A 57,671-nucleotide genomic window follows, 5' to 3' on the forward strand; every position below is an offset into this window, starting at 1 on the left:
AACCTCAGCGGTTCCCTCGCTGCGGGATCGATTTCACCGGTGGCTCCGCCACAGGAGAAATCGCTGTCCTCGCGAGGGAACCGCTGAGAACCCGCTGCGGTGCCGGTGTCTTGCGTGGTCGCCGCTCAGCGGCTTCGCCGCTGACAGGAAGACGGCACGGCCCGTCGGGTGGGCCATCGGGTTCTTTCGGGGTGTCGGCGGTGGGTGCCTGCGGTGCCGTCGCCCGCTCGCCCGCCCGGCCCGCGCGGCCGGGCGGGTTTCGGCGTGTCGGGTGGGGAGTTCCGGGCTTCTCTCCTGGTCCCCGAGGGGTGGTTCCGCGCTGGAGCGGTTCGGTGACCGCGCGTGGATCACAGCGTGCACGCGGAGTACTACAGTGTGCGGACGGCTTCTCGGCGGCGGCAGGAAGATCACACGTATGAGCGTCTCGGGCAAGGACCCGTACCCACCGCAAACCGCGGACTTGACCAAGCCCAGCGTGGCCCGGGTGTACGACTGGTACCTCGGCGGCGACGCGAACTGGGCCATCGACCGCGCCTTCGGGCGCAGCGTCATCGACAAGTACCCGCTGCTGCGCCCGATCGCGATCAGCAACCGGCTGTTCCTGCACCGCGCGGTGCGGCGGCTGGTCGCGCACGGCGTGCACCAGTTCATCGACATCGGATCCGGCGTGCCGACGATGGGCAACACGCACTCGGTGGCCGAGGAGATCGAACCGGACTCGCGCGTCGTCTACATCGACAACGAGCCGGTCGCCGTCGCGCACTCCAAGGTGCTGCTGGACAAGCACGGCGACCCGAACCGGCACGCCGCCGTCAACGCGGACCTGCGCAACCCGGACAAGCTGTGGCAGCGCGCGCTCGAAACCGGCGTGCTGGACCTGGAGAAGCCGATCGCGGTGCTGCTCATCGCGGTCCTGCACGTCCAGCAGTTCGGACCCGACGGCACCGACGTCTCCGAGCAGGTCGTCGCCCGCTACCGCGAGTTGGTGCCGCCCGGCTCGTACCTCGTGATCTCGCACATCACCGACGACGGGGTGCTGCCGGAGATGGAGGACAAGCTCGCGGGCATCAAGGCCATGTACGACCGCTCCTCCAGCCCGGTGATCTGGCGGCCCCGCAAGGACATCGAAGGCCTGCTCGGCGACTTCGAGCTGATGGAACCGGGCATGGCCTGGACGTCCGAGTGGCACCCGGAGGACCGCAGCCCCAACCACACCAAGGACCTCGGGTTCGAGCACCCCGAGCAGTCCGGGATCTGGGCGGGAGTCGGGCGCAAACCGCTCAAGCCGCGCGGCTAGCACCCTTGCCGTCCCGCCACCGATCGTTAGGCTCGGCGTCGCACACGTGGCGCCGAGCCGGGAGCGGACAGTGGACGACCAGGACTTCTGGCGGTTCGCCGCCGACCACCTCGTCAGGTACGGCGGGCCCTTCACCCCGCGGATCATCGAGCGGGCCGAGGGCGCGCACGTCCACGACTCGGACGGGAACGCCATCCTGGACTTCACGTCCGGGCAGATGAGCGCGCTGCTCGGCCACGCGCACCCGGACGTGGTGCGCGCGGCGGGGGACGCGGTCGCGAACCTCGGCCACCTGTACTCGGGAATGCTGAGCAGGCCGGTCGTGGAGCTCGGCAGGCGGCTCGCCGCGACGCTGCCGGACCCGCTGGAGCGGATGCTGCTGCTGAGCACCGGCGCCGAGTCCAACGAGGCCGCCATCAAGATGGCGAAGCTGCACACCGGCGGCTACGAGGTCGTCGCCTTCGACCGCTCCTGGCACGGCATGACCTCCGGTGCCGCGGCCGCCACGTTCTCCGCGGGCCGCCGCGGGTACGGGCCGCCGGTGCCCGGGAACCTGACGTTGCCGACGCCGGACGCCTACCGCTCGCCGTTCCGGCACGCCGACGGCTCCTACGACTGGGAGTCCGAACTGGACTACGGCTTCCGGCTCGTCGATCAGCAGTCCACCGGGAACTTCGCCGCCTGCGTGGTGGAACCGATCCTGTCCTCCGGCGGCATCATCGAACTCCCCGCGGGCTACCTGGCGAAGCTGCGCGAGCACTGCGACCGGCGCGGCATGCTGCTGGTCCTCGACGAGGCGCAGACCGGCCTCGGCCGCACCGGCACGATGTACGCGTTCGAACGCGACGGCGTGGTGCCGGACCTGCTGACGCTGTCGAAGACGCTCGGCGCGGGCATCCCGGTCGCCGCGGTGCTGACCTCGCCGGAGATCGAGGAGTCCTGCCACGAGCGGGGATTCCTGTTCTTCACCACCCACGTGTCCGATCCGCTCGCCGCCTCGGTGGCGCTGGCCGTGCTCGACGTGCTGGAGCGCGACGACCTGGTGTCCCGGGCCGCGCTGCTCGGCAAGGAGCTGCGGTCCCGGCTGCTGGACCTGCAGGACCGGTACGAGGTGGTGGGGGACGTGCGCGGTCGCGGCCTGCTGCAGGGCATCGAGCTGGTGACGGACAAGGCGAGCAAGACCCCGGCCGACGACCTCGGCCGCGCCGTCACCGCCGCCTGCCTGGAGCGGGGGCTGCACGTGAACATCGTGCAGCTGCCCGGCATGGGCGGGATCTTCCGCATCGCGCCGCCGCTGACCATCGCGGACGCCGACCTGCACGAGGGCGTGGACCGGCTGGAGGCGGCGCTGCGCGCGGTGGTGGGGTAGGGGACTTCCTCGCGGGCTCGCGGGCTCGCGAGGCTCACGGGCTCACGGGTTTGCGGGACGTGGGCCAGGAGCCGCGGACGGCGGGCCGCGGACCAGCCGCCTTACGGCCGGAGGCCGAGCAGGGTGCGGGTCACCGCGCGGGCGCCGTCCAACGGGCCGAGCTCGCGGCGGACCTTCGCGAGCACGCTGGCGCCGAGCCACAGCTCGTACAGGGCTTCGGCGAGCACGCGGGATTCGCCCTGCGGCGCCAGCGATCCGTCCTCCCGGCCGCCGGTGATCGCGATCTCCAGCCGGTCGATCACCGCGGTCGTGCCCGCCTGCAGCGAGCGCCGCATCGGCTCGGACAGGTCGGCGACCTCCGCGCCGAGCTTCACCGCCAGGCACCGCCCCTGGCAGTCGTCCAGGCCCTGGGTGTCGTGCCAGGAGTCCCAGTAGCGCAGCAGCCGCGTCGCCCAGTCCGCGCCGGGTTCGGCGAGCATCCGGTCCACCTCGGCCAGGTACTCCGCGAAGTACTTGTCGAGCACGGCCTCGCCGAAGGAGTCCTTCGACCCGAAGTAGTGGTAGAAGGACCCCTTCGGCACGCCCACCTCGGTGAGCACCTCCTTGATGCCCACCGCCGCGTAGCCCTTGTTCGCGAAGATCCGCTGCGCGGCGTCCAGCAGCGCGGTGCGGGTGTCCTTCCTGGTCATGGGCGCCAAGGTTACCCAGCCGCTGGAACGGTCTCCGGTCAGGAGAGCAGTGCGAGCAGCTCGTCGGCGGCCGCGGCCGAGGACGCGGGGTTCTGGCCGGTGATGAGCAGGCCGTCGCGCAGCACGTAGGACGACCAGTCCGGGCCCTGCGAGAAGTCGCCGCCGAGGGACTTCAGCTCGTCCTCCACCAGGAACGGCACGACCTCGGTGAGCTGCACCGCGGCCTCCTCGGAGTCGGTGAACCCGGTGACGCGCTTGCCGCGCACCAGCGGGGAACCGTCCGGGTTCACGACGTGCCGCAGCACGCCGGGGGCGTGGCAGACGAGCGCGACCGGTTTTCCGGCGCCCAGCACGTCCTGGATCAGCCGGATCGAGTGCTGGTCCTCGGCGAGGTCCCAGAGCGGGCCGTGCCCGCCGGGGTAGAAGACGGCGTCGAAGTCGTCGGCGGACACCGAGTCCAGCCGGACCGTGGCGGCGAGCGCGGCGGTCGCCTGCGGATCGGCTTCGAAGCGCCGGGTCGCGTCGGTCTGCGCGTCGGGTGCACTGCTGTTCGGGTCGAGCGGGGGTGCGCCGCCCTGCGGGGAGGCGAGCACCAGTTCGGCGCCGGCGTCCTGCAGGCGGTAGTAGGGCGCGGCGAGCTCTTCCAGCCAGAAACCGGTCTGGTTCCCGGTGTCGCCGAGGCGGTCGTGCGAGGTGAGGACGATCAAGACCTTCATGAGCTGCTTTCCACGTCGGCTGCGGTTCGGTCGGGCGGGGCCCGCGTCCGGGGTTCCCCGTCCGGCCGATCTCTATTCTAGACGACCGGTCTACTGATCTGTCGGGGGTGCGTCGGCGACACCGGTGACGCGGCCCAGGTCGAACAGGCGCCAGATGTCGTCGGTCGCGTTCGTCCCGTCCAACGGGCGCCCGTCCGTGCCGACCAGCGGCCGCTGCCGGTTCTGCTCGTCCGCGGCGCTGAGCACCACCGAGGTCGACAGCCACGGGTTGAACCCGTTCGTCCACGCCGTCATCGAGTGGTACCAGCCGCGCTCCACCACTTGGCGCGCCGATCCGCGCCGGTCCGCCGACCCCGGCCACTGGGCACCGGCGATCTCGTCCGCGAGCGCCGCCGAGTCGGCGGCGTCCGCGGCGAACGCGGGTCGCGGTGCGGACTCGGCGGACAGCACCACCCGGCCCTCCTTGTCCCGGATCTCGCCCAGCATCCGCGGCTTCCGCTCCTGCCCGTTCGCGGCGATCGTCGCGTAGGCGTGCGCGACGTCGACGGCGCTGACCGGCTGCTCGCCCGCCTCCAGCCGCTCGAAGAAGTCCGGGCCGGACCGCCACGCGCCGGTGTCGAAGCCGAGTCGCGCCGCGGTCTGCTCGACCTGTTCCTGCGCGCCGGTGCACTCCCGTTCGCAGGGCGCCACCTGCGCGACCCGCGGCGGCGGGGGCCGCAGGAACGGCACGAACGGTTCGAACGCCGTGCCCGGGTACTGCGGTGCCGCGGCCCAGTCGTAGCCGCCCGGTGCCGCGGTGCCGCTGTGGTAGGCGCGCACCTCGCCGGTGCCGGGCTCGATCGCGACCAGCGCCGCGTGCGATCCCGGCGCACGGGCGGTCACCTCGGCGACGGCCTCCTCCGCCGAGCGCTGCGCGACGGAGTCGATGGTGGTGACGACCGAGTAGCCGCCGCGCTGCAAGGTGTCCTCGGTGAAGCCCGCCCGCTCGGCCTCCTCCAGCACCTGCTGGCGGATCTCGTAGGTGGTGCCGGACAGCGATTCGCCGCGCCAGGCGAAGCGCTCCCGGGTGGCGGGCATCCGCATCGCCGCGCCCTGCGCCTCGTCGACCAGGTCGTGCCCGCGCAGCTGCCCGGCGACGTACTCCCAGCGGGCCCGGCCCTGCTCCGGGTCGTAGGCGGGGTCGTTCTCCGTCGGGCGCTGCACCATCCCGGCCAGCAGCGCCGATTCGCTCGGGTCCAGGTCGGCGGGCCGCTTGCCGAAGTACGCGTCGGCCGCCGCGTGCACCCCGTACGCGCCGCGGCCGTAGTAGGCGGTGTTCAGGTAGGCCTGCAGGATCTCGTCCTTGGGCAGCTCGTTGGTCACCTTGACCGCGAGCACGACCTCCTTGAACTTGCGCGTGTAGCTGTGCTCGTCGGCGCCGGTGGCGAGCTTGACGTACTGCTGGGTGAGCGTGGAGCCGCCGCCGACGCCCCCGGTGACCTGCGACCACGCGGCCCGCAGGATGCCGATCGGGTCGAACCCGCTGTTGCGGTAGAACGAGATGTCCTCGGCGGCGAGGGTCGCGTTGCGCATCGGCTCCGACACCTCCGCGCGCAGGTCGTCGACCATGGTCCGGTTCCCCGAGGACGGCACGATCCGGGTCAGCTCGGTGCCGTCGGAGTGCGCGATCAGCACCGACTGATCGGTGCGGGCCGCGATCTCGACCGGGTCCGGGATGGGCCACACCAGGTAGCCGACGCCGAACGCGGTCCCGCCGGCCAGCAGCAGCGCGGCGCACGCGATCAGCACGCCCGCGAGCGCGCGGCGCCACCGCTTCCGCGGCGGGCGGGCCGCGGTCGTGTCCTCGTCCATCCAGGTGATCTTGCCGGTTCCGCGCCGGATGTTCCATCGGTTCGGCGCAGATCGCGGTGTCTGCGGTGTCTGCGGTGTCGGCGGTGGTGTCGGCGGGCGTCGGCGGTGTCGGCTGGTGTCAGCGGTGGAACCGGGTGGTCTCGGCGAGCGCGGCGCGGGGCATCCGCAGCGCGTTCGCCGGATCGGACTCGTCGGCGTAGCCGAAGGAGACGTGCGGTGAGCGCTCACCCCAGCGGCAGTGCCCGGCGGATCACGTAGGGGAGGGTGCCGCCGTGTCGCAGGTAGGCGATCTCGCTGTCCGAATCCATCCGCAGCAGCACGGTGAGCGAGCGCACCGCCCCGTCCCGCCGGGTGATCGCCAAGTGGAGCCGGTTCAAGCCCGGCACCAGCTCCGCCGGCACCGTCAGGGCGAGCTCGTCGGTGGCGCCGAACCCGTGGTCGGCGGCGGATTCGCCTGGCTCGAACAGCAGCGGCAGCACGCCCATGCCGATCAGGTTGCTGCGGTGGATGCGCTCGAAGTTCTCGGCGAGCACCGCGCGCACGCCCAGCAGCGCCTGCGCCTTCGCCGCCCAGTCCCGGCTGGATCCGGCGCCGTAGTTCCGGCCCGCGACGACGATCAGCGGAATTCCGGCCGCGCGGCAGGACAGCGCGGCGTCGTGCGCGGAAGCCGGTCGCCCGGCCGCGTCGAGCGCACGGGCACCCGTCTCCGCCTCCGACTCCGGCAGCAGCCGGTTCACCACCGCCCGGTTGGTGAACGCCCCGCGCAGCATCACCTCGTGGTTGCTGCGCCGGGTGGAGTACTGGTTCAGGTCCTGCGGCGGGGTGCCGCGCTCCCGCAGGTACCGGCCCGCTGCGCTGTCGGCGGGGATGGCTCCTGCGGGGGAGATGTGGTCGGTGGTGACGTCGTCGCCGAGCAGCAGCAGCACGCGGCCCCCGGCGAACCCGAGCTCCCCGCGCGGCTCCCGGGGCAGGCCCGCCACGTACGGCGGCCGGCGGATGTAGGTCGATCCGGGGTCCCACGGGAACCGGGTGCCGCCGGGGGCGCCCAGCTCCCGCCAGTGCGCGGTGCCGTCGCGGAGCCGGTCGGTGTTGGCGCGGAACATCTCGGGCCGCACCGATTCCGCGACGACCCGGTGCACTTCGTCGTCGGAGGGCCACAGGTCGGCGAGGTGCACCGGAGCTCCGTCCCGGTCGTGCCCGAGCGGTTCGGACTCGAAGTCGTGCAGCACCGATCCGGCCAGCGCGTAGGCGACGACCAGCGGCGGGGACGCCAGGAACGAGTGGCCGATCTTCGGGTTGACCCGCCCGGCGAAGTTGCGGTTGCCGGAGAGCACCGCGGTCGCCGCGAACCCGTCGTCGACCAGCTCGTCCACCACCGGGTGCAGCGGCCCCGAGTTCCCGATGCAGGTCATGCAGCCGAACCCGGCGACGTGGAACCCGGTGTCGCCGAGTGCGGCCAGCAGCCCGGCCGCGTCGAGGTAGTCGCTGACGACCCGGGAACCCGGTGACAGCGAGGTCTTCACCCACGGCTTGGCGCGCAGCCCGCGTTCGGCGGCCCGCCGCGCCAGCAGCCCGGCCTGCACCATCAGCGCCGGGTTCGCCGTGTTGGTGCAGCTGGTGATGGAGGCGATGGCGATGCCGCCCGCCGGGACCGGCTCGTCGAAGGCGCCCACGGCGGGTTCCTGCTCCCCGGCGGCGGCGCGGAAGGCGGCGGGCACCTGGGACAGCGGGAGCCGCGCGTGCGGCAGCCGGGGCCCGGCGACGCTCGGTTCCACCGCGTCCAGGTCGAGCGTGAGCAGCTCGTCGTAGACCGGGTCGGGTTCCGCGCCGGTGCGGAACAGCCCCTGCGCCCGCAGGTACGCCGCCACCACGGCCCGGTGCTCGGCGTCGCGGCCGGTGAGTTCGAGGTAGTCCAGCGCCTGCCGGTCGAACGGGAAGTACGCGCAGGTGGCGCCGTACTCGGGCGCCATGTTCGCCACCGCGGCGCGGTCCGCCCAGCCGAGGTCGGCGGCGCCGGGGCCGAAGAACTCGACGAACTTGTCGATGACGCCGTGCGCCCGCAGCACCTCGGTCGCGGTCAGCGCCAGGTCGGTCGCGGTGACCCCGCTGCGGAGCCGGCCCAGCAGCCGCACGCCGACGACGGTGGGGAACGGGATGACGACGGGCTCGCCGAGCATCGCCGCCTGCGCCTGCAGCCCGCCGACGCCCCAGCCGACCACCCCGATCGAGTTGATCATCGGGGTGTGGCTGTCGGTGGCCACCAGCAGGTCGGGGTGCAGGACGGGCACGTCGCCGGATTCGTCCGCCCACACCACGCGCGCGAGGGATTCCATGTTGACCTGGTGGATGATGCCGGTTCCCGGTGGCACGACGCGGAAGTTCCGCACGCTGCCCTCGGCCCACTTGATGAACTCGTAGCGCTCCCGGTTGCGCCGGAAGTCGATGAGCAGGTTTCGCTCCGCCGCGTCGGCGGTGCCGTACTCCTCGGTGATGACCGAGTGGTCGACGGTGAGGTCCACCGGGATCGCGGGCTGCAGCAGCTCCGGGTCGCCGCCGAGTTCGGCGATCCCGTCGCGCATGCCGGCGAAGTCGGCGAGCGCGGGCAGGCAGGTGGTGTCGTGCAGCATGATCCGGTTCGGGTGCACCGGGACTTCGCAGTCGCCGGTGCGGTCCCGCGCCCGGCGCAGCACGGCGGGCAGCGCGGCGGGTGCCCGGCGGGCCACGTTCTCCAGCAGCACGCGGATGGCGTGCGGCAGCGCGGCCAGCTCCGCCTCGGAGGCGATCTCCCGCAGCGGGACGTACCGGTGCGTGCGCTCGCCGACGGTGAGTTCAGCGGTTCCGACCATGGTGTTGATTGTACGAATCCGCGAAGAAAAACAAAATGGTTCAGCGAGTTCCCGGCAACCGCGTCTTCACCGCGCGCACCTCGTCGAGGTGGCCGCGCAGGAACCGGGACGCCGCCTCGCGGTCCCCGGCCTCCAGCAGGTCCAGCAGCTCCAGGTGCTCCCGCGCCTGCCGGACCAACCGCTGCCGGTCCGTCTGGTGCCGGTACTCGACGAGCCTGCGCACCCGGTTGACCCGGCTGACCGCGTCCAGCAGGTACGCGTTCGCCGCACACCCCACCACCATCTCGTGGAACTCCGCGTTCACCCGGAACAGCTCACCGCGCGGCAGCAGCAGCGCGTCCCCGTGCAGCAGGGCCCGCTGCTGCTCGCGGTGCAGCGCGAACTTCTCGGCGTCCACGGCGAACCCGGGTTCCAGCACCGCCGCCGGCTCCACGATCATGCGGAACCGGTAGCTCTGGTCGTGCGCCTCCGCCGTGGTCAGCAGGTGCTGGAACGCCCAGCCGCGGCCGGGTCTGCGCCGGATCAGGTCCTCCCGCTCCATCCGCAGCAGGACCCGGTCGGCCTCCCGCGCGGTGAGGCCGTACCGGCGGCACACCTCGGCGGTGGTGAACTCGCCGGAGAACCGGCCGCTGAGGTGGTCGTCACCGATGCGGAAGTAGGCGTCCTCCACGGCGTCGCCCGCCGAGAGGTCCACGTGCGCCAGCTCCGCCGCCGAGCGGTTGAGGAAGTAGCCGCGGTTCGGCTGCCGGGTCACCAGGCCCAGCTCGGCGAGGGCGGACAGCGCCTTGCGCACCGGCGACCGGGAGAGGCCCAGCGAATCGGCCGCCCACTGCTCGCGCACGTGCGCGCCCCGCTCCAGACCGGAACGCCGGATCAGGTCGATGACCTGCATCTCGATGGTGGGGGCCATGATCTCCTCGCCGCGGTCGTCGTCGAGGCGATGCTAAACGGCGGGCACCGGCTCGCCGTCACCCACGCGCCGCGGCCCTCCAGCGCATCCCGAGCGCCACCACCAGGGTCACTGCCAGCACCCAGTACAGGCCGACCGCGATCGGGCCGTCCAGCAGCACCAGCACGTCCCCCTGCCCGAGGGCCATCGCCCGACGCAGTTCGCGTTCGGCGAGCGGCCCGAGGATCACGCCGATCAGCACCGGCGCGAGCGGAACCCCGGTGCGCCGCAACAGGAAGCTGAGCAAGCCGACCAGGTAGACCAGCACCACGTCCGAGATCGCCAGCTTCGCGGAGTAGGCGCCGAGCGTCGCGAACACGGCGATCGCCGCGTACAGGTAGTGCTGCGGGATGCTCAGCAGCTTCGCCCACACCGGGGCGAACGGGAGGTTCAGCACCAGCAGCAGCACGTTGCCGATGAACAGGCTCGCCAGCAGCGCCCAGACGAGGTCGCCCTCCTTCTCGAACAGCAGCGGCCCCGGCTGCATCCCGTACTGCTGGAACGCGCCGAGCATGATCGCCGCGGTCGCGGAGGTCGGCAGGCCCAGGCCGAGCAGCGGCACCAGCGACACCGCGGTGGTCGAGTTGTTCGATGCCTCGGGTGCGGCGACGCCCTCGATGGCGCCGCGCCCGAACTCGGAGTCGCCCCGGCGGCGGGCCAGCCGCCGCTCCAGCCCGAGGGACAGGAACGTGGGGATCTCCGAGCCGCCCGCGGGGATCGCGCCGAACGGCAGTCCGACGGCGGTGCCGCGCAGCCACGGCAGGAACGAACGCCGCAGGTCCCGGCGGCTCAACCAGGGCCGCCCGGAGCCGACGTCCTGCAACCGCTGGGTGCCGGGGCCGCGGGCGGCGACGTGCAGCACTTCGCCGATGGCGAGCATCCCGACCGTGACCACGACGACGCTCACCCCGTCGAGCAGCGCGTCGGCGCCGAGGGTGTAGCGCGCCACCCCGGTCTGCGCGTCGATGCCGACGCTCCCCAGCGCGAGGCCCAGCCCCAGTGCGGTCAACCCGCGCACCGCGGAATCGGCGACGACCGCGGCGGTGGCGGCGAACGCGAACAGCGCGAGCGCGAAGTACTCGGCGGGCCCGAACCGCAGCGCGAAGTCCACCAGGTACGGCGCGCAGAACACCACCGCGACGCAGGCGATGGTGCCGCCGACGAACGACCCGAGCACCGAGGTCGCCAGCGCCTGCGGGGCGCGCCCGGCGCGGGCCATCAGGAAGCCCTCGAACGCGGTGGCCATCGAGGAGGACTGGCCGGGCGTGTTGAGCAGGATCGCGGTGGTGGCCCCGCCGAACTGCCCGCCGAAGTACACCCCGGCCAGCATGATGAACGCCCCGGTCGGGTCCAGCCGGAACGTCAGCGGGATCAGCATCGCCACTGCCATCGAGCTGCCCAGCCCGGGCAGCACGCCGACGGCGGTGCCGAGCACCACGCCGACCAGGCACAGCAGCAGGTTCCCCGGGGACAGCGCGTCGGCGAAGCCGCCGAGCAGCAGGGTCCAGGCGTCCATCACAGCACCTCCGCGAGCAGACCGACCGGCAGCGCGACGCCGAGACCGGCGGTGAAGGCGAACTGGACGGCGCAGGCGAACACCGCCGCCACGCCGAGGTCGAACAGGGCCCGCCCGCTGCCGAGCGCCCGCGCGATGCCCCAGAACAGCGCGGTGCCCGCCGGGATCCAGCCGAGCAGCACCAGCAGCACGAGGTGCGCGGCGAGGGTGGCGACGACGAGCAGGAACGCGCGCAGATCGGTCCGCTCCGGTGGTTCGGCCCGCCGGCCCGCGCCGCGCAGCAGCGCGCCGGACAGCACGACCAGCAGCGCGCCGACGGCGATCGGGAACCACTGCGGGCCGAGGTAGCCGACGTTGAGCGGCAGCGGTAACCGAAGTCCTCCGACGACGAGGAAACCGCCGAGCAGGAGCACGATCCCGGCGAGCAGCCGGTCGGCGCCGCGTCCGGTGGTGGTGTCCGTGGTGGTCATGCGAGCCCCAGTTCTTCGGTGATCTCGCGGATCCGGTCGGTCTCCGCCGCGAGGGTGCGGTCGAACGCGGGCCCGTCCTGGAACCCGTCCAGCCAGCCGTTGCGCCGCAGCGCGTCCCGCCACTGCGGGGTGGCGGTGAGCTCGCGGGCGAACGCGCGCATGTCCGCGGCCTGCTCGGCGGTGATGCCGGGTGCGGCGACGAGCCCGCGCCAGTTCGACAGCACGATGTCGATGCCCGCTTCGCGCAGCGTCGGCGCGTCCGGCAGGTCGGCGGTGCGCTGCGGCGCGGAGACGCCGAGCACCCGCAGCTCCCCCGCGGCGACCTGGTCGCTGATCTCGTCGGTGTTGGCGACGCCGACGTCGAGGTGGTCACCGAGCAGCGCGGCGACCATCTCGCCGCCGCCGGAGTAGGCGATGTAGTTCAGCCCCGCGGGCCCCACTCCTGCTTCGGCCGCCGCCGACCCGGCCAGCAGGTGGTCCAGGCTGCCGATGGAGCCGCCGCCCACGACGACCCCACCGGAGTCGCGCCGCCACTGGTCCACGAGGTCGTGCACGGTGCGCAGCGGCGAGTCCGCGGGCACCACGATCGCGTCGTAGTCCTCGGTGATCCGGGCGATGGGCGTGGTGTCCGCTACGCGGGTGGGGAGCCGTTGATCTCGATCGCGCCGAGCATCGTCGTGCCGGTGAGCAGCAGCGTGTTCGGGTCGCCGGGCTGGTTCAGGGTGCGGGCGAGCCCGATGGTGCCGCCCGCGCCCTCGATGTTGAGCACTTCGGCGGTGCCGGTGAGGTCGTTCTCCTGCGCGGCGTGCTGGAGCTCGCGGGCGGTGGTGTCCCAGCCGCCGCCGGGCGCGGCCGGGGCCACGATCTTGAGCTTGTCGCGGGGGCCCGCACCGGAGCGGGCGGTGTCCCACGCCGAGGCCGCGCCTGCGGTGACCAGGACGAGTCCGGCGGCCGCGGCGGTGATCCGGGCGGCGAGTCCGCCGCGCGTCAGCACGGGGTCCGCCGCTGTTCGCGCTCGGCGGCGAGTCCGCCGGGGCAACGATCTGCCGGTGATCGTCATGTGCGCTCCCGCAAGTCAGGTTTTGTATCAAATTGCGAATCGGAACAATATGGCCGCGGTGTGGCGCAGTCAACAGCCCGCGGCCGGGCGGGTTCGCGGGCGGCCGAACGGCTCGCATCGGCGCGGGAGCGGGCGCGAGCGATCTCGCGGGAGCGGGGCCCGGACGGGCCGGCCGGTGGGCGACGTGCGCGGGCGCCGGGGTGAGCGCACCCCGGAACCTCCCGCGCCGATCGGCGGAGGGGTGCCGCCCTGCGGTGAGCGGTGTCCTAGTGGGACAGGTCGTGCAGGTGGTCCTCGACCCAGGAGCGCAAGGCGTTGAGCGGGACGGCGGCGCTGCGGCCCAGCTCGGTGAGCTCGTACTCGACGTGCAGCGGGACCTCCGGGTACACGGTCCGCGACACCAGGCCCGTCGTCTCCAGGCGGCGCAACGTCTGGGTGAGCACCTTCGGGCTCACCCCCTGCAACCGCCGCTGCAAGGCGCCGAACCGGTGCGGTCCCGCCTCCAGGGCGCCGATCGCCAGCGCGGACCACTTGTTCGCCAGCAGGTCCAGCACCGACCGGCACGGGCATTGCGCCTCGTAGACGTCGTGGTGCTCGTGCTCGCCCGTGGGGCACCGAGTGCTGATCGCCGATCCCTCCGCCCGTCCGCTTCCTCCGGGGAAGGCTACGGCGTGGTCCGGTGCGCACTTCCCGGGACTCGACCGCCGTTCGGAATTCCCCGGGCGCGCGGCGACACGCGCGGCGCAATTCTTCCGCGCGCCGCGCGTGCCCCCGGTTTTCGATTCTGATTTCCGCCCGTTCGATTCTCGTGCGAATCGATTCGTCGGGCGGCGGATCAGCGGATCAGATGACCCGCAGGTAGAGGCTCACCTTCGATCCGGAATGCGACTTGTCGAACTTCTTCGTGGTGCCGTTCCCGCCGGCCCGGACGGTGCCGAAGCTGTCCCCGTTGCCCCAGGTGCCGTACACCTCGGCGGCCTTGCCGTCCGCCTTGGTGTCCTTGACCCAGCCCTGCACCCGGACCTTTCCGCCGCCGCAGGTGATGGTCCACCCGGCAGCGCCCCCGCCGACCGAAGGGGAGAACTTGTCCCCGCAGGTTCCCAGAATGGTGATGACGCCGTCCGATTCGTTCGGGACCGCGGCGGCCGTGCCGCCTCCCACCAGGGCGGTTCCCAGGACGGCGCCGGTCAGCGCGACGGCGGCGGCCGCCTTCTTCGCGATGTGCATCCGCTGTTCCTCGATTTTCTGTTGGACCCCAGTCCGGCGTTCCCCCACGGATCGCCGGTGGAAGCCTGAGCGGCTTCGCGGAAATCATCACACGATTCTCGCGAATGTTTCCAGATCGATCACCGGAACGGTCCAATCGGGCAATTTCGGGATGAATCGGATTCCGCCGAGCCGGTCCCGGAGATTGCTCCGATCGGCGGCCGGCGTTGATCCGAGCGGAATTCCGATTCCTTTTCGGCATCGGATGATGCCGAATCGGTGTTGGCGACGCATGATCACGCGCCCCTAGTCTGCTGGCACTTCGCGATCGGGAACCCCGGTGGTGCCGCTCCGGGACTACCGGTCCGCTTTCCCCTCCGGGAGGACGACGATGTCCGACATCGAACCGGCGGCCGGGAGAACGGTGGGGCCGCGCATCCCCACCCGCTACCTGGTGCTGGCGCTGATCTTCACGATCACCGTGGTGAACTACGCCGACCGCAGCAGCCTGTCCATCACCGGCAGCAGCGTGCAGGAGGAACTGGGCTTCAGCACCGTGCAGCTCGGCTACGTGTTCTCCGCGTTCAGCTGGGCGTACGTGGTGGCGCAGCTGCCGGGCGGGATGCTGCTGGACCGGTTCGGCGCCCGCCGGGTCTACGCGTGGAGCCTGGTGCTGTGGACGCTGGTGACGCTCGCGGTCAGCGCCGTCGGCCTGGTCACCACCCCGGTGCTGATCGCGGTGACGACGATCTTCGCGCTGCGGCTGCTGCTGGGCGCGTTCGAATCGCCCGCGTTCCCGGCGAACGCGCGGGTCGCCACCGCCTGGTTCCCCACCGCGGAACGCGGCCGCGCCACGGCGGTCTTCAACTCCGCGCAGTACTTCGCCACCGCCCTGTTCGCCCCGGTGATGGGGTGGATCACCCACCAGTTCGGCTGGCGCTGGGTGTTCGTGCTGCTCGGCGTGCTCGGGCTCGCGCTCGCCGCGCTGTGGCTGCGCTGGATGGACTCGCCGCGCGACCACCCCCGGGTGTCCGAGGCCGAGTTCGAGAAGATCAGCTCCGGTGGCGGCCTCGTCGACCTGGACGCCCCGAAGAGCGGTGACGCGCAACGGGTGCAGGAGCGGGCCCCGCTGAACGCGGCGACCTTCCGGCAGATCTTCGCGGCCCGCGCGCTGTGGGGCGTGTACCTCTCGCAGTACGCGGTGAACGCGCTGACCTACTTCTTCATCACCTGGTTCCCGGTGTACCTGGTGCAGGGGCGCGGGTTGTCGCTGCTGGAGGTGGGTTTCGTGGCGGCGCTGCCCGCGCTGTGCGGGTTCGGCGGCGGACTGCTCGGCGGTTTCCTGTCCGATGCGATGCTGCGGCGCGGTTTCTCGCTGACCGCGGCCCGGAAGGTGCCGTCGGTGTTCGGGATGCTGCTGGCCACCAGCATCGGGCTGTGCAACCTGACCGACAGCAGCGTGCTGATCGTGGCGCTGATGACGCTGGCGTTCTTCGGGAAGGGCGTCGGCTCGCTGGGCTGGGCGATCACCACCGACATCGCACCGCCGCAGGCGTCGAGCTTCGTGGCGTCGACGATGAACGCCTTCGGCAACGCGGCGGGCATCGTGACGCCCATCGTCATCGGCTACACCGTGCAGGCCACCGGTTCGTTCACCACCGCCCTCTGGTTCGTCGCCGCTCACGGGTTGCTCGCGCTCGTCGGGTTCGCCGTGATGGGCCCGATCAAGCGCATCCACTTCGAGTCCTGAACCCGATCGGCCGGAATCCGTCCGCACACGGGGGAATCCGCCCGCACACGGGGGAATCCGCCCGCACACGAGGGAGTTCGCCCGATGCCCCAGTCCGCCACCGTCGACCGGATCAGCCGCGTCAAGATCTCCTCGGTGACGTTGCCGCTGGCCACGCCGATCAGCGACGCGAAGGTCCTCACCGGCAGGCAGCGCCCGATGACCGAGGTCGCGATGCTGTTCGCCGAGATCAGCACCGAATCCGGTTGCGAAGGCATCGGATTCGGCTACTCGAAGCGGGCGGGCGGCCCCGGCCAGTTCGCGCACGCCCGCGAGATCGCGCCGGTGCTGATCGGCGAAGATCCCAGCGACATCGGCAAGATCTGGGACAAGCTGGTGTGGGCGGGCGCCTCGGTGGGACGCAGCGGGCTGTCGGTGCAGGCGATCGCCGCGTTCGACGTGGCGCTGTGGGATCTGAAGGCGAAGCGCGCCGGGCTACCGCTCGCGAAGCTGCTCGGCGCGCACCGCGACTCGGTGCGCTGCTACAACACTTCGGGCGGTTTCCTGCACTCGCCGGTGGAGGAGGTCGTGGAGCGCGCCGCGGAGTCCGTCGGGAACGGCATCGGCGGCATCAAGCTGAAGGTCGGGCACCCGGACGGCCGCACCGACCTGGCCCGCGTCTCCGCGGTGCGGGAGGAGATCGGCGACCGGGTCGCGCTCATGGTCGACGCGAACCAGCAGTGGGACCGGCCGGCCGCGCGCCGCATGTGCCGCGCGCTGGAGCCGATGGACCTGGTGTGGATCGAAGAACCGCTCGACGCCTACGACGCGGAGGGCCACGCGGGCCTCGCGGCGGCGTTCGACACGTCCATCGCCACCGGCGAGATGCTCACCAGCGTCGCCGAGCACGCCGAGCTGATCCGGCTCGGCGGCGCCGACATCGTGCAGCCCGATGCGCCGCGCATCGGCGGCATCACCCGGTTCCTCAAGGTGATGGCCCTCGCCGAACATCGGAACCTCCAGCTGGCACCGCACTTCGCGATGGAGATCCACGTGCACCTGGCGGCCGCCTACCCGCACGAACCGTGGGTGGAGCACTTCGAATGGCTCGACCCGCTGTTCGACGAACACCTCGAGATCGCCGACGGCCGGATGCACCTGTCCCCGCGCCCCGGCCTCGGCATCACCCTCAGCGACCAGGCCCGAGCCTGGACCGTCGCCGAACACGACCAGACCTGACCTCACCGCGGCCGACCCGCTCCGCGTCGGGGGCGGCTCGGCTGTTCGGCCGGGTCGGGCGGGGTGCCTCGGCTGATCGGTTCGCGGAGTCCGGCCCGGCCGACGAGGCGGGCGGCCGGAGCTCGGGGAACCGTGGAAGCGGGCCGGTGGGGACGCCGCCGGACACCGCGAGGGAGGGAGCCCCGATGAACGACCTGCCGCACTTCGACCTGGTCGCAGCGTTCTCGATGCTGGTCCTGATCGGCTACGCGATCCTCATGACCACCGTGGTGGCGAGCATCGCGACCTCCCGGACCGGCTTCGGGCTGCGGCTGGTGTGGCTGGTCGTGGTGTGCGGCGCACCGTTCCTGGGCAGCGCGCTGTGGTTCGTCGTCGGCAGGCCGGGCGCGCGGCGCGAGGGCGGGCGGCCGCCGTCGAACCGTTCGGCCGCCGCGGAGGTGCGGGCGTAGGCCTTTCGGCCAAGCCGGCTCCGACCGATCTTCCGACGTGCGAAGAAGCCGGAAACTGCGAAAGTGGTTCACGTCGGCGGCGGACGCCACCGGCCACTTCCTCAGAACGGAGCACTTCGATGATGTCCCTGGTCGCACAGCAGTCGATGGCAGCGGCGAACGGCACCGAGCAGATCTTCGGCTTCGCCATGGCAGGCGGGATGCTGCTGGTGGCCGCGGCGTTCGTGTTCCTGTTCATCGCCGCGCTGATCAGCATCCTCGGCTCCGGGCTCAGCGGGGGCATGAAGCTGGTGTGGATCGTGCTCGCCTTCATCGCGCCCTTCCTGGGCAGCCTGCTGTGGTTCGTCGTCGGCCGCTCCGACGCCCGCAGGCGCTACGCCCACTGACGCCCCGCACGTCCCCCGGCACCGACCGGCCGACAAGCCGCCCGGCGGAGAGGCGGATCGCCCGAAGGACGGGCGGACCGCCGCCCGGCCACCGGGCATCGACTTCCGGACACGCACCGAGGCCGATCGGCTGACGACCAGGCCCCGCCCCGGCTGCGACGGTGATCACCGACGACGGTGGACCCACCGGGAACGGAGCCGAGAACCATGTCCCACCTGCTCGACCACCTGGGCGTGCCCGCGCTGTGGCAGGGCGCGCTCCTGCTGACCGCGCTGTGCTTCCTGTTCGCGCTCGCCGACATCCTCGTGCAGCCGGAACTCGACGGCGGCCGCAAGCTGCTGTGGGGTCTGCTGGCCCTGGCGCTGCCCTTCGTCGGGCCGGTGCTCTGGTACCGCCTCGGCCCCCGCACCCTCCGCGAGGCGTGATCGCCGCTCGGTCCCCGGTGCGCGGGCGTTGCGGAACCTCGCCGGGTTCCTCGCTGCGGGATCGTCGTGACCGGCGGCTCCGCCGCTGGAGACGACGCCGCGAGAACCCGCTGCGGTGCCGGTCGATCAGGCGGTCAGCGGCCGGGCGAGCGAGCGGGACCGCTGCGCCGCGAAGTCACCCGGGCAGGGCGGCCGCGAACCAGCCGGTGATCGTGGTGGGGTGCGTGATGGCGGTGCCGACGACCACCGCGTGCGCGCCGCGGGCGATCGCCGCGGCGGCCTGCTGCGGCGTGTGGATGCGGCCTTCGGCGATGACCGGGACCGGCAGCGTCGCGACCAGCTCCTCGACCAGGTCCAGGTCGGGTCCGGTCGGTTTCGGACCCGTGCCGGTGTAGCCGGACAGCGTGCTGCCGACGACGTCCGCGCCCAGCTCCGCCGCCCGCACTCCTTCATCCACAGTGGACACGTCGGCCATCGCGAGCCGCCCGGCCGCGTGGATCGCGGCGATCGTCTCCGCCAGCGGCCGCCCGTCCGGGCGCACCCGGTCCGTGCCGTCGAAGGCGACCACGTCCGCGCCCGTCCCGGCCACCGCCACCGCGTGGTCCGCGGTCGGGGTGATGTACACGCCGGTCGCGCCGTCCTTCCACAGCCCGATCAGCGGCACGTCCACCGATTCGCGGATCGAGCGCAGGTCGTCCAGGCCCTGCGCCCGGATGCCCGCCGCCCCGCCGTGCAGCGCGGCCAGCGCCATCCGCCGCATCGAATCCGGGTCGCGCAGCGGCTCCCCGGGGTACGCCTGGCAGGACACGATCAGCCGTCCCCGCAACCGTTCCAGCACGTTCACCGCAGTTCCTCCCACGCCATCCGGGCGGCGCCGAGCACCGCCGCGTCGCCTCCGAGCTCGCCCGGCAGCACCGGGATCCCGCGCACCGCGGGCAGCACCTCCGCCGTCACCGCGTTGCGCAGCGGCCGCCACCAGGACGGACCGCACGCGGCGACGCCACCGCCGATGAGCACCAGTGCCGGGTCGACCGCGTTCACCAGGCCGCCCAAGGCCTGCCCGAGCGCGGTCGCGCCGTCGGCCAGCACCGCCGCGGCGAGCGCGTCCCCGGTCTCGGCGAGCGCCGCGACCTCCGGCAGGGTCGTCGCCGCCCCGCCGCGCGCCCGGTACGCGGCGAGCAGCGCGGGCCCGCTGCCGACGCCCTCCACGTGGCCGGTGCCGCCGCACGGGCACGGTCGTCCCGCCGCCGCGGGCACCGGCAGGTGCCCGAGGTGCCCGGCCACCGCGTGCGCGCCGCGGTGCGGGCGCCCGTCGACCACCAGCGAACCGCCGATGCCGGTGCCGACCGCGGCGAACAGCACGTGCCGCCGGCCCGCGGCCGCGCCCGTCCACAGCTCGCCGAGCGCGTGCGCGTGCACGTCGTTGTCCACGACGACCGGAACTCCCAGCCGTGCGGCCACTTCCGCGCGCAGCTCGGTGCCCGCCCAGCCGCTGATCGAGTCCGTCGCCGAGCGCACCACGCCCGACTCGCGGTCGACGACCCCGGCGCTGCCCACCCCGGCGGCCGCGAACCCGCCGCCGAGCCGGGACACCGCCGCCGCGACCGCGTCGAGCACCGCCGCCGGGCCGTCCGCCGCAGGCGTCGGCACCGCGGCCCGGGACTCGATGGTGCCGTCCGCGGCGACCAGGCCCGCGACGATGCCGGTGCCGCCGATGTCGACGCCCACCACGCAGGTCACAGCAGGCCCGCCGCGTCCAGCCGCAGCCGCACGCCGGCCACCTCGTCCTCGGTCAGCGGCAGCTGCGGCGGCGCCGTCACCGGGTGGTCGATGACGCCGCGCAGGTGCAGCGCCGCCTTGAACGCGCCCAGCGCGGCGGAGCTCGCCCCGATCCGCGCCGGATCGCCCACCGAGGTCAGCGCGAACAGCCGGAACAGCCGTTCCTGCTCGGCCTGCGCCGCGTCCCAGTCGCCCGCGGCGCAGGCGCGGTGCAGCCGCACGTAGCCGTCCGGGTCCACGTTGCCCAGTCCCGGCACCACGCCGTCCGCGCCCATCCGCAGGTTGGTGTCCACCGTCAGCTCCGAGCCGGTGAACACCCGGAACGACTCCAGGCCGCGATCCGCGCGCTCCACGAGCAGCCCGCGCAGTCCCGCGTCGTCCCCGCTGGAGTCCTTCACCCCGGCCAGCACGCCGTCCGCCGCGAGCTCCAGCAGCGTCGCCGCGCTCAGCTTCGAGTGCACCGACACCGGGATGTCGTAGGCCAGCAGCGGGAGCGCGGTGTCCTCGGCGAGCAGCCGGAAGTGGTAGGCGATCTCCGCCGGGTGGGTGCGGGTGTAGAACGGCGCGGTCGCCACCACCGCGTCGCACCCGGCGCGTTCCGCGGCGCGCACGTGCTCGCGCACCCGCGCGGTGGTGGTGTCGATGACCCCGGCCAGCACCGGGACGCGCCCGGAGACGACGGCCGCGGTGGTGCGCAGCACCTGCTCGCGCTGCGCGTCGGTCAGGTACGCCATCTCGCCGGTGGAGCCGAGCGCGAAGATGCCGTCCACCCCGGCCGCCAGCAGGTGCTCCAGGAGCCGTTCCAGCGAACCGGTGTCCACCTCCAGGTCGGGGGTGAGCGGGGTGCACACCGGCGGGACGACGCCGCCGCGGATGCGGGAATCCATGTCTCTCCTTCGATTTCTCGGTTCGGGACGCGGGCCGAGCCCCGGTTCAGGACGCGGCGCGGAGTTCGCTGCCGTCGACCGCGTCCGTGGTCCACACCGCGTCCGGGCGCAGCCACCGCTGCATCCGGGACGGGGCGTCGACGGCGATGAGGATCAGCACCACGAAGGTCAGGCCGAACGACAGCACGGCCAGCGCGGTCCCCAGGCTGAGGCTGCCGCCGAGCGCGGCCCCGAGCGCCGGGGCGACCGCGCCGCCGAGCGAGCCGACGTTGTAGCTGAACCCGAGCGCGGCGGCCCGGTGCCGCACGTCGAAGTAGCCGCCGATCCACTTCGGCAGCAGTCCGGCGATGCCCTGGCCGAACACCTGCTGCACGAACAGCAGCGCACCCAGCGCGAGCAGGCTGCTGCCGCCGACCGCGAACACCGGGAAGATCACGACCTGCGAAACGAGCAGGCTGATCCAGTAGGCCCGCCGGGTGCCCAGCCGGTCCCCGGTGAACCCGGCGACGCAGCAGCCGACCGCGGCGCCGAGTCCGGCGAAGAACAGCACGTTCCCGGTGTCGGTGGCGCTGTAGCCGAGGTCGGTCTTCAGGTACGTCGGCAGCAGCGACTGGATCGGCCACGAGTACAGGAACGCGGTGAACACGATGACCAGCACGGTGATGCCGGTCGGCCAGCGCGGCCCGGTGAACTGCACCATGTAGGACGCGAACACGGCGGCGGTGAGCAGGCCCAGCACCGCGATCAGCCAGCCCGATCCGACGGCCTGCGTGAAGATCGCGATGAGCGCGCCGAGCGCCACGACCCCGCTCACCGCGTTGAGCACCGCGCGGCGCCCGGTGAACAGGATGCCGATGACCGACGGGGTCGCGTCCTGCCGCGCGGCGGCCTGCGACCAGTCCCGGGATTCGGGGATGCTGCGGCGCAGCCAGACGGCCAGCAGGATCGGCAGCAGCCCGATCCAGAACAGGGCGCGCCAGCCGAAGTTCGGCACGATGAGGCTGTAGGCCTGCGCGGCGACGACGGTGCCGATGGAGTAGCCGGAGATGAGGAATCCGCTGGCCTTGTTCCGCATCGACGTCGGCCAGGACTCGATGACGTAGGTGGAGCTGGCCCCGTACTCGCCCGCCATGCCGAGGCCGACGACGAGCCGGGCGGCGAACAGCACGCCGAAGGTGGGGGCGAGCCCGCAGATCAGCGTGCCGACGGAGAACAGCACGATGCTGGCGATCATCGCGGACTTGCGGCCGAACCGGTCGGCGAGCGCGCCGAGGGTGAGCCCGCCGATCCACCGCGAGATGAACGCGGCCGACACGAGCGTGGCCGCTTGCACGGTGGTGAGCCCGAATTCCGCCTTCACCTCGGTGAGCACCAGCGTGATCAGCACGAAGTCGAAGCCGTCCAGCAGGTAGCCGATCCAGGCGGCCGCGAACGCCTTCCACTGCGCGCGGTCCAGCTGCCGGTACCAGGGCGCGGGCGCGCTGGGCGGATCTGCGGTGGGGGTGGCGCGGCGCATGGGTCACCTCGGTTCACGAGCGCTCGTCGTCGGGCCCGGTCCGCGCGGGGGTAGCGGCGTCGGCAGGGTCGGCTGCGAGCTCCGGACGTGCCGCACCTCGCTGTGCGGACGTAGGACGTCAGACGTTGGACGTCTTGGTCGATCGGACTGTAGAGTGCGACCCACGGCGTGTAAACCCCGCGACACCAGTGCGAGGCGGAGAACCGATGACAGACGTGGCGATCGGCGCGGCCCGCCGCCCGGCGCTGGATCCGCTGCCCGAGCGGGTGCTGGAGCTGATCCACGAGCGCGGGCTGGGCCCCGGTGATCCGATGCCGACCGAGCTGGAGCTGATCGAACTGCTCGGGGTGTCGCGGAACAGCGTGCGGGAGGCGGTGCGCTCGCTGCGCGCCCTCGGCATCGTCGACGTCCGGCACGGGCACGGCACCGTCGTGGGGGAGGCCTCGCTGCACGTGCTGTCGCCGTCGCTGGCGTTCCGCGCCGTCGCGGGCGGGGACGGCCTGGCGGGGCTGCGCAACCTCATCGAGGTGCGGGAGCTGATCGAGGTCGGCGTCGCCGGCCGCCTCGCGGGGACGCTCGACGAGTCCACTTTGGACAGGTTGGACGCGCTGTGCACCGCGATGGGCGAGACCGAGCTCGACCCGGAGACCGACCGCGAGTTCCACCGGCTGCTGTACGCGCGGGTGGACAACCCGCTGATCGGGCAGCTCGTCGACGTGTTCTGGGACGCCTACCGCACCGCGCACGACGCGCTCAGCGCGCCCGGACCCGCCGAGCGGGCCGAGACGGTGCGGCTGCACGCCGCGATCGTCGACGCGCTGCGCGCCGGGGACTCCGCCGCCGCGCGCGCGGCGATGACCGCCCACTTCGCCGAGATCAACCACCGCCTCGGCTTCGACGCCTGACCGGCCTGCGGCCCGGCTGACCGCCCCCACCCACCCGACCACCCGGCTCGGGCGCCCCACCCGCTCCCGAACTCCCGCAGGTGAGTGACCCGTTCGCCCAGCCGTGCCGGGCGGGTGGGCCACTCACCTGGTGGGGTTTTGCAGGTGGGTGGCCCGTTCGGTCAGCCACGCTGGGCGGGTGGGCCACTCACCTGGTGGGTCAGCCGCTGGTGGAGTAGGCGTGGGCTCCGGCTCCGGCGAGCTTCCCGCCGTCGACGATCAGGTACTCGTCCCGCAGCGGCCGCTCCGCCAGCCAGGACTCCAGGATCTCCCGGGTGCCCGCCGCGTAGCGGGCCTGCGCGCTGAGCGTGGAACCCGAGGTGTGCGGCGTCATCCCCTGGTGCGGCATCGTCCGCCACGGGTGGTCGGCGGGCGCGGGCTGCGGGTACCAGACGTCCCCCGCGTACCCGGCGAGCCGCCCGCTCTCCAGCGCCCGCACGATCGCGTCCCGGTCGGTGATCCGGGCCCGCGCCGTGTTGATCAGGAAGGTGCCGCGCTTCATCGTGGACAGCAGCTCGTCGCCGAACAGCCCCTCGGTCTCCGGGTGCAGCGGCGCGTTGATCGTGACCACGTCGCAGTGCGGCACCATGTCCGCGGCGCTCGGGTGGAACGTCAGGTTCAGCTCCCGCTCCACCTCCTCCGGCAGCCGGTGCCGGTCGGTGTAGTGCAGGCGCACGTCGAACGGCGCGAGCCTGCGCAGCACCGCCAGCCCGATGCGGCCGGCCGCGACGGTGCCGACGTGCATGCCCTCCAGGTCGTAGGCGCGGGACACCGCGTCGGCGATGTTCCAGCCGCCGTCCCGCACGATCCGGTGCGACGGCAGGTAGTTCCGCACCTGCGACAGGATCATCATCACCACGTGCTCGGCGACGCTGATGCTGTTGCTGAACGTCACCTCCGCGACCGTGATGCCGTGCGCGACCGCCGCGTCCAGGTCCACGTGGTCGGAGCCGATGCCCGCGGTCACCGCCAGCTTCAGCTTCGGCGCCCGCGCGATGCGCTCCGCGGTCAGGTAGGCGGGCCAGAACGGCTGCGAGATCACCACGTCCGCGTCGGGCAGCTCCCGGTCGAACTCCGAGTCCGGGCCCTCCTTGTCGGAGGTGACGACCAGGGTGTGGCCCTGCGCTTCGAGGAACTCCCGCAGGCCCAGTTCACCGGAGACGCTGCCCAGCAGCGCACCCGGCGTGAAGTCGACCTCCTCCGGTGTCGGCAGCGCCTGCCCGTTCGGGTACCGCTCCAGCTCCGGGAGTCCGTCCCGGGGGAACGACTCCGGGTAGCCGTCCACCGGGTCCGGGTACAACACGCAGAGAATCTTGGCCATCGGACGAGCTCCGCTTCCTCGAGGGGTGCGTACCCCTCGACCGTCCACCCGCGCCGCGCTGATCGTCCACGCGATCGCGCTTATCGCCGGATAACCGGCGCCTATCCCGGCAGGTGAGCGCGCCGGCGCCGGAACCGGCGCCCGCGAAGATCGTGCTTCCGGGTGACGGGGGAGCGGACCGCCGCGAGACGCGCGGAACCCCCGCCGCACCGCGACGGGGGTTCCGCACCGCGATCCCGCCCGGCGCCGTTCTCGGGCGACGCCGATCGCTCCGCGCGAGGCGGATCGGGCTGCGGAATTCGCGGGAACCGCTCCGGGGAGCACCGGATCGGATCAGAAGGTGACGCCCTGCGCCGACGGCTGCAGCGTGCCGACCTGCATCGACTCGATGGGGAACTCGAGGTATTCGGCCTCGCCGCTCTCGATGTTCACGTTCACGTCACCGGAGGTGTCGGAGAAGCTCGCCCGGAAACCGGTGGCGGCCCGCACCTCGTTCTTGTCGCCGAGCTCGAAGTGCACGCCCGCGAACGCGGTGCGGCCCGGCTCCAGCGAGATCTCGGTGCGACCGCCCGGAATCTCGACGTTCTCGGTCGGCACGCCCTCGATCGGCGAACCGCTCATGTCCTGCGGCGTCAGCTCCACCCAGCCCGAGACCGGGCAGGTCTGGTCCGATTCGTTCGTGACGGCCAGCAGGTTCACGCCGGGGCGCCCGGGCTGCGGGATCAGGTCGACCTTGTAGTCCGCCGCGGAGCAGGGGGAAGCGGAGATGTCCTCAGTGGACCCGCCGCCCTGCTGCACGGCCGCGTTCGACGCCCCGGACGGCGCGGCGCCGGTGGCCTGGCCGCAGCCGACGAGCAGCAGCGCCCCGCTGAACAGCGCGGCGGCGGCACCGATCTTGCGGGTCTTGGTGAGCGACATGGTGTTTCCCCCTTCTCGGATTTCGCACGGTCGCCGTGCGCTTCTCATGCCGTAGGACGTGCGGTCCGGGGCGAGGTTGCCGAGGTCGTGCGGAAAACTCGTTCGTGCGGGTATCCCCGCTCGCCCTTTCGGCTCAGCTCCGCCCGCCGCGGTGGTCGTTAAGATTCACCCACTCGTGCGAGGAAGCGACATTCCGCCGCGCGGCACCGGGCATCGACGTCCGCTGCGCCGCCGCGCAGCTCCCCACGCGCGAGCCGCCGGATCGCCGCGCGCGATCGCCAGAGACACGGGTAGGTCCACATGAGAACGTCCTTCAAGGGAGGTGCGGCGCGGGCTGGTCGCCTGCCCCGCGCGTTCGCGGTGCTGACGGGGGTGACGGGCCTGCTGGCGAGCGCAGCGGCCCCCGCCTTCGCAGCGACCCCGGAACGCCCCGACACCGTCCAGCAGCGCGCCTACGAGTCCGCCGCCGCCGAGTTCGGCGTGCCGGAACAGCTGCTGATGGCGGTGTCCTTCCAGCTCACCAGGTGGGAGGACCACCACGGCGAGCAGAGCAAGGCCGGCGGGTACGGCCCGATGCACCTCGTCGAGATCGACGCGGAGCAGCTCCGCGAGCAGCACCCCAAGCTCGTCCGCTACGCCGACGAGCCGTCCCTGCACACCCTCACCGAAGCCGCCGAGCTCACGGACACCGATCCGGAGCAGCTGAAGTCGGACGTCGTGCAGAACATCCGGGCCGGTGCCGCGCTGCTCGCGCACCGCGCCGAGGAGCTCGACGGCGACGCGCCCGCGGAGATCGACGACTGGTACCCGGCGGTGGCCGAGTTCAGCGGTGATCCGCAGGCCGACGGCGCGCAGTCCTTCGCCGACGACGTCTACGACGTGCTCGGCCAGGGCCGCGCCCGCACCACGTCCAGCGGCCAGCGCCTCGCGTTCGCGAAGGTCGCCGAGCCGGAACCGGACCGCGACCTCTCCGCGGCCCGGCTCAAGGCCGCCCCCGCGGCGGACGAGGACCAGCCGAAGGCGGAATGCCCGGAGGAGCTGGACTGCCGCTACCTGCCTGCGGCCTACCAGCCCACCGACCCGGAGAACCCCGCAGGCGGGTACGGCAACTACGACACCGCGAACCGCCCGGAGGACGTGAAGATCGACTCGATCGTCCTGCACGACACCGAGGTGTCGTACCAGTCGACGATCGCCGCGTTCCAGAACCCGACGCACGGCGCCGCCTCGCACTACGTGATCCGCTCCTCCGACGGGCAGATCACGCAGATGGTGCCCACGAAGGACATGCCGTGGCACGCGGGCAGCTGGGACCGCAACATCCGCTCCATCGGCATCGAGCACGAGGGCTGGGCCGCGGAGGGCGGCACCTGGTACACGGAACCGATGTACCGCGCCTCGGCGAAGCTCGTCCGGTACCTCGCGGACGAGTACGACATCCCGCTGGACCGCGCGCACGTCCTCGGCCACGACGAGGTCACCGCGGAGAAGCCCGCCAAGGCCGGGCAGGAGCACTACGACCCGGGCCCGTTCTGGGACTGGGCGCACTACATGAACCTGATGGACGCGCCGCTGGACGACGACGAGGGCGGTGACGACGTCGTCACCATCTTCCCGCGGTTCGACACCAACCGTCCCGAGGTCGTCAGCTGCCCGCCGGACGAGGAGTGCGAGGTGCTGCCCGAGCAGCCCGCGAACTTCCTGTACCTGCGCACCGAACCGCGCGCCGACGCGCCGCTGCTGAGCAACCCGGCGCTGCACCCGGATGGCGAAGCGGGCACCACCCGCATCGAGGACTGGAGCGCCAAGGCCACCGTCGGCAGGCAGTACGCCGTCGCGGAACGCCGCGGCGACTGGCTCGCCATCTGGTTCGACGGCGAGAAGGCCTGGCTGAAGGACCCGGACGGCACCAACACCGCGCCGGCCGACGACGCCGAGCTCGCCACCCCCGCCCGGGACGGCATCCCCACCTACGGGCGGGCGCTGCCCGCGCCGGGCGACTACCCGGAGGGCATCGAGGCGCAGGAGCTCGAACCGCTGCCGTACGAGATCCCGGCCGGTCAGGTGTACGTGACGGGGGAGGAGACCAAGGCGGTCGACTACCACGTCACCTACGACGAGCTCGACGATCCGACGAACCACACCGTGATCAACGGTTCCGAGACCTACGTCCCGGTCTCGTACAACCACCGCTGGGTCTACGTGAAGAAATCCGACCTCGACCGGGTCTGACGCGCGGCGGGCGGAGCAACCGAGGATCTTCCAGGTCGCTTCGCCCGTCCGTGTGTCACCGGTTCAGGTCTAGTCGAAAGTTGATTTCGCCGCTCGTCCGGATTGCTGCCACCAGCCCCGCCCAGCTCGCAACCCGGTGTTCATTGAGGTCGATGCGGCTGCGTGCCACAAACGCGGATTGACCGGGCAATGCAATGTGGTGCAAGGAGGCAGCACGATTCACCCTTTCAGTGAGTCGTTGGGTTTGTCACACGTCAGTGTAAACAAGCACCGATTAGGCGATCACTGTCGGCGATGAAGCCGTCGTTGGGTGTGCGTGGTATAAGGCTGCGCGCCCGCAGTAATGTGAATATCTGACTGGAAATTTCCATGAAGGTCGACCTGTGGGCCGAGCTCGCGCAGCGCTGACGGGGTTTTTCCGGACCGCGTCAGTTCTGGATTCGCGGCGTGGTGGCTCCGCGCAACAGCGAGGCGCGCTCCCGTCCTTCGGCTGCCCCGGCCGCGTTCCGCAAGGCGTCCAGCGACAAGGGGAGGACGTCCAGGAGGGCCGCTTCCTCCTTGATCGCCCCGACTTCCCAGCAGTTCCGAATTCCCTTGCGTGCGTATTCGCTCGCCTGCTGGTGTAAGCCGAGTTTCTGGTGTGCGGCGGCGAGGATTCGGCAGGAGTTGGCCGCGCTCTTCAGGTCGTGCACTGCGGAGTTCTTGGTCTTCGCCCGTGCTGCGTAGTCGATGGCCTTGTGCGGTTCGGCCCGGTCCAGGGCGAGCTCACCCAGGGCGTTCAACGCTCGTCCCGATCCTTGTATGTTGCCCAGCTGATCCTGCCGGTCCAGTGCTCGTTGGAACAGCTCGGCCGCCTCGTCGTCGCGGCCTTGTGCGCGGCGTACGTATCCGACGTAGAGCAGGGTGTCGGGTGTGCAGCGTTCCAGCTCGTGGCGGCGTGCGATCGTCAAGCTCCGCTCAAAGAGTTCTTCTGCCGAGGCGAGATCCCCGAGCTTGAAACGCGCGAAAGCCAGGTTGTGCATTGATATCGCTGTATTCTCGTGATTGCCGAGTCGCTCAGATGTTTCGACCGTAGTTCGCAGGTAGGGCTCAGCTCTTTCTGGCCGATCCATGGCGTTGAAAAGAACACCTATGCTGTGCTCGGTGTCCGTGACGGATTCTTCGGATCCTGTGAGATGAGTGGATTCCAGAACCCAGGTCAAACACTTTAATGCTTCCTGGTGTCTGCCAAGTCGCTGCAGTGGCTCATTCGCTATGTTCGCAAGGAAGTAGCTGTGCTTGTGATGGCCGTGCTGGTGCGCGTAGTGGACCGCCGAAGTTATGTAGGAATGGTAATTCATATACCATCGAAGCGCTTGTTCTCCGTCGGAGAACTCAATCGGTGAGCAATCTTCTGGTGGTGAATCTAGCGGCATGGAATCACGGAAGGGGAACAAGACCTTCGCGGCATTTGAAACCGATTCCACGTAATGCCAGAGCATTCGTTCTCTTGCTTGCGCGAGTTCTGTCTCGCTGAACTCTTCGAGGGCTCGCTCCGCGGCGAATATGTGCACGAGGTTGAGCATCTGGAAATGTCCGTTGTGCTGGGATATCAGATGCAGGTCCTGGAGTCTCTCCAGCTGGTTTATCGCGGTCTCTCGCGGAAGGCCTAGTAGTGCGGCCGAGAGATCGACGGTGAACCGCGGGTGCGGGTGCAGGCCGAGTAATCGCAGCATGGCTCGGGCATCCTCCGGCAATGCTAGGTAGGACATCGTGAAGAGTGCTTTGATGCTGCCGCCGCCCGAGGAGTGTGCAGAGTCGAAGTTCAGCAGCCGCCGCTCCTCGTGCAGGAAGGATGCGATCTCCGACAAGACCACTCTGGGGCGTGATACGGCGTAGTGGCCGATCATGTTGAAGAAAAGGGGCATGCCATCGCACAGCTCTACCAACTCATCGAACGCGTCCGGGTCGCGCGAGCACCGGGTTCCGATCGTTTCGTACAGGAAGCGAGCGACCTCTGCGTCGGCGACGGGCTCGAGCTCGATCTCGGTCGCTCCGTGGGACAAGGTCAACTTCGTGAGCTGGCTGCGACTGGTTATCAAGATCAATGCGTCTGGTGCGACTTCCAGGACACGTCGGACCTGCTCCGCGTCGCGAACGTTGTCCAGTATCAACAAGGTCCTTTTGTCCTGCAGCACGCTCGAGAGCCGTGTGACGCGGTCCTTTGCATCCGGGATGAGATCTGCTCGGTGCCCGAATGCGCTGAGCAGCAAACGGGTCAGTTCGTCACCGTCCAGTGGAGCTTCGTTCGAGAACCCCTGGAGGTCGAAGAACACGGCACCCTCGGGGAACGCTTCCAGGCGGCGGTCGGCCCAGTGCTGGGCCAACGCAGTCTTCCCGCTCCCTGCGGCGCCGGTGAGCACGACGACGCCCGCGGTCCGTCCGCAGTCGGTCAAATCGTCGAGGTCGCGGAGCAGTCGTTCCCGGTCGGTCAGGTGCTTCCGATGGTGCGGTAGCCGTCGAGGCGGTGGCGGTGTCACGGGTTGCTCGACGTTGTCGTGGGCTGGTGCGCGTTGCGCTGGGATGAACTTGGCGAACAGTCGGTCGATGCGGCGTTTCAGCTCGTCGGCTTCTTCGCCGCGCCCCAGTTCTCTCAGCCTGCGGCGAAGTTTCAGCTGGTCGTCGGAGGCGCCCTCTTCGTCGCCGAGGACGATCTTGGCTTCAGCTCGTCGTTCGGCCAACCCCAGGTCCAACGGATGCTCCTGCGCAAGCGAGTCGAGGAGGGTCAACGCAGACCAAGGTTCACCTATCCGGATTTGGCTCTCGGATAGGGCCAGAGCGGCTGGCAGTATTACTCGGTCGCGCACCGCTGTGCGGAACGCGACCGCAGGCGCAGTACGCAGGTCGGCCAGTGGCTCCTCCTGGAGCAGTTCGAGGGCCTCGCTCAGTATTGTGCACGCTTGTTCGAATCTTCGCTCCCGTGCGTGCTTACGGCCCTGGTCGACCATCTGTTTGGCATAGTGCAGATCGATTCGATCTTTGTCGACATCGATTCGATATCCTGACGATGCTCGATAGATACGAGGCGTCGGGGATAGGTGGGCGATCGCTGAGCGGGCCTTGGAAATCGGACCTTGGATGATCTTCAGGTTGTCGGAATGCGCAGCTTCTTCCCCCCATACCCATTGGATGATCAAGTTGATCGGGATAGCCGTGTTCGGGCGGGTCAGCAGCACGCCGAGGACGTGTCTAGTCTTCTTGTGAGCCCATTGATCAGGCCAGTCGTCGCCACTGCGAACCGCGACGTTTCCGCAGATCGTGAAGTCCACTAGCTTCACCCCCCGCCGGTCCCGCGCTGCTACTCAGACGCCAGCCCGTGTGAACGGATGGTATCGACTTCGGGCGTCCTGATCGCCGTGTTCTTGCGGAGTTCGGAGAAGACTGTCAGTTGGCTGTCAGTACGCCAGAAGTGAGCTGCAAGCGAGCTTCTGGCGAGCTTGCTGCCAGAGTGGCTTGAGGAAATTCGGATCTAACCGGAGATCGAGAAAAGCTCCGCTGTGATCGATTCCGGCGCGATGACCTGCGCGGGAGCGCGAACCGAGTGGTCGGCTGCAAGTGACCTGCATGGCGTGCCGTCGACCGTGGAGACCGCACATCGGAATCCGTTCCAGCAGGGCCGCTCCGGTCCGGCGGATACCCGTTGTTCGGGAGGTGTTCGGTGACCACCACATGGGTGCGCGGTCCGATCGGCCGCGGAGCGGACCGGAGGATCACCAAGGTTCACGAGCGGACCGTTCTGGTGCTGGTACCGCACATGGCCGCCGGGACCAGGCTGCTGGACTTCCTGCCGCTGATCGAGCGCGACGATCGGGTGCAGGTGGTGTTCACGATTCCGGAGACCTGGGAGACCTGGTACGGCATCGAGGAGTTCACCCGGGGCCAGGGCGGCCTGGTGTTGCCCTGGCAGCAGGTGCTGCACCACCACTTCGATCTCGCGCTCGCCGCCAGCCGCAGTTCGGTGGACGAGGTCCAGGCACCGGTGCTGTGGGCACCGCACGGCGCGGGCGGAGTGCGGCCCCGGTTGTGCTCACCGGGGGCGGGAGCCGATGCGGTTCCACTGCACGCGCTGGACCGGCAGGCGTTGATGCGGGACGGGCGGATCACCGTCGCAGCGTTGGCGTTGACCCACGACCAGGAGCACGAGGTGTTGCGGCGGACGTGTCCGGAAGCGTGGGATCGCGCCCACGTCGTCGGGGACCTGTGCTTCGACCGGATGGTGGCCAGCAGGCCGCGCCGCGACGCCTACCGACGAGCGTTGGGCGTGGCGGAGCAGCAAGAACTCGTGGTGGTCAGCTCCACGTGGTGGACCGACTCCGTGTTCGGCGGGCCGTCCCGGCTGTACCGCAGGTTGCTGGAGGAACTGCCCGCGAACCGATACCGGGTCGCTGCAGTGCTGCACCCCAATGCGTGGGCGGTGCACGGCCGAAGGCAGATCCGCTCTTGGCTGGCGGACAGCGTGGAGAGCGGGCTGCTGCTGCTCCCTCCCGAAGAGGGGTGGCGTGCCGCCATGGTGGCGGCCGACATCCTGATCGGGGACCACGGATCGACCACGCGGTACGGCGCCGCGCTGGGCTTGCCCACGCTCCTCGCGGCATTCCCCGACGAGGGGATCAGGCCCGGCGGAGATGCGGACCTGCTCGCCCAGCGGTGCCGCAGGCTCGAACTCGGCGGTGATCTGCGCGCGCAGCTGGCCGAAGCGGCGGAGCGGTGGGATCGGACGGTCGCCGATGCGTTGTCCGCGATGCTGACGGCGCGGCCCGGTCGGTCGGCCGAACTGCTGCGCACGCTCATGTACGGGCTCTTGGACCTGGCGCCTCCCGAGCACGAGGCCGCGATCGAGCCGCTTCCCGCGCCCGTTCCGATCACGTGACCCGCCTCAGTCCGAACTACAGGGGAAGAGGAACGCCGTGCTGGAAGCGGAGAACGCGCAGACGCACCTGCGGATCGTGGTGGACGGGGAGGCGCACCGGGTGGCGGTGCGGGCGGAGGAGATCGCCGTGGGCTGTGCGGACGTGCGGCTGTGCTGGCGGGCACCGGCGGGGACTGCGCGGTCGTTGATCGCCAGCCTCGATCGGGCCCCGGCCCGGTTGTCCGAGTGCGCCGACGTGCTCCGCTGCACGAGTCCCGGCCCGCAGCCGGCACCCGGGTACGTCGAGGAGATGTTCGGAGCGCACCCGGGGTGCGTGCTGCTCCTGGTCTCCGCAGGCGGCGTGCTCACCGGGTGCGTGCGGGACGGATCGCGGGTCGTGCTGGCCGATGTGGATGAGCCCGACTGGTTGTTGCGGGCGGCACTGGGGTATTGCTGGCTCGTGCGCGGACTCGGCGTGAAGGCGCTCGGCGCTGCGCTGGCGGTCGGCGGGCTCAGTGCGCTCGGCCGCGGAGTGCCGCCTCCCGCGCGAGGACCGACTGGAGGCGCGGGTGTTCCACCAGGGCGTACAGCTCTGCTGCTTCTCGGAGCAGGGCAAGGGCGTCCATCGGTGAGCGCAGCAGCTCCGCGCAGTCGGCCAGCTCGACGAGGACCTCGGCCCGATAGCTCGGCGACGCCGAATCCTCCAACAGCGACAGCGCTTCCCGCAGCTCGCCCCGAGCCGTGGTCAGATCCTCCTGCAGGCGGTGCACGCGACCGAGCTCCGTGAGCACCCGTGCGAGGCCGTACCGGTCGTCGATCTCGCGGAGCAGTGATGCGGACCGCTGCAGGTGAGCGATGGCGTCGGCAGGACGCCCCGCGTCCACGAGCGCTCCGCCCAAGAAGCGGGATTGGATCGCGATCGACCGCGTTCTCCCGGTCTTGGTGGCCAAGTGGAGTGCCCGTTCGAAGTGCGATACGGCGAGTTCGGTGTCCCCGAGCTCACGGGCGGCCTTGCCCAGCTGCTCCAACGACGTGGACATCCCCGCGACGTCGTCCGCGGTTTCGGCCGTCGCCAGCGCTACCGCGCAGACCTCGTTGACGAGGTCGAACCGCCGCTGGTCCAGGTAGGCGAAGCCGAGCTGGCAGCGGAGCCTGACCTGCACCCGGCGAAGTCCGAGCCGGTCCGCAGCCGCGATCCCCCTGCGGTGCGTCCCGATCCATTCCGCGTAGTGCTTCCGGTGCAGGAAGAAGCTCCACAGCGCCTCGCACAGCTGCCACACGTGGTCGTCCCAGCCCCGGGCATCGGCCGCGTCGAACACGGCGATGATGTGCGCGCGTTCGTGCTCGCACCAGGACAGGGCCTCTTCTGCCGAGCCGAAGCGGTTCCGCTCGCCGCGGTCGGCGAAACCGGGGCCGAGACGCGGGCGGAAGGGGTTCACCGCCGAATCGGCTTCGACGAGTGCGACCAGGTACCACTCGACCACCCGGCGCACCGCGTGCTCGCCGAACCCCGGCCGTTCCTGGATATCGCAGGCGTGCGCGCGCAACAGGTCGTGGTACCCGTACTCGTCCGGTTCCGGTTCGTGCACCAAGTGTGCGTCGAGCAGTTCTTCCAGCGCGGATTCCACCACGTCCTCGTCGAGGTCCAGCGCATGTGCGAGCAGCGGGATCGACATCTCGGAGACGGGGAGCCGGGCAGCTCGGCGGTAGAGCTCGGCGGCCGGTGACGACAGATCTGCGTAGGCAGCGTCGAAGACGGCTCCCATCGAGGTCTCCTCGTCGAGCGCGAGCAGCGCGAACCGGCGGTTGGCGTCTCGGAGTTGCTCCACCGCCCGCCGCAGTGGCCACCGCGGTCGGACGCCGAGCCGGGCCCCGACCACGACCAGCGCGAGTGGGAAACCACTGCACAACCGAGCGAGGTCGGCGGCATCGTCCGGTTCGTTCCGGATGCGCTCCGGGCCGAGCGTCTCCGCGAGCAGCCGTACCGATTCGACCTCCCGCAACGGGTCCAGATCGAGGAACCGCGCGCCGTCCAAGGCCAGCGACGTCAGCCGGGTGCGGCTCGTGACCAGCACGGTGCTCGAGCCGGAGCTGGGGACGAGCGGGCGGACCTGGGCGGCGGAGAATGCGTTGTCCAGCAGGATTCCCAGCGCTCGCTCCGCCGTGATCGACCGGTAGAGCGCGGTGCGCTCGTCCAGCTCCACCGGGATCCGATCGGAAGGGACGCCGAGGGATCGGAGGAAGCGCCCCAGCACCTCGCTCGCGGGCAGTGCACGCGCGGGGTCGGCGCCACCCAGGTCGACGTACAGCTGACCATCCGGAAACCGGCCGTCGTCGCGTTGCAGCCACCACGAACCCAATGCGGTTTTGCCCACTCCGCCCGAGCCGGTCACCGCCGCGATCAGGTTGTGGTCTGTCCGTTCACGCGACCAGCGGTCGAGGATGTCGAATTCCTTCATCCGATTGACGAAGTGGGAGGGGGAGCGGGGCAGCTGGCGCGGAATCCAATGGGGGAGCGGGGCGGTGGCGGAGCCGAAGTGGATGTCACCGATCTCGCCCGCCTGCAGGCTCACCCCGTCGACCGACCCGGACATCGTGTTCTCGGGGCCGTCGGACTGCCGGGATCCGGTGAATCCGCCCTGTTCGGACACGTGCCACCCCCGCTGGCCGCGTACGCGGCCTTCACCTCGGAATTTACCGATGACTCCGCCGCGGTGGCCAGCTTATTCGCGAAATCGAGGGTGATGCGATCGGCGGTATGCAGTGGGATTCGATGTGGGAATGGCGAGTTGTGGTGATCTATTGCGAAGGCAACGCCGCGCGTGGACGTGATTCTCGGGGGGACAGTCCTGGTCCGGGAGGGCACGTTCCTCCCGGACGTCCACGTCGGGCGAGTCACCGCCTGCGGTTCCTGCCGATCAAGCCTGGAAGGAGAGGTTCCGGGCGTAGGTGACGCGGTTGCCGAGGTCGGCCACGGCGAACGGCGAGTTCACCGGGATGTGCACCTGGTGCGCCAGCCCGGGCCCGTGCACGACCACCTGCACCCAGCCTTCGGTGCGGTCCTCCTTCGCGAGCAGGAACAGCAGGCCGAGCAGGCAGAAGAGCGCGAACACGATCGCGCAGACGATCGCCCAGGTCGGGATGCCCCGCGTCGTGCGGCTCAGGTCGGTGAACGACCACGTGGTGCCCCCGATCGGGAAGCGCCCGGCCGGGGTGATCACTTCGTGCTGGGTGCAGGCGATGTCGCCGATGGTGACCAGGATCGGCGGCTGCGCGGGGTAGGGGTGCACGGGAGGTGATCGTACGTCGCCGCCCGGTGCGGTTCAGGCGAATGCGATCACCCGCTCAATCGGACCAGACGTGCCAGCTGCGGGTGGTGAGCAGGAGCGCGGACAGCGTGGTGCACAGGGCGAAACCGGCGGCATCGTTGATCAGCAGGCAGGTCGCGGCGAGCAGCCCGGTCCCCGCGCCCAGCACCAGCCGCGCTCTGCCCGGGCCTGCCGGGTGCAGGTCGGCTTGGGAGAAGGTGGCGGCGAGCTCGGGGTCGTCGGCGGTGAGCCGGTTCTCGATCTCGGTGAGCCTGCGTTGCTCGTGTCGGTGCATCGGCTCCTCCTCCCGGCTCGATGCGGGCGTGTGCCCGAGCGTGCCCGGACGCGGGCGCGCGGGTGAGAGGACAACGGCCCGCGTCGCCGGGACGAAAGGCCTGAGCGGGCCGCGGTGAACCGCGCCGTGCGCGCCAGGACCGGACCGAGCGCGACGGATTCCCTGCGCACCGAGACCGGCCGAGTGCGATGACCGTCCTGGGCGCGGCGTCCGACCCGAGTACGGCGGCCGACTCGAGTGCGGTGGCTGATCTGGGCGCGACGTCCGCCCCGAGCGCGACGTCCGACTCGGGTGCGGCGGCCGTCCCGAGCGCGACGTCCGACTCGGGTGCGGCGGCCGTCCCGAGCGCGACGTCCGACTCGGGTGCGGCGGCCATCCCGAGCGCGACGTCCGACCCGAGAACGACTCCGGCACCGCGGCGCGGCCGTCCGAATCGGGCCGGACGGCCGCGCTCGCGATCAGCCCTGCCGGATCGAGATGAACGGCTTGTGCATCCCGGGGTAGCGCCCGAAACCGCCCGCGGTCAGCAGCCGCCCGTCGGCCAGTTCGGCGCCGGCCGCGGGCACTCCGGTCGGCGGCCCCAGTTCTTCGGTCCACCGCGCGCCGTCCCAGTGCAACAGGCGCTCGCCCAGCGACCACAGCTCACCGCCGGTGCGGACCAGGTCGCCGCGGCCGCCGGTGTCCTGCGGCGACTCGACCCTGCTCCACGCGGTGCCGTCCCAGTGCAGCAGCAGCGATTCGGCGACCAGCGCACCGCCGGAGGCGTCGTTGATGTCGCCGGTCGCCCACACGTCGTCGGCGGCGAGCGCCTGCACCTGGGTGAGCGCCACCGACTCGTACTCGTCGAGCGGCACCTCCGGCACCGGGACCTCCGTCCACGCGGTGCCGTCCCAGTGCATCGCGAGGCCCTGCCCCCGGAAGCCGCTGCCGTTGCCGACGGCCCACAGGTCGTCGGGTGCGGTGCCGCCGATGTCGCTGAACGCCCAGTTGCCGTCCCGTTGCGGCACCGGCACGTCCTGCCAGGCCGCGCCGTCCCAGCGCTGCACCACGCCGCGCCCGGTCCCGGCGGAATCGTCGAAGGCGTGCCCGGCGATCCACACGTCCCGCGGCCCGAACGCGGCGACGCTGCGCGTGCCGATGCGGTCGGCGACGGGGGCGTAGGGCACCTCGGTCCAGGTGTGGCCGTCCCAGTGCACCGAGGCCCCGAAGCCGTACTTCGGGTGCACGCCGACCGCCCACACGTCGTCGGCGGCGACGACCGCGGCGTCCTCGATCCGGCCGACCTGCGGCACCGGAACCTCCCGCCAGCCCTGCTGATCGCGCAGGTAGGCGAGGCTGTTCTGCGCCGGGATCGCCCCGTTCGAGCCGCCGAACGCCCAGGTGGTGCCGTCGCCGTCCGCGGCGGCGGTGAGCTCCGCGAAGGTGTCCCGCGGCGGCAGCGGCTCGTCCACCCAGGTCGCCGCGAACGCCTGCGGCGCCGTCCCCACCAGCAGCGCGACCGCGGCCGCGCCGATCCACGCCGCGCGGCGCGCGGCGGATTCCCCAGTAGTCCTCATGCGTGGACCACGCCGGTACGGTCCGCGGGGTTGCCCAGGCCGGGCGATCAGGTGAATGGCCCATCGGACCAGTGCTGTTGGTCGAGTGGGCCATTCACCTGGTGCGTGCGGGCGGGCTCACCCGTGGCGCGGTCGGGAAGGCCCGCGTGGTCGCGCCGTCAGTCCACCTGCTCGCAGTCCTCGGCGACGGGCTGTTCGAAGCCGTCCGAGAACACCGCGGTGAGCTCCGCGCACACCTGCCCGGCGCCGGTCCGGTCGTGCACTTCGGTGTGCGGATTCAGCCGAGTGGGTCCGCGGTGCTCCCAGCCCGGCCCGGTCAGGGTGATGTACCCGGAGTAGATCTTTCCGTCGGCGAACACGTCGTACCCGGCGGAATTCCCGACGACGGTGAGCTCCACCGCGTATCCGGAGTCGTCCGCGGAATCGGCGACGGCGTTTCCAAGGGGCAGCGCGGAGAAGGCGAGCGCGGCCAGTGCGATGGCGGTGGTGCGGCGCATGGAATTCCTCTTCCGGTGGTGGTGCGGCGCTCGCCGGGGATCGGCACCGGCGAGCGCGGGTGTGCCGCACCGCCGCGCCGGTGTGCGGAACACCGCAGGTGATCAGGGCTGTCGGCCGCCGGTGTGCCGACTCCGGCGGGAAGCAGTGCGCGGATCAGCGCACGCGCGGGGCCGCGGAACTCGTGCTGCCGAAATCGCCTTCCGCGGACGTCGGCACGCGATTCCCCCTTCGTGTCGAACCATCGGACGTGCGGTTCCGAAATTCGATTCATCCCGGTCCGCCGATCCGAATTCCCCAGTCATTTCGGCGCGATCGATGTTAGCAGCGACGTGCTTGTCCGATCAGGTGATGTGCATTCATCACCTGATCGGCCGTCCCGGGAACGGATCACGGCCGGGAGCCCGCGACTCCGGGCTCCCGGCCGCGGTTCAGCCGAGCACCACCGGCAGCGCCCGGAAGCCGTTCATGATCAGCCCGCGGCTGCGGCGCAGTTCGCTCCCGCCGACGGCGAGCCGGGCGTCCGGGAAGCGGCGGGTGATCTCCTGGAACGCCACCTCGCCCTCCAGCCGCGCGAGCGGCGCGCCGAGGCAGTGGTGCAGCCCGTGGCCGAACGCGAGGTGCCCGGACCGAGGCCGCTCCAGGTCCAGCTCGTCGGCCCGCTCGAACTGCTCGCCGTCCCGGTTCGCCGAGGACAGGTTGATCATGACGAGCTCGCCCGCCGGGATGGTCACGTCCTCGATCGTCACGTCCTCGGTGGTGAACCGGTAGGTGGCCATCCGCAGCGGACCGTCGTAGCGCAGCACCTCCTCCACCGCGCCGGGCAGCAGTTCGGGCCGCTCGCGCAGCTCCGCCCACTTCGCCGGTTCGGCCAGCAGCCAGCGCAGCCCGTTGCCGACCAGGTTCACCGTCGTCTCGTGCCCGGCCACGATCAGCAGGAACGCGGTGGCGAGCAGTTCCTCCTCGGTGAGCCGGTCCTCCTCGGCGGAGGCGGTGGTCAGCGCCGAGAGCAGATCCGCGCCGGGTTCGGCGCGCTTCGCCGCGACCAGCTCGCGGAAGAACGCCGCCATCTCGCGGGACGCGTCCAGGCTCTCCCCCCGTTCCGCCGGGGTCAGCAGCGCGGCGGTCCAGTCGCGGAACCGGGAGCGATCGCCCTCCGGGATGCCCATCAGCTCGCAGATCACCGTGATCGGCAGCGGGAACGCGAAGTGCTCGATCAGGTCGACCGGCTCGTCCCGCGGCAGCGCGTCGAGCAGCCCGGTGACCAGCTCCACCACCCGCGGCCGCAGCGCCGCGATGCGGCGGACGGTGAAGTCCCGCGCCAGCAGCTTGCGCAGCCGGGTGTGGTCGGGCGGGTCGGAGTTGAGCATGTGCTTGGAGAACAGCCCGGACAGCTGATCGCCGAGCTCCGGGTTCCGCTTGCTGCGGATGACGTCGTTGAGGCGGTCCGAATCCTTGGCCAGCCGTGGATCGTTGAGCGCGGCGCGGGCGTCGGCGAATCGGCCGATCACCCAGATAGGGAGCCCGTCCCCGGGGATCGCGCGGTGCACGGGTGCCTGCTCGCGCAGGGCGCGCTCCACCTCGTCGGCCCGGTCCCAGTAGTCCTCGTCGAACAACGCGGTTCTGATGTCGGTCACCCGAACGAGTCTGCCCGTCGCGCTGTGCGACCGGCCACCGGATGATGTCGACGGCCCTCCGGCGGTGGACGTGTCCGGGGGAGTATGTCCCGGTGCGGACGCTGCTGATCGACAACCACGACTCGTACACCTACAACCTGTTCCACCTGCTCACCGAGGTCAACGGGCGGGAACCGGAGGTGGTGGCGCACGACGCCGCCGAGGTGGGCGACCTCCGGTTGGAGGAGTTCGACGCGATCGTGCTGTCGCCGGGCGCGGGCGATCCGCGGCGGCCGCGGGACTTCGGGCTCTGCCGCGACGTGCTGTGCAAGGCGGAGCTGCCGATCCTGGGCGTGTGCCTCGGGCACCAGGGCATCGCGGTGTCCGAAGGCGCCGACGTGGTGCGCGCCCCGCAGGCCCGGCACGGGTTCCGCAGCCGCGTCGAGCACCGCGGTGATCCGCTGTTCGCGGGGATGCCCGCCGAGTTCGCGGCCGTGCGCTACCACTCGCTGTGCGTGGCCGAGCCGCTGCCGCCGCAGCTCGAACCGCTGGCCTGGGCCGAGGACGGGGTGCTGATGGCGCTGCGGCACCGCACGCTGCCGCGCTGGGGCGTGCAGTTCCACCCCGAGTCGGTGGCCACCGAGCTCGGCGCCCGGCTGCTGGCCAACTTCCGCGACCTGGCGCGACCCGCGAGCTGCCCGCCCGCGCCCGCCCGCGCGACGGTCCGCCGCGCCGCGCCGGAGGTCGACTACCGGGCGCACGTCCGCGAACTCCCCGCGGTCGACGCGGAGGCCGCGTTCGCCCGGCTGTTCGCCACGTCCCCGGACGCGTTCTGGCTGGACAGCGCGCAGGTGTTGCCGGGCACGTCCCGGTTCTCGTTCCTCGGCGACGGGTCGGGCCCGCTGGCCGAGACCGTCCGGCACCGCACCGGCGACGAGCCGTCGATCTTCGACCGGCTGGACGCGGAGCTGGCGCGGCGCCGGGTGCGGGCGCCGGAGCTGCCGTTCGACTTCGTCGGCGGCTACGTCGGCTACTTCGGGTACGAGCTGAAGGCCGAGTGCGGCGGCGACGCCCGGCACCGCGCGGACACGCCGGACGCCTGCTGGTTGTTCGCGGACCGGTTCCTCGCCGTGGACCACGAGCTCGGCCGCGCCCACCTCGTCGCGCTCAGCACCGGCGCAGGCACCGGGCGGGCCGCCGAGCGGTGGCTCGCGGACACCGCGACCGCGCTGGCCGAGCTGCCCGCCCCGCCCGACCCGCTCGCCGGGCACCGCGGCATCACCGACGCGCAGCCGCTGCTGGAGCGGTCCCGGGACGACTACCTGCGGGCCGTGGCCGAGTGCCGGGAGCAGCTGCTGGCGGGGGAGAGCTACGAGATCTGCCTGACCACCGGCGCCGCGCTGCCCGCCGACGGCGACGCGTTCGACGCTTACCGGCGGCTGCGCGCCCTGAACCCCGCGCCGTACGGGGCCTTCCTGCGCTGCGGCGACGTGGAGATCGCCGGGTCCTCGCCGGAGCGGTTCCTGAAGATCTCCGGCGGCACCGCCGAGGCCAAGCCGATCAAGGGCACCGCACCGCGCGGCGACACCCCGGAGCAGGACGCCGAGCTGCGCGCCGGGCTCGCGGCCGACCCGAAGTCCCGCGCCGAGAACCTCATGATCGTCGACCTGCTGCGCAACGATCTCGGACGGGTGTGCGCGCCGGGGTCGGTGCACGTGCCGGTGCTGATGGACGTGGAGAGCTACCGCACGGTCCACCAGCTGGTCTCCACGGTGCGCGGCGAGCTGCGGGACGGGCGCAGCGCGGTGGACTGCGTGCGCGCCTGCTTCCCCGCGGGTTCGATGACCGGCGCGCCCAAGCGCCGCACCATGGAGCTCATCGACGAGCTGGAGGACCGGGCGCGCGGGGTCTACTCCGGCGCCCTGGGCTACCTGAGCCTGACCGGGGACGCCGACCTCTCGGTGGTCATCCGGACCGCGGTGCGCCACGGCGGGAGCTGGCGGATCGGCGCGGGCGGGGCGGTGGTGCTCGACTCGGACCCCGAAGCCGAGCACGCCGAGATGCTGCTGAAGGCGGCCGCCGCGGCCCGCTGCCTGCCCGAGCCGTGACCGGCCGGCAGGTGCGGCCGTTCGGTCGAGGCGCCGCACCGCCCGCCGAGGCACGCTGTGCGGGCACCCGGCGGTCGCCGAACCACCCGGAGGAGTGACTGTGCGTGGTCCATCCGCCGCACGGGGTGGAGGCGCACCCCGGAACCGTGCATGATCGATTGTCGCGCCCGGGAACGGGCAGGCCCGCGAATGGGAGGACGAGGGACATGGAGCGAGTGGTTCTGCTCGACGAGGGAGGTCGGGCCGCGGGCACCGCGGACAAGGCGACGGTGCACCACGAGGACACCCCGCTGCACCTGGCCTTCTCCTGCTACCTGTTCAACGAGCGCGGCGAGCTGATGCTCACCCGCCGCGCGCTGGGCAAGCGCACCTGGCCCGGCGTGTGGACCAACACCTGCTGCGGGCACCCCGCGCCCGGCGAGACCCCGCACGACGCGGTGCTGCGCAGGCTCGGCGAGGAGCTCGGGCTGCACCTGGACCACATCGAGCTGGTGCTGCCCCGCTTCCGCTACCGCGCGGTGATGGGCAACGGCGTGGTGGAGAACGAGATGTGCCCGGTGTTCCGGGCGATCGCCGAGCCCGTGCCCGCGCCGAACCCCGCCGAGGTGGACGACACCCGCTGGGTGCCGTGGACCGGGCTCGTCGACGGCGTGCGGGACGGCAGCGCGGACATCTCGCCGTGGGCGGCGCTGCAGATCACCGAGCTCGCCGGGCTCGGCCCCGACCCGCTGGCCTGGCCGACCGGCGACGCGGCGGAGCTGCCGACCGCCGCCCGCGAGCCCATGAGCACCGCGTGATCGCCGACCGCGACCGCCCGGTTGGTAGCGTCGCCGCCGCACCCTGTGAACGCGCGGAGGATTCGATGACCGGGAGCAAGACGGACACCGCCAAGTGGATCCGGCGGTTCCAGCCCGCCCCGGAGGCGACCGCGCGGCTGGTGTGCTTCCCGCACGCGGGCGGCGCCGCCTCCTACTACTTCTCGGTGGCGAAGCGGCTGGCACCGGCGATCGAGGTGCTCGCCGTGCAGTACCCGGGCAGGCAGGACCGCCGCACCGAGCCGTGCGCGGAGAGCGTGCAGGAACTGGCCGAGCAGGTGTTCGCGCAGCTCGAACCGTGGCGCGCGGAGCCGCTCGCGCTGTTCGGGCACAGCATGGGCGCCAGCGTGGCCTTCGAGGTCGCCCGGCTGCTGGAGGCGTCGGGCGTGCAGCCGCGCGCGCTGTTCGCCTCCGGCCGCACCGCGCCGGCCCGCACCCGCGACGAAGGCGTGCACGCGCTGCCGGACGACGAGTTCCTGCAGGCGCTGCGGGAACTGGACGGCACCGAGTCGGCGGCGCTGGAGAGCCAGGAACTGATGCGGCTCGCGCTGCCCGCGCTGCGCGCCGACTACCGGATCGCCGAGACCTACGCGTACCGGCCGGGACCGCCGCTGCACTGCCCGCTGCACGTGCTGCTCGGCGTCGACGACCCGAAGGTCTCCGAGAACGAGGCCCGCGACTGGGTCGCGCACACCTCCGGCGGGTTCCGCTTCCACCCGTTCCCCGGCGGGCACTTCTACCTCAACGCCGAGTCCGACGGTGTGCTGCGCCTGATCCGGGAGCAGCTCGCCCGGTGATCGGGCGCCCGCGCTGATCAGCCGACCGCGGTCTTCTCCGCGAGCCTGCCCTCCAGCGAGGCCGTGGCCAGCTCGACCCGGGACCGGCAGCCGGTGCGGGCGAACAGCCGGGTCAGCCTGCTCTCCACCGTCTTCTCGCTGACCTGGATGGCCATCGCGATCTGCCGGTTGGTGTAGCCGTCGCTGACCAGCCGCACGATGCGGCTCTCGGTGCTGGAGATGAGCTGCTGCTTGCTGCGGGTGCGCGGCGGAGCGATGCCGCGGCGGCGCATCAGGTCCTGCGCGGCGTGGCGCAGTTCGGTCCAGCCGAGCCTGCGGGCGATCGAGTGCGCCTCGTACAGCGAGCCCTTCGGTTCGTCCCCGAGCTCGGCGAGCAGCATGTGCAGCACCGCCAGCTGCGGGACGTCCCCGCGGCGGTGGGCGATCTCCAGGGCGCGGGTGGCGGGTTCGGTGGTGCCGTGCAGCTGGGCGCGGGCCATCAGCACCGCGGCGGAACTGGTGCCGGAGCGCAGCCGCGCGTCCAGCGCGACCAGTTCGTCGAACAGCTCGGTCGCGGCCTGCACGTGGCCTTCCCGGTGGTGCAGCGCGACCAGGCGGTGCAGCAGGTGCTCCAGCCCGGCGGGGGAGCCGCCGCCGTCCCGGAGCTGCTCGTAGTCGGCGCGCGCGACCCGCAGCGCCTCGTCCCGGTCGCCCGCCCGGTAGGCGACGCCGAGCCGGGCCCAGGACAGCACGTGCCCGCCCGCCAGGTGCCGGGGCGTGTCCTGCAGCCATTCCTCGGCGCGCCGGTGCTCGCCGCGGGACGCGCAGATCTCGGCGGCGAGGGCGCGGGCGAGGAACCGGGCCGGGGTGCGCCGCTGCGGGGACAGCTCGGCCTCCATCCGGCGCGCCGCGGACAGCGCCACGTCCCATTCGCCGGTGCGGAACGCGCGCAGGATCTCCTGGTAGTACAGGACGCTGCCGCGCGAGGGCAGCCGGTAGCCGTCGCCGAGCACGATCTCCAGGGCGGTGGCGTGGTCGGTCATCGCCCCGGCCTCGCGCAGCAGGTCGTGCGCGTGGTCGACGGGGTGCTGCGTGCGGTCCCGCCACAGCGCCCAGGCGCGCTGGAAGGTGTCCGCGTCGCCGCTGGCCGCGTGCAGCAGCATCAGCACCTCGGGCAGTTCCGGCAGGTCCTTCGGTTCGGCTTCGCGGTCGCCGTCGCCGGCGAACAGCGCGTTGAACCGGCCGGCGGCCTCGTCGAACCGGCCGCAGCGGACGGCGGCGGCGAACTCCTGCAGCTCGGCGTCGAAGACGGCGCCGCCGGTGAGGGCCTTGAGCAGCCGGGCCGGTTCCTGCACCTGCGCGGACTGCTCGTCCTGCAGCAGCGTGGTGAGCCAGCACAACCCGACCGCCACCAGCAGGGTGCGGCGCAGCGGCTTGGCCTGGTCGTCCTGGTTGGACCCGGCGATCAGCGCGGGCACCAGCAGCCCGAGGTCCTTGGTGAGCTCGTCGTACTGGCCGAGGCTGGCGCGCAGCCGCAGCAGTTCCTCCAGCAGCGGCGGCCACCGGTCGTCGTCGTCGGAGAGCTGGCGCAGCGCGGCCTTGTACCAGGCGGCGGCGACTTCGGGGTCGGCGCCGGACATCCGGTCGGCCTCTTCGATGAGCACCCGGGTGGCGGCGGCCTCCCCGTCGAGGCTCTCGCCGATGTGCACCAGGTGGGTGGCCAGCCGGGTGCGGTCGACCTGCCCGTTGCGCTCCAGCTTGGCGAGCATCTGCCGGGCCAGCGCGGTGTGCAGCGCGCGGGCGCGTTCGGCCCCGGAGCGGCGGCGCAGCGCGGCGGTCAGCGCGGGCACCGCGAACCGCAGCCTGCCGTGCTCGCCGATCTCCAGGATGCCTTCCTCCACCAGGGAATCCAGTCCGCGGCCCGCGCCGTCCAGGCTGATCGCGGCGGCGGCGGTGAGCATCGGCAGCTCGTCCACCGACACCTCGTCCTGCAGCGCGAGGAGCACGGCGAGCCGTTCGGTGTCGTCCCCGTCGGCGACGACGGCGCGGACCAGGTGGTGCGATTCGGGCAGCGAGATCGGCTCGTCCAGCGGGGACAGGCAGAAGTGCTGGTCGATGAGCACCAGCCGGTTCCAGGCCAGCAGATCGTCCAATGTGGACAAGATGGTGGCGGGGTTCCCGCGCAGCGGCCCGAGCGCGGCGCGCAGCGCCTCCGGGACGGTGGGGTCGAGCCGGGTCCGGCCGTGGGCGGCGCACCAGCGCTTCAGCAGCGCGTCGAACTCCTGCTCGTCCAGCGGTTGCAGGTCGATGATCTTGTCGGCGAACGAGGTGAGCCGGGATTCCCCTGCGACGGCGCGAGGTCCGGAGCCGGAGGAGACGACCACCGCGCACCCGACGGCCCGCAGCCGCTGCGCCAGCAGCGAGATGATCGAGCCGGTGGTGTCGTCGCCGCGGTCCGCGTCGTCGACCACGATGATCGTCCGGCCCTGCTCGGCGGCGACGCCGAAGACGCGCGCGAGCTCGTGCACCAGCGGCAGCGCGGAGGACTGCGGGGCCTGCTCCAGGTCGGCGCGGATGCGGGTGGCGGTGGCGAGCGCGTCGAGCAGCACGGCGTGCCAGCTGGACTCCAGCTGCTGGCGGGCGGCGTCCAGCAGCGAGTCGATCACCTGCGGGGTGCCGGTGGCCGGGTCGACGGTGATGTAGCACACGGTGGCGTCGTCGCCGCGCCAGCTCTCGGCCAGTGACTCCAGCAGGGTGGTCTTGCCCTCGCCGGGACCGCCGCGCACCAGCACCAACGTCCCGCCGGCGGTGCGGCAGGCCTCATCGACCTCGGTCCACTGGTCTCGTCTGCCGGACAACGTCGAGCGTTCCCGCGCCATGGGGTCCTCTCCGCTTCACCTGGTGTGGTGGTGCTACATCGTCGAGGGGTTTTGATACTTTTGCACTAGCAGAGGATCAAGCGCTCGCCATCGAACACGCTTAGTGACCAATATTCCTTAACTCTCGCTATCGCGCTAGTAAAGGTGTCGCCCATTATGGTGAATGTATAGCACACCGTTACCAGTGGCTCAGGGCAGCGATCGAGCCGTGCGGAGGGAGTCACCGTGGCGGTACACACCTCAGCCGCATCATCGTCGATCGGCGAGCCGGGCGCGGAACCGATGTTCCGCGAAGGACTGCTGGACCAGGCCGCCACCGTCGGCGGTCCCGGCAGGCCTCCCCTCGCGCTGCTCGTGGGCGAGCCGGGCGCGGGCGGCAGCGCGGTGCTGACCGCCGCGGGCAGGCGCCTCGAAGCCGACGGCTGCCGGGTGCTGCGGCTGACCGCGTCGAAGCAGGACAAGCGCACCCCGTACGGCGCGCTCTACCGCCTGCTGTCCGAAGTGGACCGAGCCGCTCCGCCGGACCAGGAACGCGCTGCGCTGCTGGGATTGGTCGCCAAGCTCAGCCGCGGGGCCGGCTCGGACTCGCTGCGCGTCGCCGTCGAGCAGGTCGCGCTGTCCATCCGCAACGTGGTGCGGCACCTGCTGCCGGTCGTGGTGCTGGTGGACGAAGCGCAGTGGCTCGACCACGGCACGGCGGCGGTGCTGGAACCGCTGGCCAGGAGGATGGCCGGCGCCCGGTTCTCGGTGCTGCTGGCCGCGCGCGCCGATCCGGACGCCGCGCCGCTGGAACCGCTGTGGAATCGATTGTCGGCGCAAGGACTTCTGCGAGCGCTGCCGATTCGACCGTTCTCCAGAACTGAGAGCGGACAATTCATCGCCCGTTCCATCGGCGCGAAACCCAATGTTCACCTGATCGATGAGTTGTACGACATCGCACGTGGCAGGCCCGCGATGTTGCTCGCCGCGATCGACGCCTACCGCCGGGCCGACGCGCTCGTCGTCGTCGACCAGCACGCCTACCTGTTGCGCAAGCTCGGACCGGAGCTGCCGGTGGACGGCGCGCTGCTCGCCCAGGTCCGCGAGGCCGGGGACGCCGCCTGGTCGGTCGCGAAGGCGATGAGCCTGCTCGCCCCGCTCGGCCCGCACGCGGTCGACGTGCTGGCCGCGGCGCTCGGCCTCGCCGAGCGGGAGGTGCGCGAGGCGCTGGAAGCACTGGTGCAGCAACGCCTGCTCGCCCCGGACGGCGCGGGCTGGCGGTTCCGCGTCCCGCTGCTCGCCACCGCGCTGCAACGCGCCCTCGGCCCCTACGAGCACCGCAAGCTCGCCGCCGCCGCCGTCACCGCGATCTGGGCCGGTGCCGCGCAGGTCGCCGACCCGGCCTACCTGCCGGACCGGATGGCCGACGCCGGAACCCTGGTGGACGGGCGCCGCGCGGGCGAAGAGCTGATGGCGCACGCGGGGAACCGGCTGCTGGACCCGAACGTCGACGCCTCCCGCTGGCTGCGGGCCGTCGTCGAGCGGGTCGACGACCCGGTGCTGCGGATCGAGGCGCTGCGCAGGCACGTGATCGCCTGCCTGGTGCGCAACGACCTGCCCGAGGTGCTGCGCAGCTCCCGGCTGCTGGTGCGCCACCACGCGGGCGAGCTGTCCCCGCAGATCCTGCCGGGCACCGTGCTCGCCTACCTCATGGTGCTGGCCGCGATCGGCGAGCACGACGAGCTCCGGCGCATCGCGCAGGGCGAGCAGGCGGTCCCGGGCGGTGCCGCGCAGCGGATCGTGGCGCGCGCGTTCGCCACCGGCTGGCTCGGCGACTGGCTGGGCGGGGAGCGGCTGCTCGACGAGCACTCGACCGAACTGGCCGCGGCCGAACCGGTGCTGGGTCAGCAGGTCGACATCTACCGCACCGGATCCGCCGTGATGCAGGGCGACGTCGCCGAACTGCGCCGCTTCGGCACCGCGCTCGCCGAGGTCCCGCGCGGCGCGGAACCGCACTCGCAGTGGGTGGAGGCGATCCGGCACCACGTGGACCTGCTGCTGGCGCTCGGCGAGGCGCGCGAAGCGCGGCAGGTGATGGAGCGCGGCGGTCTCACCGAAGACCGGCTCGTGCTGCCCGACCGGTTCCTGCTGCACCACGCCCGCGGCGAGTGGACCAGCGCCATGGACATCGCCCGCCGCTGCATGTCCTCGCCGGTGCACGGGGTGCGGCCGTTCGCGTGGGCGACCATGCACGCGCTCGCGGCCCAGGTGCACATCGACTCCGGGATGCTCAGCCGGGCGCGGCGGCTGGTGGAGATGGGCAAGGACGGTCCGTTCGGCTACCTCTTCGACTTCACCGAATCGCTGGCGAGCCACGTGCTCGGTGAACTGCACCAGTCGCACGAGCACCTGCGGACGGCGATCGTCCGGGCGGACGAGGCCGGGTTCACCTTCGGCACCGACGTGGTGCTGGCCGAGCTCGCGCACCGGGCGCACACCTCCGGCAGCTTCGACGAGGCCGCGGGCGCGCTCCACCGGCTGGCGGAGGTCGCGGCGCGGCTCGGCACCGGCCGTGCCGAGCTGGCGCTCCTGCTGACCAGGGCCCGGCTGGAATCCGACGAGTCCGCCGCCGCGGCCGCCGTCGACCTGGCGCGGGAGCGGGGCGAGCCGTACGAGATGGCGGTGACCTTCAGCAAGCTCGCCGCGGGCGGCCACCGCCCCGCCGAGCTGCTGCCCGAGGCGTACCGGCTGGCGGGCGGGCTGGACGCGCTGCTGCTGCGCGCGCGGCTGCGGCACGTGATGCGGCAGAACGGCGTGCCGGTGCCGGACCGCGCCGCGACGACCTCGGAGAACGAGCGGCTGCTCGCGGTGCTGGTCGCCGAGGGCCTCAGCAACCGGCAGCTGGCGACGGTGTTCGCCACGACGGAGAAGAGCGTCGAGGGCAGGCTCACCCGGATGTTCGCCCGCATCGGCTACCGGTCGCGGGTGGAACTGGCCGCCGCGATGCTCACCGGTGACTTCGGGTGATCCACCGATATTGCCCGTTTCGTTCCGATCCGGTCCGCCGCGATCCTCCGATCGGTGCCCGCGCGGGACCGCCGTGGCTGGTCCCGAGTGGGGCGGGTCCGCCGTCGCGGGCGGTCCCATCAGCGGAAACGCATGTGTGGGTGGCGTTTCCCGCCTCGTGGGAGCGCAGGTGAGGGAATCCCCCTGGAACCCACAGCTCCGGATACCCCTGACAAGGTGGTCCGGTGGTCGCCGCGATACTCGATCGCTGAGGTGTCGCATCGAGTCGCGTACCGATGTGCTCGACGGGAGTGGAGATGCAGCAAGGTTCGGCAAGACCGTCGCTCGGCCCGCTGGTCGCCGAATGGTGCGGGGCGCACGTCCTCGTCCGCTGCGAGGGCGAAGATCCGGCTGAGCGCGCCTTCTTGGCCCACCTGCCGTCCGCGGCGAACGAGCTGTTCCTGTCCGCGTCGCGCGGTGCCTGCGCCGATCCCGAGCTGCTCCCGGCGCTGCCGGGGCTGCTGCGGCCGCTGCTGCGCGCCGCCGCGGCCGTGCCGCACGTGCTGTGGCTCGGCGTCAGCGGGCTCGCGGGTCGTGCGGACGACCTGACGAAGCTGGCCGTCGACCTGGAACTCGACGTGGTCGCCCCGGACGGCGCCGTCTCCGGCGAGTCCGGCACCACCGTGCACGCGGGCCGCGTCAGCGGCGGCACCGGCTGGTACCTGTTCCGGCCCGGCAGCAGGCCGTGGCTGTTCAGCACCCGGTACCCGATCCCGGCGTGGGAGCGCTGGGTCCCGATCCAGCCCGTCGCGAACCCGCAGCTGCTGGTGGACCCGGTTCCGGCCGGGCTGCTGGTGCGCGATCCGCGCAGTTCTTGGGCGGAGGTGCGGCGGGCCGCGGCGCGGGTTCCGGTCAGCGGCAAGGTGCCGAAGGTGCTGCTCGCCGGTCGGCCGCTGCCCGCGCCCGCCGAGGTCGCGCAGCTGCTGCAGGCGCTGCCCGAGTTCGTCCGCGCCTCCGTCGTCCTGATCCCGGTGGCCGCCGCGGCCGCCCGGCACGAGTGGCTGGTGGAGCTCTCCGCCCGGTTGTCCCGCCCGGTGGTGTTCAGCACCGGCGCGGAGTTCGCCGACGGGCCGCGCCGCCAGCCGGTGGCCGCCGTGCTGGACGAGGCGGGCGACGAGGTCTTCCGCCCGTTCGTCAGCGCGCTGCGCCAGCCCGCAGGCGCCGGGGACCAGCAGGTCGTGGACATCGCCGAGCCGCCCGCGGGCTGGCAGCGCTGCGGCCAGCGCACCTACCGCCCGGCGCAGGGTCCGACGGTGTTCGCCGAGGTCGTGCCGTCCGGGCTCGCGCTGCGCGATGAGCAGGGCGCGCCGCTGGTGGTCTCGCTGGCCGCCGCGGGTGCGTTCGACCCCGCGCGCTGGGTGCTGCACCTGGTCCCGGCGGACGGCGCGCTGTCCGAGGACGTGCTCGGCGGGCTGCGCCACCTGCTGGCGTCGCTCGACGAGAAGCGCCGCCGCACCGCGATCATCCGGGTGTGGGGTCCGCTGGACCACGGCCCGAACGCCGAGCTGCACGCGCTCGCGGAACCGTTCGGCGTTCCGGTGAGCAGCAACGGGCGGCCGGTCGAGCGGGACGCCGAGCAGGAGGCCGCCGAACTCCCGGCCGGAGCCGCGGGTACCGCCGCTCCGCCGGGTACCGCCGTGCCGCCGGGGGTCGCCGTACCTCCGGGTACCGCCGTGCCGCCGGGTGCCGCAGCTCCCGCGGTGCCGCCGGGTGTCGCGGGACCGGGTGTCGCGGGGCCGCCGGGTGCCGTGGCGCCAGGCCCGGCCGCCGCGCCGGATTCCGCCGCACAGCCCGGTTCCGCGGCTCCCGGTGGGGAACCGGGCACCGGGCGGCCGGACGCGGGCGAACCGGCCGCAGAGGCCGGCGGGACCGCCGAGGTGGACGAGGCCGCCGAGGCCGACGAGCAGCTCGACTGGAAGCCCGCCGCGCCGGTCGCCGCCCCGATCGCCACCGTCTCCGCCGCCCCGGTGCCGACCATGTCCGGGATGCCGCATCGGTCCACTGTGGACGAACCGTTGCAGGACGTGCCGATCTCGGAGCCGGCCGCGTCGGAACCGCCCGCCGAGCGGGTGCCCGACGAGCAGCCGGAACCCCCGGTGCCCGCCGAACCGCCCGCCGCCCCGCCCGCGGCCCCACCTGGCGCCCCGGAGGCGCCGCCGGTGGCGGAGCGGGAACCGGCACCGGAACCGCAGCCCGAGTCCGAAGTGGACTTCTCGCGCCCGGTGGTCGAGTCCGGCCGCCCGTCGGTCGAATCGGGCCCGCCGCAGGTGGAGTCCGCGCCGGACGCGCAGCTCGAACCCGAACCGGTCGTCGAGGACGCCGAGCTCGAGGATGCCGAGCTCGCCGAGGACGAGCCGGCGGAGGACGAGGCCGAGCAGGCCGAGCCCGGTGAGTCGGCCGCGCCGCTCACCCCGCGCGACCTGCGCGACAAGTCGAGCAGCGGCGGCGAGCAGAGCCGGTTCACCACGGCCGCCGGGCCGTCCTTCTCCGACGCGCTGGCGACGGTGAACGCGGCGATGGCCTCCTGGCCCTCGTTGCGCCAGGACGACTCGGCCGGCGCGAAGGCCGACTTCGTCGCGGTGTGCCTGTACCTGGGCCGCGGCGAGGGCGGTGCGGAGCAGGTCAACGAGGCCCTCCGCGGCGGTGTGCAGCCGGAGCTGGACGGGCACCTGCCGTGCCTGGTCTCGGGCATCCGGCGGTTGCCGACGCACCGGCGGCCGGTGCTGCGGCAGAGCGTGCTCAAGGGCACGGCGGAGGAGAACTCCACGCCCGGCACGCTGTTCGTGGAGCCCGGTTTCCTCAGCGCCAGCATGAACCTGGACGTGACGGTGCCGGGCGCGATGGTCGACGTGCTGATCTGGCCGCACCGGGCTCGCCGCACCTCGGAGCTCGCGCTGAACCGGCCGATGGACGAGGTGGTGTTCCTGGCGGGCACCCGGTTCAAGACGCTCGCGGTGCGCGACCTCGACGAGCAGGAGAACGAGGACGAGGCCGAGGAACGGGACGAGGACGCCATCGCGCCGCCGAAGATGGCGGTGCTGTTCCGCGAGATGGCCCCGGACGAGCGGGCCACCAGCACCGAGCTGGACGAGCGCGACCTCGCGGCGCTGAGCAAGCTGGACCGCGCCCTGGCCCGCCGCCAGCGCGGCACGTTGCGGATGCTCGAGGACTCGGACGCCATGGCGCGGCTGACCGGAACGATGGTCGAGACGGACCTGGCGACCGCGGGCGCTCCGCAGGAGGAGCGGCGGGACACGCTCATCACCACAGGAGGACAGGTGGGACACCCGTGACGCGGAGCTCGGTGCGCTCGGCGGCGGCCCTGCTGCTGGCGACCGGCATCGTCGCCGCTTCGGCCGCGCCCGCCGCGGCCCAGTCGTCGATCCCGTCGATGCCGACCGGCGAGCAGCCGTGCATCCAGCCGCCCACCACGCCCTACCCGGCGGAGCCGTGGGCGCAGCAGATCCTCGCGCCGGACCAGGTCTGGGACCTGACCCGCGGTGCCGGGGTGACGGTCGCGGTGGTGGACACCGGGGTGGACGCCGACACACCGCAGCTGGCCGCGCCGGGTTCGGTGCTGCCGGGGCGGAACGTGATCCCCGGCGAGTCCGGCAGCGCGGACGACGACTGCTTCGGGCACGGCACGTTCGTGGCGGGCATCATCGCCGCGGATCCGACCCCTGGCACGGGATTCGCCGGGATCGCCCCGGACGCCACGATCCTGCCGGTGCGGGTCGCGACCGGCCTGGAGGAGGAGACCGGCGACACCTTCGCGCCGGAGGCGCTGGCGCAGGGCATCCGGAGCTCGGTGGACCTGGGCGCCGACGTGATCAACGTGTCGGCGAGCACGAACTTCCCGAACCAGGCGCTGGCGGACGCGGTCCGCTACGCGGCCGATCGGGACGTGGTGGTGGTGGCGTCCGCGGCGAACGGGGCGCAGGAGGGCGACCCGGTCACCTACCCGGCCTCGTACCCGGGCGTGATCGCGGTGGGCGCGGTCGACGTCTCCGGGGCGCACGCGAACTTCTCGCAGACCGGCCCGTTCCTGTCCGTCGTCGCCCCCGGCGTCGACGTGATCAGCATCGGCCCGCACGGGCCGGGGCACTGGCAGGGCAGCGGCACCAGCTACGCGGCGCCGTTCGTGGCCGGGACGGCGGCGCTGATCCGCGCCTACCACCCGCACCTGACCGCCGCCCAGATCAAGCAGCGGATGGAGATCACCGCGAGCCACCCGCCGACCGAGATGCCGGACCCGGCGCTGGGCTGGGGGACGGTGAACGTGACGGCCGCGGTGACCTCGGTGGTGAGCGGCGAGGGCACGGACGGCGCGATCGTGGTGCCGCCGTCGCCCGCCGCGGCCTACCGGGTGCCGCCGGACGAGATCGGCCCGATGCTGGCGGTGCTGTTCACCGTGCTGGCCGCGGTCGGGGTGGCGCTGGCGGTGCTCACGGTGCGGCTGTCCACCTCCGGCCACCGCCGCGGCTGGCAGGCGCCGCGCACGATGCGCGTGGTCACCAAGGACAAGCCCGAGGACGCCGCGGAAGAGGCCCCCGCCGAACCCGCCGAAGCCAAGTAGCCCCACCCGCCGACGAAGAACGGCCCGCCCGACCGAGAACACCTCGATCGAGCGGGCCGTCCCCACATCCGCTCCGCCCGCCGGCACTGCCGTCGGCACAGCCGCCGATGAGCGGCCACCGACACCACCGGCACTCCACCGAAGTCCGAAACGGCGGGCTCGTCCTCAGCCGGTCAGCGGCGGAGCCGCTGAGCCGACGACCACCAGAGCAGCTTGCACCGCCGCGGGTTCTCAGCTGGTTCCTCGCGAGGACAGCGATTTCTCATGTGGCGGAGCCACCTGTGAAATCGATCCCGCAGCGAGGGAACAGCTGAGGTTCCGCCACCCGCCCCGAATACCAGGGCAGGCGGCGGAAAAACCTCAGTCCCGGGCCTTCTGCGCTCCTGGGACCAGGGGTGTCTGCACCAACCGGACCGTGCGGCGGCGGTTGATGTACTGCGCCCGCCCCGGGGGCAGCGTCCGCGGCTTGAGGTTGCCGAGGAACCGTTCGTCCTTCGGGCAGGACAGCAGCATCGCCGGCGTGCCGAGCTCCCACATCCGCCGGATGACCTGGTTGCTCATCGAGCGGCTGCCGCCGGAGGTGCTGCGCGCGAGGATCAGGTGCACGCCGACGTCGGCGCCGTGCGGCACCAGCGAGTTCAGCGGTTGCAGGATGCCCGCGCCCATGCCGCCTTCGGCGAGCTCGAAGTCGTCGATGATGATGAACAGCCGTCCGCCGTTCCACCAGTCGCGCTTCGGCAGCCTGCTCGGCGGGATCTCCGGTCCGGGGATCCGCTTCTCCAGGCCGCGCGCCGCGTTCGCGATGGAGGTGCCCAGCGCGTCCGCCCCGACGGCGTACTCGATCTGGTGCTCGGCCGGGACCGAGTCGTGCAGTTCGCGGCGGAAGTCGCCGAACATGATCCGGGCTTCGTTGGGGCCGTAGGTCGCGGCGATGGACCGGGCGATGTGCCGCAGCACGCTGGTCTTGCCGGACTCCGCGTCCCCGTAGATGAGCAGGTGCGGGGTGGTGTCGAAGTCGTACCACTGCACGTTGAGGCCGGTGTCCTCGATGCCCAGCGGCATCCGCAGTTCCTTGTCCCCACCGGGCCGGGTCGGCGCCGGGAGCTCGTCCACCGTGAGCGACATCGGCAGCATCCGCACCCGCGGCGCGACGGGCGCTTCGGGCAGGGCCAGCGATTCGGACAGCTCGGTGGTGGCGTCGGCGACGTCGTCGCTGCTGGGGTCGCCGTCGATGCGCGGCAGCGCCGCGAGGAAGTGCAGCCGGTCGGTGGTGATGCCGCGCCCGGGGATGTTGGGCACGGTCGCCGCGAGCCTGCTGTTGACCTCGGAGTCGACCGGGTCGCCGAGCCGCAGCTCGAACCGGGTGCCGAGCACGTCCCGCAGCCACGGCCGCATCTCCGCCCACCGGTTGGTGGCGATGAGCAGGTGGATGCCGAAGCTGAGCCCGCGCGCGGCGAGTTCGGTGAACCGGTCCTCGAGCTCCTCGAAGTCCTGCCGGATCGTGTACCACCCGTCGACGACGAGGAACACGTCGCCGTAGGGGTCCAGGTCGGTGAACCGGCCGGCCCGCCGCGCCTTGCGGTAGGTGGCCATCGAGTCGATGTTGTGCTCGGCGAACAGGGTCTCCCGCTTGGCGAGCAGGTTGGTGACCTCCAGGACGGTGCGGGTGACCCGGTCCTTGTCGAGGCGGTTCGCGAGGCTGCCGACGTGCGGCATCTTGCCCAGCGAGGCCAGGGTGCCACCGAAGTCCAGGCAGTAGAACTGCACTTCGGCCGCGCTGTGCGTCAGCGCCAGGGCGCTGATCATGGTGCGCAGCATGGTGCTCTTGCCGGTCTGCGGGCCGCCGACGACGGCCGCGTTGCCGCGGCTGCCGCTGAGGTCGGCGGTGAGCAGTTCGCGGCGCTGCTGCGCGGGCAGGTCGATGAGGCCGACCGGCACGTGCAGGTTCGCGGTCTGCAGGTCGCCCACCGGACGCGGCCCGAGCACCGGGTGGTCCACCAGCGGCGGCAGCAGCTGGTCGAGGGTGGGGGATTTCTTCAGCGGCGGCAGCCACACCTGGTGCGCCCGCGGGCCGATGTCGCGGAGCCGTTCGATGAGCACGTCGAGGACGGTCTGCGTCGGCTCGTCGGCGTCCGGTTCCGGTTCGGGTTCCGGTTCGGGCAGCTTCGCGGGTTCGATGTAATCGGTGCCGAACGCCACGACCTGCTGCTCGGCTTCGGCGCGGGTGCTGCGCTGGCGCTTCATCCGGTAGGTCCCGGAGACGAACGCGCCCTTGAACCGGGTCAGCGTGGTGGTGTCGGGTCGCAGGTAGCCGTTGCCGGGGCCGCTGGGCAGCTCGTAGGCGTCGGGCACGCCGAGGATGGAGCGGGACTCCATCGCGGAGAACGTGCGCAGACCGATCTTGTACGACAGGTGCGTCTCGATCTTGTGGATGCGGCCTTCGTCGAGCCGCTGCGAGGCGAGCAGCAGGTGCACGCCGAGGCTCCGGCCCAACCGGCCGATCATCGCGAACACGTCGACGAACTCGGGCTTGCTGGAGAGCATCTCGCTGAACTCGTCGACGACGATGAACAGCGCGGGCATCGGTTCCAGCTGCACGCCCTGCTGGCGCGCCGCTTCGTAGTCGCGCCGCGACGCGTAGTTGCCGGAGGCGCGCAGGTGCTCCTGGCGCCGGTTCATCTCGCCGGTCAGGGCGTCCTGCATCCGGTCGACGAGTTCGAGCTCGTCGACGAGGTTGGTGATGACCGCGGAAGTGTGCGGCAGCTGGTCGAAGCCGAGGAACGCCGCACCGCCCTTGAAGTCGACGAGCACGAAGTTGAGCTCTTCGGAGGTGTGCGTGGTGGCGAGCGCCGCGACGAGGGTCCGCAGCAGCTCGCTCTTGCCGGAACCGGTGGCGCCGATGCACAGGCCGTGCGGGCCGGAACCGTCCTCGGCGGACTCCTTGATGTCCAGTTCCAGCGGGGAACCGTTGGAGGCGATGCCGATCGGCACCCGCAGCCTGCGCTTCGCGGTCATCCGCTCGCGCCGGTACTTGGCGGGGGAGAAGGTGCGCACGTCGCCGAGGCCGAGGAGGCCGGCGAGCTCGTAATCGCCCGCGAGCGGCTCGTCGCTCTCGGCGACCGCTTCGCCGACCCGGTAGCGGGCCAGGGTGCGGGCGAGGGCGGCGACGCCGATGGTGCTCAGCGAGTCGGGGCGGCACAACGGGCTGCCCGCGGGTTTGCCGAGCCGGTCGAAGGTGACCGTGCTGACCTGCTCCGGTTCGACCTCCAGGAACAGCGCGTCCGCTTTCGACTGCCACGGCAGGGATTCGCCGACGTCGAGGACCACGGTGTTGCGGTAGCCCTCCTCACCGGCGCGGTGGTCGGTGGGCAGCTGCACGCCGTCGAGCACGATGACGACGAGCGGTTCGTTCGGGGTGACCGGGGTGTCGGCCTCGAAGCGGGGCCGGGAGGTGAAGTCCCCGCCGCCGAGCAGGTCCTCGACCTCGGTCATGGTCTCGCCGACGAGGCGGCGCGAACC

43 protein-coding genes (1 of these 43 running past the window's edge) are annotated in these 57,671 nt (G+C 72.0%); 17 read left to right on the forward strand and 26 right to left on the reverse strand.

Going from position 1 to position 57,671, the window contains the following annotated elements; translation table 11 throughout:
- Nucleotides 1-460 precede the first annotated feature (460 nt).
- On the forward strand, nt 461-1,297 hold the full coding sequence (locus tag ABZ805_RS06760; protein ID WP_358435428.1) for an SAM-dependent methyltransferase: 837 nt from the start codon (nt 461-463) through the stop codon (nt 1,295-1,297).
- 70 nt (nt 1,298-1,367) lie between these two features.
- Nucleotides 1,368-2,666, forward strand: coding sequence for an aspartate aminotransferase family protein (locus ABZ805_RS06765; protein WP_358435430.1), 1,299 nt, complete (start codon nt 1,368-1,370; stop codon nt 2,664-2,666).
- 101 nt (nt 2,667-2,767) lie between these two features.
- Here ABZ805_RS06765 and ABZ805_RS06770 read toward each other — a convergent pair whose 3' ends face one another.
- The 3 genes from ABZ805_RS06770 to ABZ805_RS06780 all read right to left on the reverse strand — a co-directional run bounded on the left by ABZ805_RS06770 (nt 2,768) and on the right by ABZ805_RS06780 (nt 5,922).
- Entirely contained in the window at nt 2,768-3,355 is a 588-nt protein-coding gene (locus ABZ805_RS06770; RefSeq protein ID WP_358435433.1) for a TetR/AcrR family transcriptional regulator, read from the reverse strand.
- Between the two features lie 38 nt (nt 3,356-3,393).
- Nucleotides 3,394-4,071, reverse strand: coding sequence for a type 1 glutamine amidotransferase domain-containing protein (locus tag ABZ805_RS06775; protein WP_358435435.1), 678 nt, complete (start codon nt 4,069-4,071; stop codon nt 3,394-3,396).
- A gap of 90 nt (nt 4,072-4,161) precedes the next feature.
- Nucleotides 4,162-5,922: a transglycosylase domain-containing protein gene (locus ABZ805_RS06780; protein ID WP_358435438.1), complete on the reverse strand. Its 1,761-nt coding sequence runs from the start codon at nt 5,920-5,922 to the stop codon at nt 4,162-4,164.
- A gap of 65 nt (nt 5,923-5,987) precedes the next feature.
- Here ABZ805_RS06780 and ABZ805_RS06785 point away from each other — a divergent pair, with 65 nt between their 5' ends.
- The gene (locus tag ABZ805_RS06785; protein WP_358435441.1) at nt 5,988-6,122 is read left to right on the forward strand and encodes a hypothetical protein; all 135 of its coding nucleotides are present in this window, start codon (nt 5,988-5,990) and stop codon (nt 6,120-6,122) included.
- A 24-nt stretch (nt 6,123-6,146) separates the two neighbouring features.
- Here the strand turns inward: ABZ805_RS06785 and acnA are convergent, their stop codons facing one another.
- The 8 genes from acnA to ABZ805_RS06825 all read right to left on the reverse strand — a co-directional run bounded on the left by acnA (nt 6,147) and on the right by ABZ805_RS06825 (nt 13,990).
- A complete protein-coding gene (acnA, locus tag ABZ805_RS06790) occupies nt 6,147-8,768 on the reverse strand; it encodes an aconitate hydratase AcnA (RefSeq protein WP_358435443.1) in 2,622 nt (873 codons plus the stop codon).
- Between the two features lie 40 nt (nt 8,769-8,808).
- Nucleotides 8,809-9,678 carry an FCD domain-containing protein gene (locus ABZ805_RS06795; RefSeq protein WP_358435446.1) on the reverse strand — a complete coding sequence of 290 codons (870 nt, stop codon included), beginning with the start codon at nt 9,676-9,678 and terminating at the stop codon, nt 8,809-8,811.
- A gap of 58 nt (nt 9,679-9,736) precedes the next feature.
- The gene (locus ABZ805_RS06800) at nt 9,737-11,233 is read right to left on the reverse strand and encodes a tripartite tricarboxylate transporter permease (protein ID WP_358435448.1); all 1,497 of its coding nucleotides are present in this window, start codon (nt 11,231-11,233) and stop codon (nt 9,737-9,739) included.
- A complete protein-coding gene (locus ABZ805_RS06805) occupies nt 11,233-11,703 on the reverse strand; it encodes a tripartite tricarboxylate transporter TctB family protein (RefSeq protein WP_358435451.1) in 471 nt (156 codons plus the stop codon). Before ABZ805_RS06805 ends, ABZ805_RS06800 begins: the two co-directional genes overlap by 1 nt.
- Nucleotides 11,700-12,287: a tripartite tricarboxylate transporter substrate-binding protein gene (locus ABZ805_RS06810; protein ID WP_358435454.1), complete on the reverse strand. Its 588-nt coding sequence runs from the start codon at nt 12,285-12,287 to the stop codon at nt 11,700-11,702. Before ABZ805_RS06810 ends, ABZ805_RS06805 begins: the two co-directional genes overlap by 4 nt.
- A gap of 47 nt (nt 12,288-12,334) precedes the next feature.
- On the reverse strand, nt 12,335-12,697 hold the full coding sequence (locus ABZ805_RS06815; RefSeq protein ID WP_358435456.1) for a hypothetical protein: 363 nt from the start codon (nt 12,695-12,697) through the stop codon (nt 12,335-12,337).
- Between the two features lie 332 nt (nt 12,698-13,029).
- Nucleotides 13,030-13,317, reverse strand: a complete 288-nt coding sequence (locus ABZ805_RS06820; RefSeq protein ID WP_358435459.1) for a helix-turn-helix domain-containing protein — start codon at nt 13,315-13,317, stop codon at nt 13,030-13,032.
- Between the two features lie 289 nt (nt 13,318-13,606).
- Nucleotides 13,607-13,990, reverse strand: a complete 384-nt coding sequence (locus ABZ805_RS06825; RefSeq protein WP_358435462.1) for a hypothetical protein — start codon at nt 13,988-13,990, stop codon at nt 13,607-13,609.
- A gap of 370 nt (nt 13,991-14,360) precedes the next feature.
- Between ABZ805_RS06825 and ABZ805_RS06830 the strand changes: the two genes are divergently transcribed.
- The 5 genes from ABZ805_RS06830 (at nt 14,361) to ABZ805_RS06850 (ending at nt 18,198) form a co-directional block, all read left to right on the forward strand.
- Nucleotides 14,361-15,719, forward strand: coding sequence for an MFS transporter (locus ABZ805_RS06830; protein WP_358435465.1), 1,359 nt, complete (start codon nt 14,361-14,363; stop codon nt 15,717-15,719).
- A gap of 84 nt (nt 15,720-15,803) precedes the next feature.
- On the forward strand, nt 15,804-16,937 hold the full coding sequence (locus ABZ805_RS06835; RefSeq protein WP_358435468.1) for a mandelate racemase/muconate lactonizing enzyme family protein: 1,134 nt from the start codon (nt 15,804-15,806) through the stop codon (nt 16,935-16,937).
- A 185-nt stretch (nt 16,938-17,122) separates the two neighbouring features.
- Nucleotides 17,123-17,386 (forward strand): PLD nuclease N-terminal domain-containing protein, encoded by a 264-nt coding sequence (locus ABZ805_RS06840; RefSeq protein ID WP_358435470.1) that lies wholly within the window; start codon nt 17,123-17,125, stop codon nt 17,384-17,386.
- Nucleotides 17,387-17,505: 119 nt separating this feature from the next.
- Complete coding sequence (locus tag ABZ805_RS06845) at nt 17,506-17,772, forward strand: PLD nuclease N-terminal domain-containing protein (protein ID WP_358435473.1); 267 nt, start codon at nt 17,506-17,508, stop codon at nt 17,770-17,772.
- 207 nt (nt 17,773-17,979) lie between these two features.
- Nucleotides 17,980-18,198: a PLDc N-terminal domain-containing protein gene (locus ABZ805_RS06850; protein ID WP_358435476.1), complete on the forward strand. Its 219-nt coding sequence runs from the start codon at nt 17,980-17,982 to the stop codon at nt 18,196-18,198.
- A gap of 175 nt (nt 18,199-18,373) precedes the next feature.
- Here the strand turns inward: ABZ805_RS06850 and ABZ805_RS06855 are convergent, their stop codons facing one another.
- The 4 genes from ABZ805_RS06855 to ABZ805_RS06870 are packed head-to-tail and all read right to left on the reverse strand — an operon-like array spanning nt 18,374 to nt 22,380.
- Entirely contained in the window at nt 18,374-19,042 is a 669-nt protein-coding gene (locus ABZ805_RS06855) for an N-acetylmannosamine-6-phosphate 2-epimerase (protein ID WP_358435478.1), read from the reverse strand.
- Complete coding sequence (locus ABZ805_RS06860) at nt 19,039-19,929, reverse strand: ROK family protein (protein WP_358435480.1); 891 nt, start codon at nt 19,927-19,929, stop codon at nt 19,039-19,041. The genes ABZ805_RS06855 and ABZ805_RS06860 overlap by 4 nt, the downstream gene beginning before the upstream one ends.
- Nucleotides 19,930-19,934: 5 nt before the next feature.
- Nucleotides 19,935-20,864: a dihydrodipicolinate synthase family protein gene (locus ABZ805_RS06865; protein ID WP_358435482.1), complete on the reverse strand. Its 930-nt coding sequence runs from the start codon at nt 20,862-20,864 to the stop codon at nt 19,935-19,937.
- Between the two features lie 46 nt (nt 20,865-20,910).
- Nucleotides 20,911-22,380, reverse strand: coding sequence for an MFS transporter (locus ABZ805_RS06870; RefSeq protein WP_358435485.1), 1,470 nt, complete (start codon nt 22,378-22,380; stop codon nt 20,911-20,913).
- Between the two features lie 206 nt (nt 22,381-22,586).
- Between ABZ805_RS06870 and ABZ805_RS06875 the strand changes: the two genes are divergently transcribed.
- Nucleotides 22,587-23,285 (forward strand): FadR/GntR family transcriptional regulator, encoded by a 699-nt coding sequence (locus tag ABZ805_RS06875; protein WP_358435489.1) that lies wholly within the window; start codon nt 22,587-22,589, stop codon nt 23,283-23,285.
- A 199-nt stretch (nt 23,286-23,484) separates the two neighbouring features.
- Here ABZ805_RS06875 and ABZ805_RS06880 read toward each other — a convergent pair whose 3' ends face one another.
- Both ABZ805_RS06880 and ABZ805_RS06885 read right to left on the reverse strand, forming a co-directional pair.
- Complete coding sequence (locus ABZ805_RS06880; RefSeq protein WP_358435492.1) at nt 23,485-24,645, reverse strand: NAD-dependent formate dehydrogenase; 1,161 nt, start codon at nt 24,643-24,645, stop codon at nt 23,485-23,487.
- 333 nt (nt 24,646-24,978) lie between these two features.
- A complete protein-coding gene (locus ABZ805_RS06885) occupies nt 24,979-25,563 on the reverse strand; it encodes a DUF4232 domain-containing protein (RefSeq protein ID WP_358435495.1) in 585 nt (194 codons plus the stop codon).
- A 300-nt stretch (nt 25,564-25,863) separates the two neighbouring features.
- On the opposite strand from ABZ805_RS06885, the gene ABZ805_RS06890 reads away from it, so the two are divergent.
- Nucleotides 25,864-27,795 carry a peptidoglycan recognition family protein gene (locus ABZ805_RS06890; protein WP_358435497.1) on the forward strand — a complete coding sequence of 644 codons (1,932 nt, stop codon included), beginning with the start codon at nt 25,864-25,866 and terminating at the stop codon, nt 27,793-27,795.
- 428 nt (nt 27,796-28,223) lie between these two features.
- Here the strand turns inward: ABZ805_RS06890 and ABZ805_RS06895 are convergent, their stop codons facing one another.
- A complete protein-coding gene (locus ABZ805_RS06895; protein ID WP_358435500.1) occupies nt 28,224-31,103 on the reverse strand; it encodes a tetratricopeptide repeat protein in 2,880 nt (959 codons plus the stop codon).
- Between the two features lie 389 nt (nt 31,104-31,492).
- Here ABZ805_RS06895 and ABZ805_RS06900 point away from each other — a divergent pair, with 389 nt between their 5' ends.
- Complete coding sequence (locus ABZ805_RS06900) at nt 31,493-32,704, forward strand: hypothetical protein (protein ID WP_358435501.1); 1,212 nt, start codon at nt 31,493-31,495, stop codon at nt 32,702-32,704.
- A gap of 491 nt (nt 32,705-33,195) precedes the next feature.
- On the opposite strand, the gene ABZ805_RS06905 is transcribed toward ABZ805_RS06900, so the two are convergent.
- The 6 genes from ABZ805_RS06905 to ABZ805_RS06930 form a co-directional block, all read right to left on the reverse strand.
- Entirely contained in the window at nt 33,196-35,334 is a 2,139-nt protein-coding gene (locus tag ABZ805_RS06905; RefSeq protein WP_358435503.1) for a tetratricopeptide repeat protein, read from the reverse strand.
- 267 nt (nt 35,335-35,601) lie between these two features.
- A complete protein-coding gene (locus ABZ805_RS06910) occupies nt 35,602-35,973 on the reverse strand; it encodes a hypothetical protein (protein WP_358435506.1) in 372 nt (123 codons plus the stop codon).
- Between the two features lie 55 nt (nt 35,974-36,028).
- Nucleotides 36,029-36,286 (reverse strand): DUF3040 domain-containing protein, encoded by a 258-nt coding sequence (locus ABZ805_RS06915; RefSeq protein ID WP_358435508.1) that lies wholly within the window; start codon nt 36,284-36,286, stop codon nt 36,029-36,031.
- Nucleotides 36,287-36,744: 458 nt separating this feature from the next.
- Nucleotides 36,745-37,842: a hypothetical protein gene (locus ABZ805_RS06920; RefSeq protein ID WP_358435511.1), complete on the reverse strand. Its 1,098-nt coding sequence runs from the start codon at nt 37,840-37,842 to the stop codon at nt 36,745-36,747.
- A 158-nt stretch (nt 37,843-38,000) separates the two neighbouring features.
- A complete protein-coding gene (locus ABZ805_RS06925; protein WP_358435513.1) occupies nt 38,001-38,339 on the reverse strand; it encodes a hypothetical protein in 339 nt (112 codons plus the stop codon).
- Between the two features lie 429 nt (nt 38,340-38,768).
- A complete protein-coding gene (locus ABZ805_RS06930; protein WP_358435516.1) occupies nt 38,769-39,974 on the reverse strand; it encodes a cytochrome P450 in 1,206 nt (401 codons plus the stop codon).
- A 92-nt stretch (nt 39,975-40,066) separates the two neighbouring features.
- On the opposite strand from ABZ805_RS06930, the gene pabB reads away from it, so the two are divergent.
- The 3 genes from pabB to ABZ805_RS06945 all read left to right on the forward strand — a co-directional run bounded on the left by pabB (nt 40,067) and on the right by ABZ805_RS06945 (nt 43,673).
- Nucleotides 40,067-42,061: an aminodeoxychorismate synthase component I gene (pabB, locus tag ABZ805_RS06935; RefSeq protein WP_358435519.1), complete on the forward strand. Its 1,995-nt coding sequence runs from the start codon at nt 40,067-40,069 to the stop codon at nt 42,059-42,061.
- A gap of 206 nt (nt 42,062-42,267) precedes the next feature.
- A complete protein-coding gene (gene idi, locus ABZ805_RS06940) occupies nt 42,268-42,858 on the forward strand; it encodes an isopentenyl-diphosphate Delta-isomerase (protein ID WP_358435522.1) in 591 nt (196 codons plus the stop codon).
- Between the two features lie 65 nt (nt 42,859-42,923).
- Nucleotides 42,924-43,673, forward strand: coding sequence for an alpha/beta fold hydrolase (locus ABZ805_RS06945; RefSeq protein WP_358435525.1), 750 nt, complete (start codon nt 42,924-42,926; stop codon nt 43,671-43,673).
- Between the two features lie 17 nt (nt 43,674-43,690).
- Here ABZ805_RS06945 and ABZ805_RS06950 read toward each other — a convergent pair whose 3' ends face one another.
- Nucleotides 43,691-46,531, reverse strand: a complete 2,841-nt coding sequence (locus ABZ805_RS06950) for a LuxR family transcriptional regulator (protein WP_358435528.1) — start codon at nt 46,529-46,531, stop codon at nt 43,691-43,693.
- Between the two features lie 225 nt (nt 46,532-46,756).
- Between ABZ805_RS06950 and ABZ805_RS06955 the strand changes: the two genes are divergently transcribed.
- From ABZ805_RS06955 to mycP, 3 genes are all read left to right on the forward strand, one after another.
- Nucleotides 46,757-49,537, forward strand: coding sequence for an AAA family ATPase (locus ABZ805_RS06955; protein ID WP_358435531.1), 2,781 nt, complete (start codon nt 46,757-46,759; stop codon nt 49,535-49,537).
- Between the two features lie 296 nt (nt 49,538-49,833).
- Nucleotides 49,834-52,869: a hypothetical protein gene (locus tag ABZ805_RS06960; protein WP_358435534.1), complete on the forward strand. Its 3,036-nt coding sequence runs from the start codon at nt 49,834-49,836 to the stop codon at nt 52,867-52,869.
- A complete protein-coding gene (gene mycP / locus ABZ805_RS06965; protein WP_358435537.1) occupies nt 52,866-54,152 on the forward strand; it encodes a type VII secretion-associated serine protease mycosin in 1,287 nt (428 codons plus the stop codon). Before ABZ805_RS06960 ends, mycP begins: the two co-directional genes overlap by 4 nt.
- Nucleotides 54,153-54,512: 360 nt before the next feature.
- On the opposite strand, the gene eccCa is transcribed toward mycP, so the two are convergent.
- Nucleotides 54,513-57,671, reverse strand: partial view of a type VII secretion protein EccCa gene (gene eccCa / locus ABZ805_RS06970; RefSeq protein ID WP_358435540.1) — the 3' portion only. It continues 825 nt past the right edge of the window; the window shows 3,159 of its 3,984 coding nt (coding positions 826-3,984); its start codon lies beyond the right edge, outside the window; the stop codon is at nt 54,513-54,515.

It is taken from the genome of Saccharopolyspora sp. NPDC047091 (genome assembly GCF_040643635.1).
Taxonomy (GTDB): Bacteria; Actinomycetota; Actinomycetes; order Mycobacteriales; family Pseudonocardiaceae; genus Saccharopolyspora_C.

Coding starts and splice junctions, on each gene's coding strand:
- ABZ805_RS06795 (WP_358435446.1), bottom strand. CDS start 9,678: ATGGCCCCCACCATCGAGATGCAGGTCATCGACCTGATCCGGCGTTCC.
- ABZ805_RS06825 (WP_358435462.1), bottom strand. CDS start 13,990: ATGCACATCGCGAAGAAGGCGGCCGCCGCCGTCGCGCTGACCGGCGCC.
- ABZ805_RS06890 (WP_358435497.1), top strand. CDS start 25,864: ATGAGAACGTCCTTCAAGGGAGGTGCGGCGCGGGCTGGTCGCCTGCCC.
- ABZ805_RS06870 (WP_358435485.1), bottom strand. CDS start 22,380: ATGCGCCGCGCCACCCCCACCGCAGATCCGCCCAGCGCGCCCGCGCCC.
- ABZ805_RS06950 (WP_358435528.1), bottom strand. CDS start 46,531: ATGGCGCGGGAACGCTCGACGTTGTCCGGCAGACGAGACCAGTGGACC.
- acnA (WP_358435443.1), bottom strand. CDS start 8,768: ATGGTCGGAACCGCTGAACTCACCGTCGGCGAGCGCACGCACCGGTAC.
- ABZ805_RS06805 (WP_358435451.1), bottom strand. CDS start 11,703: ATGACCACCACGGACACCACCACCGGACGCGGCGCCGACCGGCTGCTC.
- ABZ805_RS06885 (WP_358435495.1), bottom strand. CDS start 25,563: ATGTCGCTCACCAAGACCCGCAAGATCGGTGCCGCCGCCGCGCTGTTC.
- ABZ805_RS06915 (WP_358435508.1), bottom strand. CDS start 36,286: ATGCACCGACACGAGCAACGCAGGCTCACCGAGATCGAGAACCGGCTC.
- ABZ805_RS06960 (WP_358435534.1), top strand. CDS start 49,834: ATGCAGCAAGGTTCGGCAAGACCGTCGCTCGGCCCGCTGGTCGCCGAA.
- ABZ805_RS06840 (WP_358435470.1), top strand. CDS start 17,123: ATGAACGACCTGCCGCACTTCGACCTGGTCGCAGCGTTCTCGATGCTG.
- ABZ805_RS06830 (WP_358435465.1), top strand. CDS start 14,361: ATGTCCGACATCGAACCGGCGGCCGGGAGAACGGTGGGGCCGCGCATC.
- ABZ805_RS06775 (WP_358435435.1), bottom strand. CDS start 4,071: ATGAAGGTCTTGATCGTCCTCACCTCGCACGACCGCCTCGGCGACACC.
- ABZ805_RS06880 (WP_358435492.1), bottom strand. CDS start 24,645: ATGGCCAAGATTCTCTGCGTGTTGTACCCGGACCCGGTGGACGGCTAC.
- idi (WP_358435522.1), top strand. CDS start 42,268: ATGGAGCGAGTGGTTCTGCTCGACGAGGGAGGTCGGGCCGCGGGCACC.
- ABZ805_RS06875 (WP_358435489.1), top strand. CDS start 22,587: ATGACAGACGTGGCGATCGGCGCGGCCCGCCGCCCGGCGCTGGATCCG.
- ABZ805_RS06945 (WP_358435525.1), top strand. CDS start 42,924: ATGACCGGGAGCAAGACGGACACCGCCAAGTGGATCCGGCGGTTCCAG.
- ABZ805_RS06865 (WP_358435482.1), bottom strand. CDS start 20,864: ATGGATTCCCGCATCCGCGGCGGCGTCGTCCCGCCGGTGTGCACCCCG.
- ABZ805_RS06800 (WP_358435448.1), bottom strand. CDS start 11,233: ATGGACGCCTGGACCCTGCTGCTCGGCGGCTTCGCCGACGCGCTGTCC.
- ABZ805_RS06780 (WP_358435438.1), bottom strand. CDS start 5,922: ATGGACGAGGACACGACCGCGGCCCGCCCGCCGCGGAAGCGGTGGCGC.
- ABZ805_RS06920 (WP_358435511.1), bottom strand. CDS start 37,842: ATGAGGACTACTGGGGAATCCGCCGCGCGCCGCGCGGCGTGGATCGGC.
- ABZ805_RS06925 (WP_358435513.1), bottom strand. CDS start 38,339: ATGCGCCGCACCACCGCCATCGCACTGGCCGCGCTCGCCTTCTCCGCG.
- ABZ805_RS06835 (WP_358435468.1), top strand. CDS start 15,804: ATGCCCCAGTCCGCCACCGTCGACCGGATCAGCCGCGTCAAGATCTCC.
- ABZ805_RS06850 (WP_358435476.1), top strand. CDS start 17,980: ATGTCCCACCTGCTCGACCACCTGGGCGTGCCCGCGCTGTGGCAGGGC.
- ABZ805_RS06845 (WP_358435473.1), top strand. CDS start 17,506: ATGATGTCCCTGGTCGCACAGCAGTCGATGGCAGCGGCGAACGGCACC.
- ABZ805_RS06770 (WP_358435433.1), bottom strand. CDS start 3,355: ATGACCAGGAAGGACACCCGCACCGCGCTGCTGGACGCCGCGCAGCGG.